The organism is Serratia sp. TSO36, from assembly GCF_057808395.1.
The window spans coordinates 56,348-111,111 of record NZ_JBJZOU010000010.1 but is presented as its reverse complement, the minus strand read 5'-3'; the positions used below and the strand labels follow the sequence as shown (position 1 = coordinate 111,111).

56 protein-coding genes (2 of these 56 running past the window's edge) are annotated in these 54,764 nt (G+C 62.3%); 22 read left to right on the top strand and 34 right to left on the bottom strand.

Annotated features, from left to right (window positions below):
* From ACK3CV_RS07575 to trpS, 16 genes are all read right to left on the bottom strand, one after another.
* Nucleotides 1-98, bottom strand: the 5' end (the start) of a protein-coding gene (locus ACK3CV_RS07575; RefSeq protein ID WP_049233831.1) for a DUF2165 family protein. The gene continues 415 nt to the left of window position 1, outside the view; only the first 98 of its 513 coding nucleotides appear in the window; its start codon is at nt 96-98; its stop codon lies beyond the left edge, outside the window.
* 118 nt (nt 99-216) lie between these two features.
* Entirely contained in the window at nt 217-915 is a 699-nt protein-coding gene (urtE, locus tag ACK3CV_RS07570; RefSeq protein WP_060420005.1) for an urea ABC transporter ATP-binding subunit UrtE, read from the bottom strand.
* Between the two features lie 12 nt (nt 916-927).
* Complete coding sequence (urtD, locus tag ACK3CV_RS07565; RefSeq protein WP_015377102.1) at nt 928-1,734, bottom strand: urea ABC transporter ATP-binding protein UrtD; 807 nt, start codon at nt 1,732-1,734, stop codon at nt 928-930.
* Complete coding sequence (gene urtC / locus ACK3CV_RS07560; RefSeq protein WP_033637598.1) at nt 1,731-2,807, bottom strand: urea ABC transporter permease subunit UrtC; 1,077 nt, start codon at nt 2,805-2,807, stop codon at nt 1,731-1,733. The genes urtD and urtC overlap by 4 nt, the downstream gene beginning before the upstream one ends.
* The gene (urtB, locus tag ACK3CV_RS07555; protein ID WP_164140675.1) at nt 2,807-4,387 is read right to left on the bottom strand and encodes an urea ABC transporter permease subunit UrtB; all 1,581 of its coding nucleotides are present in this window, start codon (nt 4,385-4,387) and stop codon (nt 2,807-2,809) included. Before urtB ends, urtC begins: the two co-directional genes overlap by 1 nt.
* 56 nt (nt 4,388-4,443) lie before the next feature.
* Nucleotides 4,444-5,712 (bottom strand): urea ABC transporter substrate-binding protein, encoded by a 1,269-nt coding sequence (urtA, locus tag ACK3CV_RS07550; protein WP_164140674.1) that lies wholly within the window; start codon nt 5,710-5,712, stop codon nt 4,444-4,446.
* Between the two features lie 35 nt (nt 5,713-5,747).
* A complete protein-coding gene (locus ACK3CV_RS07545) occupies nt 5,748-6,458 on the bottom strand; it encodes a GntR family transcriptional regulator (protein ID WP_033637595.1) in 711 nt (236 codons plus the stop codon).
* 14 nt (nt 6,459-6,472) lie between these two features.
* Complete coding sequence (gene uca, locus ACK3CV_RS07540) at nt 6,473-10,093, bottom strand: urea carboxylase (RefSeq protein ID WP_164140673.1); 3,621 nt, start codon at nt 10,091-10,093, stop codon at nt 6,473-6,475.
* Between the two features lie 2 nt (nt 10,094-10,095).
* Nucleotides 10,096-11,925 (bottom strand): allophanate hydrolase, encoded by a 1,830-nt coding sequence (atzF, locus tag ACK3CV_RS07535; protein ID WP_164140672.1) that lies wholly within the window; start codon nt 11,923-11,925, stop codon nt 10,096-10,098.
* 223 nt (nt 11,926-12,148) lie between these two features.
* A complete protein-coding gene (locus ACK3CV_RS07530; protein ID WP_489009822.1) occupies nt 12,149-14,716 on the bottom strand; it encodes a putative mucin/carbohydrate-binding domain-containing protein in 2,568 nt (855 codons plus the stop codon).
* Between the two features lie 177 nt (nt 14,717-14,893).
* Nucleotides 14,894-15,358, bottom strand: coding sequence for a YehS family protein (locus tag ACK3CV_RS07525; RefSeq protein WP_004939471.1), 465 nt, complete (start codon nt 15,356-15,358; stop codon nt 14,894-14,896).
* Nucleotides 15,359-15,466: 108 nt separating this feature from the next.
* Entirely contained in the window at nt 15,467-16,366 is a 900-nt protein-coding gene (phnE, locus tag ACK3CV_RS07520) for a phosphonate ABC transporter, permease protein PhnE (RefSeq protein ID WP_164037375.1), read from the bottom strand.
* Nucleotides 16,363-17,226: a phosphonate ABC transporter, permease protein PhnE gene (gene phnE / locus ACK3CV_RS07515; RefSeq protein WP_033637590.1), complete on the bottom strand. Its 864-nt coding sequence runs from the start codon at nt 17,224-17,226 to the stop codon at nt 16,363-16,365. Before phnE (ACK3CV_RS07515) ends, phnE (ACK3CV_RS07520) begins: the two co-directional genes overlap by 4 nt.
* Before the next feature lie 78 nt (nt 17,227-17,304).
* Nucleotides 17,305-18,237, bottom strand: coding sequence for a phosphonate ABC transporter substrate-binding protein (gene phnD / locus ACK3CV_RS07510; RefSeq protein WP_025302014.1), 933 nt, complete (start codon nt 18,235-18,237; stop codon nt 17,305-17,307).
* A gap of 48 nt (nt 18,238-18,285) precedes the next feature.
* Complete coding sequence (gene phnC, locus ACK3CV_RS07505; RefSeq protein ID WP_060418331.1) at nt 18,286-19,119, bottom strand: phosphonate ABC transporter ATP-binding protein; 834 nt, start codon at nt 19,117-19,119, stop codon at nt 18,286-18,288.
* A gap of 117 nt (nt 19,120-19,236) precedes the next feature.
* Nucleotides 19,237-20,244, bottom strand: coding sequence for a tryptophan--tRNA ligase (gene trpS, locus ACK3CV_RS07500; RefSeq protein WP_164140671.1), 1,008 nt, complete (start codon nt 20,242-20,244; stop codon nt 19,237-19,239).
* Between the two features lie 280 nt (nt 20,245-20,524).
* Between trpS and ACK3CV_RS07495 the strand changes: the two genes are divergently transcribed.
* A complete protein-coding gene (locus tag ACK3CV_RS07495) occupies nt 20,525-21,400 on the top strand; it encodes an NAD(P)-dependent oxidoreductase (protein ID WP_164140820.1) in 876 nt (291 codons plus the stop codon).
* Nucleotides 21,401-21,433: 33 nt separating this feature from the next.
* Here ACK3CV_RS07495 and ACK3CV_RS07490 read toward each other — a convergent pair whose 3' ends face one another.
* From ACK3CV_RS07490 to ACK3CV_RS07480, 3 genes are all read right to left on the bottom strand, one after another.
* Nucleotides 21,434-21,961 (bottom strand): cysteine hydrolase family protein, encoded by a 528-nt coding sequence (locus ACK3CV_RS07490; RefSeq protein WP_164140670.1) that lies wholly within the window; start codon nt 21,959-21,961, stop codon nt 21,434-21,436.
* A gap of 29 nt (nt 21,962-21,990) precedes the next feature.
* Nucleotides 21,991-23,094 carry a suppressor of fused domain protein gene (locus ACK3CV_RS07485; RefSeq protein WP_164140669.1) on the bottom strand — a complete coding sequence of 368 codons (1,104 nt, stop codon included), beginning with the start codon at nt 23,092-23,094 and terminating at the stop codon, nt 21,991-21,993.
* Nucleotides 23,095-23,257: 163 nt separating this feature from the next.
* On the bottom strand, nt 23,258-24,130 hold the full coding sequence (locus tag ACK3CV_RS07480) for an oxygenase MpaB family protein (protein WP_164140668.1): 873 nt from the start codon (nt 24,128-24,130) through the stop codon (nt 23,258-23,260).
* Between the two features lie 241 nt (nt 24,131-24,371).
* Between ACK3CV_RS07480 and ACK3CV_RS07475 the strand changes: the two genes are divergently transcribed.
* From ACK3CV_RS07475 to ACK3CV_RS07460, 4 genes are all read left to right on the top strand, one after another.
* The gene (locus ACK3CV_RS07475; protein WP_015377088.1) at nt 24,372-24,815 is read left to right on the top strand and encodes an acetyltransferase; all 444 of its coding nucleotides are present in this window, start codon (nt 24,372-24,374) and stop codon (nt 24,813-24,815) included.
* Nucleotides 24,816-25,078: 263 nt separating this feature from the next.
* A complete protein-coding gene (locus ACK3CV_RS07470; RefSeq protein WP_048233037.1) occupies nt 25,079-26,104 on the top strand; it encodes a methionine ABC transporter ATP-binding protein in 1,026 nt (341 codons plus the stop codon).
* The gene (locus tag ACK3CV_RS07465; RefSeq protein WP_033653452.1) at nt 26,097-26,765 is read left to right on the top strand and encodes a methionine ABC transporter permease; all 669 of its coding nucleotides are present in this window, start codon (nt 26,097-26,099) and stop codon (nt 26,763-26,765) included. The genes ACK3CV_RS07470 and ACK3CV_RS07465 overlap by 8 nt, the downstream gene beginning before the upstream one ends.
* Before the next feature lie 19 nt (nt 26,766-26,784).
* Nucleotides 26,785-27,603 (top strand): MetQ/NlpA family ABC transporter substrate-binding protein, encoded by an 819-nt coding sequence (locus ACK3CV_RS07460; protein ID WP_164140667.1) that lies wholly within the window; start codon nt 26,785-26,787, stop codon nt 27,601-27,603.
* A gap of 35 nt (nt 27,604-27,638) precedes the next feature.
* On the opposite strand, the gene ACK3CV_RS07455 is transcribed toward ACK3CV_RS07460, so the two are convergent.
* Entirely contained in the window at nt 27,639-28,283 is a 645-nt protein-coding gene (locus ACK3CV_RS07455; RefSeq protein ID WP_164037391.1) for a TetR/AcrR family transcriptional regulator, read from the bottom strand.
* Between the two features lie 176 nt (nt 28,284-28,459).
* Between ACK3CV_RS07455 and bhsA (ACK3CV_RS07450) the strand changes: the two genes are divergently transcribed.
* The 3 genes from bhsA (ACK3CV_RS07450) to dapF all read left to right on the top strand — a co-directional run bounded on the left by bhsA (ACK3CV_RS07450) (nt 28,460) and on the right by dapF (nt 30,157).
* On the top strand, nt 28,460-28,717 hold the full coding sequence (bhsA, locus tag ACK3CV_RS07450; RefSeq protein WP_033637578.1) for a multiple stress resistance protein BhsA: 258 nt from the start codon (nt 28,460-28,462) through the stop codon (nt 28,715-28,717).
* A 193-nt stretch (nt 28,718-28,910) separates the two neighbouring features.
* The gene (gene bhsA, locus ACK3CV_RS07445) at nt 28,911-29,168 is read left to right on the top strand and encodes a multiple stress resistance protein BhsA (protein ID WP_004939517.1); all 258 of its coding nucleotides are present in this window, start codon (nt 28,911-28,913) and stop codon (nt 29,166-29,168) included.
* Nucleotides 29,169-29,281: 113 nt separating this feature from the next.
* On the top strand, nt 29,282-30,157 hold the full coding sequence (dapF, locus tag ACK3CV_RS07440; protein ID WP_164037394.1) for a diaminopimelate epimerase: 876 nt from the start codon (nt 29,282-29,284) through the stop codon (nt 30,155-30,157).
* On the opposite strand, the gene ACK3CV_RS07435 is transcribed toward dapF, so the two are convergent.
* Both ACK3CV_RS07435 and ACK3CV_RS07430 read right to left on the bottom strand, forming a co-directional pair.
* The gene (locus ACK3CV_RS07435; RefSeq protein ID WP_164037396.1) at nt 30,132-31,430 is read right to left on the bottom strand and encodes an SLC13 family permease; all 1,299 of its coding nucleotides are present in this window, start codon (nt 31,428-31,430) and stop codon (nt 30,132-30,134) included. The two genes, dapF and ACK3CV_RS07435, sit on opposite strands and share 26 nt — an antisense overlap.
* Before the next feature lie 84 nt (nt 31,431-31,514).
* Nucleotides 31,515-32,420 carry a bifunctional helix-turn-helix transcriptional regulator/GNAT family N-acetyltransferase gene (locus tag ACK3CV_RS07430; protein ID WP_164037399.1) on the bottom strand — a complete coding sequence of 302 codons (906 nt, stop codon included), beginning with the start codon at nt 32,418-32,420 and terminating at the stop codon, nt 31,515-31,517.
* Nucleotides 32,421-32,901: 481 nt separating this feature from the next.
* Here ACK3CV_RS07430 and ACK3CV_RS07425 point away from each other — a divergent pair, with 481 nt between their 5' ends.
* From ACK3CV_RS07425 to ACK3CV_RS07405, 5 genes are all read left to right on the top strand, one after another.
* On the top strand, nt 32,902-33,573 hold the full coding sequence (locus tag ACK3CV_RS07425; protein ID WP_016928605.1) for a CsgG/HfaB family protein: 672 nt from the start codon (nt 32,902-32,904) through the stop codon (nt 33,571-33,573).
* Between the two features lie 18 nt (nt 33,574-33,591).
* Entirely contained in the window at nt 33,592-33,948 is a 357-nt protein-coding gene (locus ACK3CV_RS07420) for a DUF4810 domain-containing protein (protein ID WP_033637573.1), read from the top strand.
* A complete protein-coding gene (locus tag ACK3CV_RS07415; protein ID WP_033637572.1) occupies nt 33,945-34,601 on the top strand; it encodes a DUF799 domain-containing protein in 657 nt (218 codons plus the stop codon). Before ACK3CV_RS07420 ends, ACK3CV_RS07415 begins: the two co-directional genes overlap by 4 nt.
* Before the next feature lie 118 nt (nt 34,602-34,719).
* Complete coding sequence (gene amyA, locus ACK3CV_RS07410) at nt 34,720-36,210, top strand: alpha-amylase (RefSeq protein ID WP_033637571.1); 1,491 nt, start codon at nt 34,720-34,722, stop codon at nt 36,208-36,210.
* 120 nt (nt 36,211-36,330) lie between these two features.
* Nucleotides 36,331-37,179, top strand: coding sequence for a PA4780 family RIO1-like protein kinase (locus tag ACK3CV_RS07405; protein WP_033637570.1), 849 nt, complete (start codon nt 36,331-36,333; stop codon nt 37,177-37,179).
* A 9-nt stretch (nt 37,180-37,188) separates the two neighbouring features.
* Here the strand turns inward: ACK3CV_RS07405 and ACK3CV_RS07400 are convergent, their stop codons facing one another.
* Entirely contained in the window at nt 37,189-37,407 is a 219-nt protein-coding gene (locus ACK3CV_RS07400; RefSeq protein WP_015377079.1) for a DUF7661 family protein, read from the bottom strand.
* A gap of 69 nt (nt 37,408-37,476) precedes the next feature.
* On the opposite strand from ACK3CV_RS07400, the gene ACK3CV_RS07395 reads away from it, so the two are divergent.
* Nucleotides 37,477-38,304: an AraC family transcriptional regulator gene (locus ACK3CV_RS07395; RefSeq protein WP_164037403.1), complete on the top strand. Its 828-nt coding sequence runs from the start codon at nt 37,477-37,479 to the stop codon at nt 38,302-38,304.
* Here ACK3CV_RS07395 and ACK3CV_RS07390 read toward each other — a convergent pair.
* The 3 genes from ACK3CV_RS07390 to lsrG all read right to left on the bottom strand — a co-directional run bounded on the left by ACK3CV_RS07390 (nt 38,280) and on the right by lsrG (nt 40,239).
* On the bottom strand, nt 38,280-38,870 hold the full coding sequence (locus ACK3CV_RS07390; protein WP_164037406.1) for a LysE family translocator: 591 nt from the start codon (nt 38,868-38,870) through the stop codon (nt 38,280-38,282). The two genes, ACK3CV_RS07395 and ACK3CV_RS07390, sit on opposite strands and share 25 nt — an antisense overlap.
* A gap of 83 nt (nt 38,871-38,953) precedes the next feature.
* A complete protein-coding gene (locus ACK3CV_RS07385) occupies nt 38,954-39,859 on the bottom strand; it encodes an EamA family transporter (protein ID WP_033647025.1) in 906 nt (301 codons plus the stop codon).
* A gap of 86 nt (nt 39,860-39,945) precedes the next feature.
* Nucleotides 39,946-40,239 carry a (4S)-4-hydroxy-5-phosphonooxypentane-2,3-dione isomerase gene (gene lsrG / locus ACK3CV_RS07380; RefSeq protein ID WP_004939559.1) on the bottom strand — a complete coding sequence of 98 codons (294 nt, stop codon included), beginning with the start codon at nt 40,237-40,239 and terminating at the stop codon, nt 39,946-39,948.
* Between the two features lie 193 nt (nt 40,240-40,432).
* Here lsrG and lsrK point away from each other — a divergent pair, with 193 nt between their 5' ends.
* The 6 genes from lsrK to ACK3CV_RS07350 all read left to right on the top strand — a co-directional run bounded on the left by lsrK (nt 40,433) and on the right by ACK3CV_RS07350 (nt 45,984).
* Nucleotides 40,433-41,998: an autoinducer-2 kinase gene (gene lsrK, locus ACK3CV_RS07375; protein ID WP_033637567.1), complete on the top strand. Its 1,566-nt coding sequence runs from the start codon at nt 40,433-40,435 to the stop codon at nt 41,996-41,998.
* Nucleotides 41,999-42,219: 221 nt separating this feature from the next.
* The gene (locus tag ACK3CV_RS07370) at nt 42,220-43,404 is read left to right on the top strand and encodes an MFS transporter (protein ID WP_033637566.1); all 1,185 of its coding nucleotides are present in this window, start codon (nt 42,220-42,222) and stop codon (nt 43,402-43,404) included.
* Between the two features lie 59 nt (nt 43,405-43,463).
* Nucleotides 43,464-44,357 (top strand): LysR family transcriptional regulator, encoded by an 894-nt coding sequence (locus tag ACK3CV_RS07365; RefSeq protein WP_033637565.1) that lies wholly within the window; start codon nt 43,464-43,466, stop codon nt 44,355-44,357.
* Nucleotides 44,358-44,436: 79 nt separating this feature from the next.
* Nucleotides 44,437-44,778: an HNH nuclease YajD gene (yajD, locus tag ACK3CV_RS07360; protein WP_016928619.1), complete on the top strand. Its 342-nt coding sequence runs from the start codon at nt 44,437-44,439 to the stop codon at nt 44,776-44,778.
* Nucleotides 44,779-45,049: 271 nt separating this feature from the next.
* Nucleotides 45,050-45,685: a division plane positioning ATPase MipZ gene (locus ACK3CV_RS07355; RefSeq protein ID WP_038879975.1), complete on the top strand. Its 636-nt coding sequence runs from the start codon at nt 45,050-45,052 to the stop codon at nt 45,683-45,685.
* Nucleotides 45,682-45,984, top strand: a complete 303-nt coding sequence (locus tag ACK3CV_RS07350; protein ID WP_033637563.1) for a hypothetical protein — start codon at nt 45,682-45,684, stop codon at nt 45,982-45,984. The genes ACK3CV_RS07355 and ACK3CV_RS07350 overlap by 4 nt, the downstream gene beginning before the upstream one ends.
* A 31-nt stretch (nt 45,985-46,015) precedes the next feature.
* Here ACK3CV_RS07350 and ACK3CV_RS07345 read toward each other — a convergent pair whose 3' ends face one another.
* Entirely contained in the window at nt 46,016-46,771 is a 756-nt protein-coding gene (locus ACK3CV_RS07345) for a CDP-diacylglycerol diphosphatase (RefSeq protein WP_204280356.1), read from the bottom strand.
* Nucleotides 46,772-47,007: 236 nt separating this feature from the next.
* On the opposite strand from ACK3CV_RS07345, the gene ACK3CV_RS07340 reads away from it, so the two are divergent.
* The gene (locus tag ACK3CV_RS07340; RefSeq protein ID WP_164140816.1) at nt 47,008-47,808 is read left to right on the top strand and encodes an alpha/beta fold hydrolase; all 801 of its coding nucleotides are present in this window, start codon (nt 47,008-47,010) and stop codon (nt 47,806-47,808) included.
* 28 nt (nt 47,809-47,836) lie between these two features.
* On the opposite strand, the gene ACK3CV_RS07335 is transcribed toward ACK3CV_RS07340, so the two are convergent.
* The 5 genes from ACK3CV_RS07335 to ACK3CV_RS07315 all read right to left on the bottom strand — a co-directional run bounded on the left by ACK3CV_RS07335 (nt 47,837) and on the right by ACK3CV_RS07315 (nt 51,953).
* Nucleotides 47,837-48,562 (bottom strand): substrate-binding domain-containing protein, encoded by a 726-nt coding sequence (locus ACK3CV_RS07335; protein WP_489009825.1) that lies wholly within the window; start codon nt 48,560-48,562, stop codon nt 47,837-47,839.
* The gene (locus ACK3CV_RS07330) at nt 48,555-49,334 is read right to left on the bottom strand and encodes an ABC transporter ATP-binding protein (protein WP_164140666.1); all 780 of its coding nucleotides are present in this window, start codon (nt 49,332-49,334) and stop codon (nt 48,555-48,557) included. The genes ACK3CV_RS07335 and ACK3CV_RS07330 overlap by 8 nt, the downstream gene beginning before the upstream one ends.
* Nucleotides 49,327-50,328: a FecCD family ABC transporter permease gene (locus tag ACK3CV_RS07325; protein ID WP_164140665.1), complete on the bottom strand. Its 1,002-nt coding sequence runs from the start codon at nt 50,326-50,328 to the stop codon at nt 49,327-49,329. The genes ACK3CV_RS07330 and ACK3CV_RS07325 overlap by 8 nt, the downstream gene beginning before the upstream one ends.
* Nucleotides 50,325-51,374: an ABC transporter substrate-binding protein gene (locus tag ACK3CV_RS07320; RefSeq protein WP_164140664.1), complete on the bottom strand. Its 1,050-nt coding sequence runs from the start codon at nt 51,372-51,374 to the stop codon at nt 50,325-50,327. Before ACK3CV_RS07320 ends, ACK3CV_RS07325 begins: the two co-directional genes overlap by 4 nt.
* A 186-nt stretch (nt 51,375-51,560) precedes the next feature.
* Nucleotides 51,561-51,953 (bottom strand): hypothetical protein, encoded by a 393-nt coding sequence (locus ACK3CV_RS07315; RefSeq protein WP_033647042.1) that lies wholly within the window; start codon nt 51,951-51,953, stop codon nt 51,561-51,563.
* Nucleotides 51,954-52,333: 380 nt separating this feature from the next.
* Here ACK3CV_RS07315 and ACK3CV_RS07310 point away from each other — a divergent pair, with 380 nt between their 5' ends.
* Nucleotides 52,334-52,801, top strand: a complete 468-nt coding sequence (locus ACK3CV_RS07310) for a hypothetical protein (protein ID WP_489009821.1) — start codon at nt 52,334-52,336, stop codon at nt 52,799-52,801.
* Here the strand turns inward: ACK3CV_RS07310 and ACK3CV_RS07305 are convergent.
* Both ACK3CV_RS07305 and bglX read right to left on the bottom strand, forming a co-directional pair.
* Nucleotides 52,798-53,721, bottom strand: a complete 924-nt coding sequence (locus ACK3CV_RS07305) for a DUF7916 family protein (protein ID WP_041033990.1) — start codon at nt 53,719-53,721, stop codon at nt 52,798-52,800. The genes ACK3CV_RS07310 and ACK3CV_RS07305 overlap by 4 nt on opposite strands.
* Nucleotides 53,722-53,796: 75 nt before the next feature.
* Nucleotides 53,797-54,764, bottom strand: partial view of a beta-glucosidase BglX gene (bglX, locus tag ACK3CV_RS07300; RefSeq protein ID WP_164141994.1) — the final stretch only. The gene runs 1,330 nt beyond the window's last position; the window shows 968 of its 2,298 coding nt (coding positions 1,331-2,298); its start codon lies off the right edge, out of view — the gene reads right to left on this strand; the stop codon is at nt 53,797-53,799.

The window sequence follows — 54,764 nt, the reverse complement described above, 5'->3', positions numbered from 1 at the left end:
AAATCCGCCGTATTGTTCAACAGGCTGAACAGCCCCCACAGGGCCGGAAACAGGGACAGGACGATGCAGCCGAGGCGTGACACAGTGATTTCGTTCATGATGATGTTAGCTATCCATGGCAAGGGATTAATAAAAAACGCCTTTTAGATTAATCCATAACATCCGCAAGGAGAAACAGCTGCACGACTTTCAGATATGCGGCTCCCTTTGCCTCGTTCAAATCGCCACCAGCCCGCGTACACCGTCCTGTTCCATATTGCTGCCGGCGCCGCGCTGCACGATGCTGCCGCGCGACATCACCAGATAGCTGTCCGCCAGGTCGGCGGCAAAGTCATAGAACTGTTCCACCAGCAGGATCGCCATATCGCCGCGCGTCGCCAGCTGTTTGATCACCGCGCCGATCTCCTTGATCACCGAAGGCTGGATCCCTTCCGTCGGCTCGTCGAGGATCAGCAGCTGCGGCCGGCAGGCCAGCGCCCGGCCGATCGCCAGCTGCTGCTGCTGCCCGCCGGAGAGATCGCCGCCGCGCCGATCCTTCATTTGCCGCAGCACCGGAAACAGTTCATAGATCGGATCCGGCACCGTGCGCGCGGCGGCGCCGGAAAAGCGCGCCAGCCCCATCAGCAAATTTTCCTCGACCGTCAGGCGCGGGAAAATCTCCCGCCCCTGCGGCACATAGGCGATGCCCGCCCGCACCCGCTGATGCGGTTTTTTACCGGTGATGGTTTCGCCCTGCCAACGCACGCTGCCGCTGCGCGCCGGGACCAATCCCATCAGGCATTTCAGCAGCGTGGTCTTGCCCACGCCGTTGCGCCCCAGCAGGCAGGTCACCTCGCCAATGCGCGCCTCGAACGACAGGCCGCGCAGAATGTGGCTGCCGCCGTAATACTGATTCAATTCTTCTACCTGCAGCATGATTACGCCTCCTCAGCGCCCCAGATATACCTCAATCACCCGTTCGTCGGCCTGCACCTGCGCCAGCGATCCTTCCGCCAGCACCTGCCCCTGGTGCAGCACCGTCACGCGATCGGCGATGGTTTCCACAAACCCCATATCGTGCTCCACCACCATCAGCGAATGCTTGCCCGCCAGCTCGCGGAACAGTTCGGCGGTGTAGTCGGTTTCGGCGTCAGTCATGCCGGCCGCCGGCTCGTCGAGCAGCAGCAGGTGCGGCTCCTGCACCAGCAGCATGCCGATCTCGAGAAACTGTTTCTGCCCATGGGACAACAGCCCGGCGGGCCGGTGGCGTTCATGCCCCAGCCGCAGGGTCTTCAGCATCTCGTCGATGCGGTCGCGCTGTTCGCTGCTCAGGCGGGCGCGCAGGCAGGCCCACACCGACTTGCGGGTTTTCTGCGCGATCTCCAGATTTTCGAACACCGTCAGCGCCTCGAACACCGTCGGTTTTTGAAACTTGCGGCCGATGCCGGCGTGGGCGATCTGCATCGGCGCCAGCCGGGTTAGATCGACGGTCTGATCGTAAAACACCCTGCCGCTGTCCGGCCGGGTCTTGCCGGTGATCACATCCATCAGCGTGGTCTTGCCAGCGCCGTTGGGGCCGATCACGCAGCGCAGTTCGCCGACGCCAATGCGCAGCGACAGATCGGTCAGCGCGCGAAAACCGTCGAAGCTGACGTTGACGTTGTCGAGCTGCAGCACCGGATCGGTTTGCTGCCGGTATTTATCCGCCGGCAGCGGGTGGGTAAACAGCTCGTCGGTCACTTGCATCGCTTTCATGAGGTTTTCCTCCGGCGCAGCAGGCCGATCACCCCTTTGGGCAGAAACAGCGTGACGACGATAAACATCAGGCCGAGGAAGAACTGCCAGTATTCGGGAATGGCCATGGTGAACCAGCTCTTGGCGCCGTTCACGATGCCGGCGCCGAGCAGCGGCCCCACCAGCGTGCCGCGCCCGCCGAGCGCCACCCAGATGGCGGCCTCGATCGAGTTGGTCGGCGACATTTCGCCGGGGTTGATGATGCCGACCTGCGGCACATAGAGCGCGCCGGCCAGCCCGCACAGCACCGCCGACAGCGTCCAGACGAACAGCTTGAAGCCCTTCGGATCGTAGCCGCAGAAGGTCAGCCGGTTTTCCGCATCGCGCACCGCGGTCAGCACCCGGCCGAACTTGCTGCGCGCCAGCGCAAAGCCGATGGCCAGGCTGGCGGCCAGCAGCAGCACCGTCGCCAGGAACAGCGCCACCCGCGTGCCGGCGGCGGTGATGGGAAAGCCGAGCAGCGTGGTGAAACCGGTAAAGCCGTTATTGCCGCCGAAGCCGGTCTCGTTGCGAAAGAACAGCAGCATGCCGGCATAGGTCAGCGCCTGGGTCATGATCGAGAAATACACCCCTTTGATTTTCGAGCGGAAGGCGAAGTAGCCGAACAGGAAGGCCAGCAGGCCCGGCACCAGCACGATCAGGCACAGCGCCCAGGCGAAATGCTGGGTGCCGCTCCAGAACCACGGCAGCTCATTCCAGGAGAGGAACGCCATAAACGCCGGCAGCCCGTCGCCCGCCGCCTGCCGCATCAGGTACATGCCCATGGCGTAGCCGCCGAGCGCGAAGAACAGCCCGTGGCCGAGCGACAGCAGCCCGGCATAGCCCCACACCAGATCGAGCGCCACCGCCACCACCGCGTAGCACAGGATCTTGCCCGCCAGCGTCAGGGTATAGGTGGACACCGCCAGCGGATGATCCGCCGGCAACAGCGTCAAGAACGGCATCACCAGCAGCACCAGCAACGCCAGCGCGCCGATGCTCAACGCCAGCCGGGGCGCTTTCTGCACGCCGGTTACGGTCAATGGTTGGCTCATCAGTCAATCACCCTGCCCTTGAGGGCGAACAGCCCCTGCGGGCGCTTTTGAATAAACAGAACGATCAGCACCAGGATCAGGATCTTGCCCAACACGGCGCCGATCTGCGGCTCGAGGATCTTGTTGACGATGCCGAGGCCGAAAGCCGCCGCCACCGTCCCCGCCAGCTGGCCGACGCCGCCGAGCACCACCACCAGGAACGAATCGATGATGTAACCTTGCCCCAGCTCCGGCCCGACGTTGCCCAACTGCGACAGCGCCACCCCGCCGAGCCCGGCGATGCCGGATCCCAGCCCGAAGGCCAGCATGTCCACCCGACCGGTGGGCACGCCGCAGCAGGCCGCCATCGCGCGGTTTTGCGTCACCGCGCGCACGTTCATGCCGAGCCGGGTCTTGTTCAGCAGCAGCCAGGTCAGCGCCAGCACCAACAGCACGAACGCGATCACCGCGATGCGGTTCCACGGCAGCACCAGGTTCGGCAGCAGCTGCACGCCGCCCGACAGCCACGCCGGGTTGGCGACCTCGACGTTCTGCGCGCCGAACAGCACCCGCACCAGTTGGATCAGCACCAGGCTGATGCCCCAGGTGGCCAGCAGGGTTTCCAGCGGCCGGCCGTACAGGTGGCGGATCACCGTGCGCTCCAGCAGCATGCCGATCCCGGCGGTGATGGCGAACGCCACCGGCAGCGCCGCCAGCGGGTAGAGCGCCAGCCACTGCGGCGCAAACTGCTGAAACAGCCCCTGCACCAGGTAAGCGGAATAGGCGCCGAGCATCAGCATTTCGCCGTGCGCCATATTGATGACGCCGAGCAGGCCGTAGGTGATCGCCAGCCCGAGCGCCGCCAGCAGCAGGATCGAGCCGAGCGACAGGCCGCTGAACGCCTGGCCGAGCAGATCGCCGATCATCAGGCGATGCTGCACCCGCTGCAGGCTGCGTTGCGCCTCGGCACGCACCGCGGCGTCCGGCTCGTGAGCGGCGTCGGTCAACGCCTGCAGCCGCGCGCGGGTTTCCGGCTCGCCCGATTCCCCCAGCAGCCGCACCGCATTGAAGCGCACCTGCGGACTGGCGTCGGTCAATTGCAGGTTCGCCAGCGCAATGCTCAGCGCGTCGCGTACCTGCGGGTCTTTCTCCTGCGCCAGCCGCCGAGTCAACAGCGGCAACTGCTCGCCCTGCGCTTCGCGCTGCAGCGCGGTCGCCGCCTGCAGCCGCACCGCCGCGTCCGCGCTGACCAGCCGCTGCGCCGACAGCGCATTGGCGATCAGAATGCGCAGCCGGTTGTTCAGCCACACCTTCTTCGGTTCGCCAACCGGGGCCGCCTCGCCCTCGAGCGGCAGATAGCGATCGCCCTGGCGGATAAAGACGCGCTTCGCCCCGTCGATCGCCACGGTTTCCTGCTGCAGCCCCTGCAGCAGCGGCAGGCGCGCGGCGTCCGGCTCGGCCGCCCAGGCCTGCAGCAACTTGGCCTGCTGCGCACGGTTGGCCGCCGCGAACTCATCGGCCGGCCCGGCCTGCGCCAGCAGGGGCCAGGCGCACAGCAGCCACAGCCCGACGCGCAGAGAGGATAAAAACGGAGATTGCATCAGCTGCCTCTTCTGTTGGGCCGGCGGGCGCTGGGCCGCGCCGGCGCTGAGTGACGTTACTTGCTGCCTTTCACCGGGTAATCCGGTTTTTTGTCGTTGCCGGCGATATACGGGCTCCACGGCTGCGCGCGCACCGGTGCCTCGGTCTGCCACACCACGTTGAACTGGCCGTTGCCCTCGATCTCGCCGATCATCACCGGCTTGTGCAGGTGGTGATTGGTCTGGTCCATGGTCAGCGTGAAGCCCGACGGCGCGGCGAAGGTTTGCCCGGCCATCGCCGCGCGCACCTTATCGACGTCGGTGGTGCCGGCCTTTTCCACCGCCTGCGCCCACATGTGGAGGCCGACGTAGGTGGCCTCCATCGGATCGTTGGTCACCGCGGTGGCGTAATTCGGCAGGTTGTGCGCCTTGGCGTAGGCTTTCCACTGGCTGACAAACTGCTTGTTGGTCGGGTTATCCAGCGATTCGAAGTAGTTCCAGGCCGCCAGGTTGCCCACCAGCGGCTTGGTGTCGATGCCGCGCAGCTCTTCCTCGCCGACCGAGAAGGCGATCACCGGCACGTCGGTGGCCTTGACGCCCTGGTTGGCCAGCTCTTTGTAGAACGGCACGTTGGAGTCGCCGTTGATGGTGGAGATCACCGCCGTGTTGCCGCCGGCGGCGAATTTTTTGATGTTGGCGACGATGGTCTGGTAATCGCTGTAGCCGAACGGCGTGTAGACCTCTTCGATATCCTTGTCCTGTACGCCTTTGCTGTGCAGGAAGGCGCGCAGGATCTTGTTGGTGGTGCGCGGATAGACGTAATCGGTGCCCAGCAGGAAGAAGCGCTTGGCGCCGCCGCCGTCCTCGCTCAGCAGGTATTCCACCGCCGGGATCGCCTGCTGGTTCGGCGCCGCGCCGGTATAGAACACGTTCGGTGACATCTCTTCGCCCTCGTATTGCACCGGGTAGAACAGCAGCCCGTTCAGCTCCTCAAACACCGGCAGCACCGACTTGCGCGACACCGAAGTCCAGCAGCCGAACACCGCCGCCACCTTGTCCTGGCTCAGCAGCTGGCGCGCCTTTTCGGCGAACAGCGGCCAGTTGGAGGCCGGATCCACCACCACCGGCTCCAGCTTTTTGCCGAGCACCCCGCCTTTAGCGTTGATCTCGTCGATGGTCATCAGCGCCACATCCTTCAGCGGCGTCTCGGAAATCGCCATGGTGCCGGAAAGCGAACTCAGAATGCCGACCTTGATGGTGTCGGCGGCCTGCGCGCTCCAGGCCAGGCCCAGGCCGACAGCGGCGGCGGACAGCGCAAAAGCTTTGATAAAACGACGACGTTGCATAGTTCAAACTCCTGATGTGTGTGAAATCAAAATCGTTACGCCGAGCGCGCCGGCTGCTGGGCCCGCGCCTGGTGCAACATGTGCAGCGTTATTTTTCGTACCTCTGCCTTGCTGACGGCAATATGCTCGCCGAGCAGCGCTTGCGCCGCCCCACTTTGCCGCTGCAGGATCGCCTGCAAAATGGCGGCGTGTTCGCGGTAGGTGGCGTCCACCCGCGCCTGCTGGGTGAAATCCAGCCGGCGAATGATGCGGATCTTTTCGGTCAGCTCGCGGTGAATGCGCGCCATCTCGCCGTTGCCCGCCGCGGCCACCAACGCCTGATGAAACTGCTCGTCGTGCTGCGACACCGCCTGGCCGTCCGCCAGACGCGGCGCTTCGGTCCAAAAACGGTTCAGCGCCGCCAGCGCGGCCGGCGTTTCCCCGGCCGGCCATTCGCACAGCCGTTTCACCGCCTCTTGTTCCAGCACGATGCGCAGGTCGTACAGCTCTTCGAAGTAGGCAAAATCGAACGGCCGCACCTGCCAGCCGCTGCGAAACAGCACCTCGACATAGCCTTCGCGCTCGAGTCGAAACAGCGCCTGACGCACCGGCGTGCGGCTGGCCGCCATGCGCTGCGCCACGTCACTTTCGCTGAAGCGATCGCCCGGCAGCAGGCGAAACTCGAAGATGTCGGCCTTGAGCTGCAGATAAATGCGCTCCGCCAGCCCCTCCGGCCGCGCCTTGTGCTCTCCGTTGGTGATTTGCATCTTCGCCCCTCCGTTCAGATCGCTTTTTCCAGCCACAGCAGGGCGTCGCCCGGCCCGACCGGCCGCCCCTGCCGGCAGCTGATGCGTTTGACGATCCCGGCGCGCGGCGCGGTGACCGCCAATTCCATCTTCATCGCCTCGACCACGATCAGCGGCTGCCCGGCCGCCACCGCCTGCCCCGGCTCCACCAGGATCTTCCACACGCTGCCGTTCAGATCGGCGCTGACCAGATCGCCGTCGATCGCGTCTTCTTCAACCGGCGGCAACAGCTGCGCCTCGGCCTCGTCGTCATCGCTGCGCCAGCGCGCCACTTCGGCGTTGAACGCCTGCTGCTGGCGATGCTGGAAGTCGGCGATCGCCCCGGCGTTGTCGGCCAGGAAATCGGTGTAGGCGGCGAAGTCGAATTCGCTCTCTTCGATGCGCACCTGCATGCGCCCTTCGCGGAACGCTTCGCGCTGCTCGTCCAGTTCTTGCTCGCTGACCGGGTAGAAGCGCACCTGATCGAAGAAGCGCAGCAGCCAGGGCTCACCGGCGGTGAACTGCGGGTTTTTGAGGAATTTGTTCCAGATCGGCAGCGTGCGCCCCACCAGTTGGTAACCGCCCGGCGAGTCCATGCCGTAGATGCACATGTACATGCCGCCGATGCCGACCGTTCCTTCGGCGGTGTGGGTGCGCGCCGGGTTGTATTTGGAGCTCAGCAGGCGATGGCGCGGATCGAGCGGCACCGCGCAGGGCGCGCCGAGGTAAACGTCTCCCAGACCGAGGATCAGGTAGCTGGCGTCGAACAGGATGTCGCGCACCTGCTCGCGCCGGCTCAGGCCGTTGATGCGCTGAATGAAATCGACGTTGTTCGGCAGCCAGGGTGCCGAAGCGCGCACCGTCTGCTGATAGCGATCGACCGCCCCCAGCGTGGCCGAATCCTCGAACGCCATCGGCAGCCAGACGGTGCGCGTCGGTACCTTCAGGCGGCTGACGTCCCCCAGCGCCCGTTCGCGCGCCAGCAGGCGCTGCAGCAGATCGGCCTGGCTTATCAGCCGGCTGTCGTAGCGGATCTGCAGCGAACGCACGCCCGGCGCCAGCTCCGCCACGCCCGGTATCGCCTCCTGCCGCAGCGACTGCATCAGCAGATGAATGCGCAGCCGCAGCGCCAGATCGAGCACGTTGTCGCCGTACTCCATCAGGATGTAGCCGTCTCCCGCCTGGCGATACGCCACCGCCGGGCGCCCTTCCGCCGCCGGCAGCGCCGCCAGCACCGCGGCGGAAACGGTATCCGCCGGGGCCAGATCCGGCGGCGGCAGGGTGATGGCCTTCACCGCCGCCAGCGCTTCGATGCTGCCGAGCTGCGCCTGTTCCAGCGACTGCGCCTGGCGAAAACCGATCGGATGGAACCGGATGCGGTCGCCCGGCTTCACCTGCCCCACTTTCCACAGCTCGGCCTTGGCGATGGTCACCGGGCAGACGAAGCCACCGAGGCTCGGCCCGTCGCGGGTCAGGATCACCGGGAAGTCGCCGGTGAAATTGATCGCGCCGATGGCGTACTCGCAGTCGTGCACGTTAGAAGGATGCAAACCGGCTTCGCCGCCGTCCTCTCTCGCCCACTCGGGCTTCGGCCCCGACAGGCGCACGCCGAGGCGATTGGAGTTGTAATGCACCTGCCAGTCGGTGGCGAAGAAGGCGTCTATCGATTCGGCGGTGAAAAAGTCCGGCGCGCCGTGCGGCCCGTACAGCACGCCGATGTGCCACTGGTCGCCGTAGTGCGGGATCAGGCTGTCGTCCATCACCTGCGGCGCGGCGATCGGCGCCGGCGTGGTGCTGGCGGCCAATTCCGGTTGAGCGATCGCCAGCATGTCCGCCACGCGCAAGGTGCGCCCGGCGTGGCCGCCGAACTGGCCGAGCGCGAAGGTGGAACGGCTGCCGAGATACACCGGCACGTCGAAGCCGTTGCGTACCGCCAGATAGGTGCGGCAACCGTGCGTGGCGCGCCCCAGCGTCAGCACCTGCCCGGCCCGCACCGCGATCGGCCGCCAGTAGGCGACCGCTTCGCCGTCCAGATCGGCCGGGCAGCTGGCACCCGTCAGCGCGATGGTGGCGTCGCAGTGAAAGCGCAGCGTCGGCCCCTGCAGGGTGAACTCCAGCCCGGCCGCCGCCGGGTGGTTGCCGACGATGCGGTTGGCCAGCCGGAACGCGAAGTCGTCCATCGGGCCGGACGGCGGCACGCCGATGTCCCAATAGCCGAGGCGGCCGGGATAGTCCTGCACGCTGCTGTAGGTGCCGGGTTGCAGCACTTCGAGGCAGTGCGGCTGGTAATGCAAATCGTCCAGCAGGCGCGTCCAAACGTCGCCGCGCTGAAATTGCGGCGTGGCGATCACCTGCCGCAGGTAATCGAGGTTGGTGGCGATGCCGTGCAAACGGGTCGCCGCCAGCGCCACGCGCAGTTTTTCCAGCGCCTGCGCGCGGTCAGCGCCGTGTACGATCAGCTTGGCGATCATCGGGTCGTAAAACGCCGAGACTTCGCTGCCGGTCGCCACCCAACCGTCGAGGCGCACGTCGGCGGGGAAATGCACCTCGGTCAGCACGCCGGGGCTGGGCTGGAAGTTTTTCAGCGGATCTTCGGCATAGAGGCGCACTTCGATCGCCGCGCCCTGCGGCGTGCGTTGCAACGCCGCCCAATCCAGCGCATCGCCCGCCGCCACCTGCAGCATGCATTCGATCAGATCCAGGCCGGTGACCATCTCGGTGACCGGGTGTTCGACCTGTAAGCGGGTGTTCACTTCGAGGAAGTAAAACTCGTCGCGCGCGGCGTCGTAAATAAATTCCACGGTGCCGGCGCTGCGGTAATTTACCGACTCGCCCAGCGCCACCGCCGCCCGCTGCAGCGCCTGGCGGGTCGCCGCCGGCAGGTGTGGCGCCGGGGTTTCCTCCACCACTTTTTGGTTGCGGCGCTGCAGCGAGCAGTCGCGCTCGCCGAGCGCCGCCACCCGCCCCTGGCCGTCGCCGAAAATCTGCACCTCGACGTGGCGCGCCCGATCGACGAAGCGTTCGATAAAGGCGCCGGCGTCGCGGAAGAACTGCTCTCCCAGCCGTTTGACGCTGTCGTATGCCTCGCGCAGCGCCGCCTCGTCGTCACAGCGCGTCAGGCCGATGCCGCCGCCGCCGGCGGTGCTTTTCAGCATCACCGGGTAGCCGATGCGCGCGGCGGCGGCAACCGCCTGCTCCACGCTCTCCAGCAAGCCGGTGCCCGGCGTCATCGGCACCCCGGCCAACGCCGCCAGCTCGCGCGCCCGGTGCTTGAGGCCGAACTCGCGCATCTGCGCCGCCGTCGGGCCGATAAAGGCGATTCCCGCCGTCTCGCAGGCGTCGGCAAACTCGGCGCTCTCGGACAAAAAGCCGTAGCCGGGGTAGATCGCCTGCGCGCCGGTGGCTGCCGCCGCCGCAAGGATCTTGTCGATGCTCAGGTAGCTGTCGGCGGCCTTGTCGCCGCCGAGCGCCACCGCCCTGTCGGCTTCGGTGACGTGCGGCGCATTGCGGTCGGCGTCGGAATAGACCGCTACGCTGGTGACGCCCAGGCGTTTCAGAGTGCGAATGGCGCGGCAGGCGATCTCTCCGCGGTTAGCGATCAGTACGGTAGTAAACATGTTCATGCCCCCTTAACGCCGGCGAGATAGTCGCGCCAGCCGCCAAACTCGGTAATATCCGTGGCGCCTTCCAGCGCCCAGGCTTCGCAGATAAACCCCTTCACCCGCCGGCCGTCCGCCAGCAGCAGCGTGCCGATACCCAAGGGCGCCGGAATTTCCGCCACAAACTCGCCGAAACGGGCCAGCGGGATGTCCCACAGCTCAAGACGGATCGCCGCTCCCTGCGCCACACGCGCCAGCCCCGGCTTCGGCGGCTCGGTATCGGCCAGCGCGTAGAGGCGGTAACAGGGGGCGGTGACGGTTTGCTCCACCCGCACCGCGTCGCGCTGCGTCAGCTGGACGTTGAGCGGCATACCGCTGAGGTGAGCGCCCACTACCGCCAAACGCACGTGTCCCGAAGACGGCGCCGGCGCGGGTTGCGGCGGCAATGCCCGGCCGGTTGCCCCGAGCGGTAAGGCGCTTTGCCGTTGCCAGCGCACGCCAAACGCCGCCAACGCCCGGTCATGCCAGGCGGGCGCAATCAGGGTGATGCCCGCCGGCAGGCCGTCTTCGCGCAGCGGCCCCGGCAGCGCCAGTGCGCTCAGATCGGCCAGGTTGGTGAAATTGGTGTAAGTGCCGAACTGCGAATTGAACAGCACCGGCTCCTGCGCCATCTCCGCCAGGGTGCGAATAGTGGGCGCGGTCGGCACCACCAGCGCGTCGAATGGCGCCAGCCGCTGGGCGATCTGCCGCGCCAGCTCGGCGCGCAGGTATTCCGCCTTGTAGGCGTCGCAGGCGCTGTAGCCCAGGCCGTTGCCGACGATGCCGCGCACCACCGGGTCGATAGCCTGCGGGCTCGCTTCCAGCACCTGCTCAATCGCCACGGTGCGCTCCGCCACCCAGGGGCCGTAATACAGCTGCTCCGCCAGGGTACGAAACGGCGCGAAATCGAGGGGTTCCAACGTGGCGCCGCCCGCCTGCAGCTGCGCCAGCGCGCGGTGAAACGCCCGCTCGGCCTGCACGTCACCGAAAAACTCCAGCTGGGCGGGAACGGCAAAACGCGGCGCGGCGGGGATATCCGCCGGCGCGGTATGCGGATCGGGGCGGGAATACGGATCTGCTTCGTCAAAGCCGCTCGCCAGTTCCGCCACCTGCGCGGCATCGGCCACCGTCAGCGCGAAGACCGACACCGTATCGTTCAACCGGCAGGCCGGCACCACGCCGCGGTTGGACAATCGGCCCTTGGTCGGCTTCAGCCCGACGATGTTGTTGAACCCGGCGGGCACGCGCCCCGAACCGGCGGTGTCAGTGCCCAGCGCGAACGGCACCAGGCCGCGCGCCACCACCGAGGCGGAGCCGGAGCTGGAGCCGCCGCTGACGTAGCGGCTGTCGAAGCTGTTGACCACTGCGCCATAGGGTGAGCGGGTGCCCACCAACCCGGTAGCGAACTGGTCGAGGTTGGTTTTACCGATGGCGATCGCCCCGGCGGCGCGCAGGTTGGCGACCACGGTGGCGTCCGCCGCGGCCTGATAGGTGAACGCCGGGCAGGCGGCGCTGGTCGGCCAGCCGCCGACGTCGATATTGTCTTTGATGGCGAAGGGCACGCCGAACAGCGGCAGGCGGCTGAGATCGCCGGCGACTGCTTCGAGCCTCTGTGCCAGTTGCCGATACTGCCGCTCGCGCTGCGCCGGGGTGGCGAGATACAGCCAGGCGTTGTCGTCTGAATCCAAATCGGCGACCAGCGCTTCAATCGTGGCGCTGACGCAGGCGAGGCGCTCGCCCGCCGGACGGGTTTGATAATGGTGCTGCCATTCACTGAGGGTAAAACCGCACGTTTCAACAGGGTCGCTCATCGGCTGAATTCCATCTGGTACACAAGATGGAATTCAACAGAGCAACCGGCGTGCCAATTTTTAATCTCATGATTTCAATAAATTATAATTAAAACTTATGACGACGGCGGCGAATGGGCTGCACCAGCGGCGCGCAGCGGGAGAACAAAAAGAGTGCAATAAGGGGATGATGCAGAGGAAAACCGGGGCGACGACGCTCGCCGCCCCGGGAGGGGGATGTGGATCAGTCGTTGATACGTTTCAAACCGATCGAGGTAATGCAGTAGGTCTGTTGCTTGCCCTTCTCCGCCAACCGCACGTGCTGCATCTCGTTGACGATCGCCAGACGGTTGTCCGGCTCTTCATGCCGCAGGTGGATCACCTCACCGCCGTAGCCCGACAGCGGCAGCACCCAGGTTTTAGCCGGCTGATTTTGGCTGCCGATGACGTCGTAGCTGAGCAAGGTGTTGCCGTCCGCATCCGTCACGCTGAGGAAGGCGTAGCTGTCGGCAAAGTAGTGGTGGGCAATCCCCGCCGCCAGCGTCACGGTCACGGTTTTCTTCACCAGATCGACGGCGCCGGTCAGAAACTGGCGATCGCCGATCCCTTTGCAAACCACGGTAAACGCATTGCCGACGTTAGCGCCCGGCGGCGTATTGTCGGCCGGCAGGCAATCCCGATAGGTCGCCAACAGCGACTCGCGCTGCGGCTCGGCGAAGGCGCCGATCGCCAGATAAATATCGTCCTTGAACGACGACGACGGCGCGTAGTAGGCCGGCAGCAGGCGTCGCAAACGCTGTGCCGCCTGTTCCAGGCGCGTCAGCAGCGCCTGCTCGGGATCGCCGGGCAACGCCGGGTTTTTCAGCCCGCTGGTTTCGATACGCAGCACGTTGGTTTTGTTTTTGTTGTCGATGACGCCGGCCGCAGCCGGATTCAAACGCACCCGGCTCGGCTCCACATGGTAAATCTCGATGTCATCGCCCTCGGCAAACGGCAGTTCGTCGTGACTCAACGTAGCCTGAGTGCCCTGAATCTCCTTAGTGAAGCGCACCGCGCCCTGCCGATCGCGCAGCGTCACCCGGGCATAGGTTTCACCGGGGAAGTAGGAATGCGGCGTGGTACTGGTCACGTCAACCACCACTGCGCCCTTGGCGCGATCGGCGACCACGGTGGCGAAGACCGCATCGCTCAGGCCCAACAGAGCGATCTCCTGTGAAACGATCGGCGAAGCGGCTTTGCGTTCGAAGCGAAGCGTTACCGCGTTTTTCCCCTGCTTCACCGTCAGGTAACCCGCCGTCGGCCGATATTTGCGATCCTTGCCGGTCGGCAACCGCAGGGTGTACACGCCGATCGGCAACGCATTCAGGGCCAGGGTCGGCGCGTCGATACGAACCTTGTAGGCATAGCGCGCCCCTTCCATCAGCACCAGATCCTCACCGTAGAGCTGCGCAAAGTCATCGATATCCAGACTCAGGGCGACATCGCCTTTCAGGCCGCTCGCCTTGAGCTGACAGGAATCGACCAGGCGCAGGGAGGAATCCAGCTTCAGCTGTGCCTGCACCGCCGGCAAACTCTGCGCATCCACCAGTTGATACAGCGGATACACCGCCTTGGCGTGGCTGAACGCGTTGCGGTCGCGCTGCGCTTGGGTGATCACGCCGCCGGTCAACTCGACGAACGGCGTCACGTCGATTTGCTCGCCGGCCGCGGCGAAGCTTGCCGACAGCAGGTCCAGCAAGGCATGCTCGGACGGCACGAAGCCCGGCGTATTGCAGCTTTGGCGATACTGCTGGTTAAAGTGCGTGAAGGCGTTCTTGCCTGCCTTGTCGACCATCAGCATCGCGAAGAACAGCTTGGAGCGCAGATCCCACTGGTTGAGCGGCGTGCCCTGAGCGATCAGATCGACGATTTTCTTCTCGACGCCGGCCGCGTTGCCGTAGTTATACAGCCACCCTTCCTGGTATTTGCGCTCTCCCAGCATCACGTCCTGATAGCAAGCGGCGTAAATATTGTTCCACATCTCACCGGTGGAGAAATATTTGTCGCCCATAAAGTGCCCCTGATAGCCGTGCGCGATCTCATGCAGGCTGCCCCAGTTGCTGTCTTTCGGCGTCAGCCAGAAGCTGCTGACCGAGTTGCTGGTTTCCGCCGTCCAGCGGCCGCCGTAATACGCGGCGCCGGCGCCGTGTTTATCGGCCTTCATAAAGTAGCGGTTGCGAATATTACGATCGGATTCGTGTTCAGCCTCGAACGAGACGCCGGTCAGCGCATTGTAGAAGGTGAAAATGCGGTCATAGTAGGCGATCAGCCCGTCGATGTTTTTCGCTTCGCCCAGCGACTTCAGCGCCGGTTTACTGATTTTCGGCACCAGCAACACCGCGTATTCCGCATCGACCAGGGCAAACTCGGCGTCCCGATCGTCCCAGCGGGCGAAAAATACGGCTTCGTTTTCGCCACGGCGATAAACCGGCAGCGCTTTCGCCGTGTCCGGATACTCGAACTCCAGCGCCGGTTCGCCCTGCCCGTACGGCGTATCGATGAACGGCACCGAGACGGCATTGACCTGGGCCTCGACCCAGCTCGCGCCGACGCTGAATTCAGCCTCCGTTTTGCTGTCGTCATTCAGCAAGCGCAGCGTGAGCTTGCCGGTAAACGCCGCGTTGGTCTGCCGCACTCGCAGCACCTGCCCGGCGGCGAGAATGATGCCCAGGTGCTGACGATCGTGGTCGATACCCTTGCTCATGCCTGCCGCATCCAGCCAGACCGGCCGGGTCAACGTGTAAAGTGATTGGGTTTTCGTGATGGTTGGCATCCTGCTTTCCTCATGGTTGGGGGGATTGAATTGACCATGAGAAAGTAACCGGAGGGGCGGCCCGTCCACCATCGATGGCGGATGGCTGAGGGCCAGTACAACAACGGCGGGCGGGAGAGCGGCAATAAAAAAGGCGCAACCTTGCGATTGCGCCTGAGGCTCGGTGAACGCTGCGCGTTACTCGCCGCGAACGCGCTGCGCCAGCCCTTTGAGGAAGTAGCGCAGCATCTGATCGCCGCACGGGCGGTAGTTCTTGGTGCCTTCTTTGCGGAACAGCGCGCTCAGCTCCGGCTTGGAGATACGGAAGTCCACCGCGGTGAAGATCTGGTGCATATCGGTGTCTTTCAGCTCAAACGCCACGCGCAGCTTTTTCAGCACCAGGTTATTGGTGATCGGCAGCTCAACCGCCGGCGCAGGGAACTTGTCGTCCTTGCCGCGCTTGAAGAACACCAGGCCGTTGAGGAAGTGCGCCATCACTTCGTCCGGGCACTTCTCGTAGCCCGGCTCGCCTTCTTTGATCACGTAAGCGTCCATCGCCGACACCGCCACCTCGAAATCGTCCAGTTTAATAATCTCGACCATTTTGGCATTGTTAATGCTCAGCATATAGCGCACGCTGCGCAGCACGTCGTTGTTCATCATGGGATTGCATTGCCTTATTTGTCTAACGGGGACGTGCGCACATTGCGAAACGAAATGACTGCCACACACCTTGAATGTGCGGCAGTATAGGGATCGGCAAGGGGTTTCTCAATCGATTTGGCTTTTTTGCTGATACAGCGGGATGTCTTCGCCGATGATGTACTTGTTGCGCAACATCGACGAGACCTTATCCATGATCATCACCACCACCACCAGGATCAGGGTGATGAACATCACCACGTCCCAGTTCCACAGCCGCATGTTCTCCGCGTATACCAGGCCGATGCCGCCGGCGCCGACGAAGCCCAGCACCGCCGCAGAGCGGGTGTTGGACTCGATCTGGTACAGGCTGAGCGCCAGGAAGGTGGGGAACGATTGGGTGAAGATGCCGTAGCGGTGCTTCTGCAACCCGTTGGCGCCTACCGCCGTCAGACCACGGCTGGGGGACTTGTCCACCGCCTCGTGCCCTTCGGCGTACAGTTTGCCCAGCAGCCCGACGTCCTGCATCACGATCGCCAACACCCCGGCCAGCGGCCCCATGCCGACGGCGCGCACGAAGATAAGCCCCCAGATCGCCATGTCGATACCGCGCAGCACGTCCAGCAAGCGGCGCACCAGCACGGAGATCGGCCGCAGCAGCGGCGTCGACATCACGTTGCGTGCGGCGAAGAACGACAGCGGCAGCGCGATCAGCGACGCGGTAATGGTGCCGGCGAACACGATGGCGATGGTGATGCCGATCTGCTGGAAGTAGTACATGAACGGCCAGTTGACGAAGTCGTGCCAGACGAACATGCGCAGGAAATAGCGCCCCAGCTGCTGACAGCCGTTGATAAACTGCGGCCAGGTAATGCCGAACACCAGGAAGAAGAACACGTAGTACAGCACGATCGCCAGCGCGATCAGGCCAACGGTGCGCAGGTAGCGCCCCTGCTGCGCGAAGATCGCCGGATGCTGTTGTTTCAACTGGCGCAGCGTTTTCGCCGACGCCGGAGTGCCCGCTATCATTTTGCCCCCTCCACCACGCGCTTGCGCAGCTCGCCCGACACATAGTCGAGCACGGAAACCACCACGATGATCAGCAGCAGCGTCATGCTGACCTGATCGTAGCGATCGAGTTTAATGTTGGTCATCAGCTCCTGGCCGATGCCGCCCGCCCCCACCAGCCCCAAAATGGTCGACTGACGGAAGTTGATCTCCAGCCGCATGAAGCTGTAGGAGAGAAACACCGGCTTCACCTGCGGCCACAGGCCGAAGCGCATGCGCTGCAGCGGCGTGGCGCCGCAGGCCGCCAGCCCGCGCACCGGTTTGTTGGAGGCGGTTTCTATCGATTCGTAGAACAGCTTGGTCAGGCTGCCGATGGTGTGCAGCGCCAGCGCCAGGAAGCCGGGAATGGCGCCGATGCCGAACGCCATCACGAACATCACCGCCCACGCCAGCTCCGGCATGGTGCGCAAGAACGCCACCAGCGTACGGATCGCCAGCCGCACCGAGGCCGGGGTATAGGTATTGCCGGCCGCCAGAAATGCCAGCACGGTCGCCACCAGCACCGAGAAAATGGTCGCCGCCAGCGCCAGCTGCAGGGTCTCCCAGATCAGCGGCAGCTGGATATTCAGGCGGTAACCCCAGTAGGCCAGCGAGCCCTCGGTACGCCCATCGGCGAACAGCAGAGGCCAATGCAGCGTCGGAATGGTTTCGGCGAGGTAGTCGAAGAAGTGCGGAATAGACACCCAGACGGTGTGCAGGTTGAACTCGGCGAGGTTGCCGGCGCCCAAGTACAGCGCCACCAGCCCGAGCGACCACAGCAGCGCTTCACGCTTTTGCTTGCTGCGGATCCGTTGGTAATAGTGTGCGAAATCGGTATTCAAAAGAGGTCTTCCATCTTTATGGAACAAGGGGCTCAGCACGCTGAACCCCTTCATTCGGACGGCCGAGGCAGCCAGGAATTAACGGTCGCCTTTAGTCAGCTCACGCTTCATATCGATGATGGTCTGGTATTCCGCCAGGGTGGTGTCGCCGATGTGCTGCTTGCCGCCCATCGCTTTGATAAAGCACTGGTGATCGTCTTTATCCAGCTTCTTGATGGCGGTGACCACTTTGGCCTTGAAGTCGGCCGGCAGCGAGTTGCTCACCAGGATCGGGCCGTTCGGGATCAGCGGCGACTGCCAGATGATGCGGATCTGCTTCATCAGGTCTGGATGATCCATGCGGATCATGCGGGTGAACGCGCCGCTGGTGTAGCCGGTGTTGTAGTCGCCGATCATCGACGCCCAGGTCACCGCGCCTTCGAACTGGCCGTTCAGCACGCCGAGGATGTCCTGCTCGTGGCCGCCGGAGAAGGTGACGCTGGAGAAGGTGTTGTTGTATTTGTTGTCGACCGTGCCGCCGAACAGCTTTTTAAACGCCTGATTCGGGATCAGGAAGCCCGAGGTGGAATCCGGATCGGCGAAGCCGATGGCCTTGCCCTTCAGATCTTCCAGTTTCTGGTAGGGGCTGCCGGCCTTCACCACCACCACCGAGTGGTAGCCGCGCGACTGGTCGACGTCATCGACCGCGATGCCGACGATGTCCACCGCTTTCGGATCCTTGATGTAGACCGAGGCGAACGACGACGGCGACATGCTCAGCACCAGGTCAATCTTGCCGCCCAGCAGACCCTGGATCACGCCGGAATAGTCGGACGAATTGCGCAGCTTAGTATCGACGTTTAGCTCTTTATCCAGGAACTGCTTCACGCACTGGTTATCGCCGATCTGCTGGGTGGCGTTCTGGCCGCCGAGAATGCCCAGGTTCAGCTCTTTCGGCGCATCCGCTGCGGCAGCATTAAATACCATCATCGCGCCGGCCATCAGGGTGGTCAGACTCAATACTTTTTTCATCAGGTGTGCCTTGTGTGTAAAGGGTAAAGGGTAAAGGTCAAAAGTGCTTCAATGGATCTGATTGGCTTCTTCGCCATACAGCTGGTGCAGGATCCGTTCGTTCAGTTGCGAAGGATGCCCGTCAAACACGATCTTCCCGTGGGCGATGCCGATCACCCGCGAGCAATACTCTTTCACCAGTTCGACCGAGTGCAGGTTCACCATCACCGCGATGCCGTCTTCGCTGATTTTCTGCAGCGCGTCCATGATGCGGCGGGTGTTTTTCGGATCGAGCGACGCCACCGGCTCATCGGCCAGCAGGATTTGCGGGTTTTGCATCAGCGCGCGGCAGATGGCGACGCGCTGCATCTGGCCGCCGGAGAGGTTCTCGGCGCGCTGCAGCGCGTGCGGCAGCATGTTGAGCCACTGCAACAGCTCGATGGCGCGAGCGCGGTCGGTGTCATCGAACAGTTTGAAGAAGGATTTCAGGGTGGAGGTGTGGCTCAGGCGCCCCAGCAGCACGTTGGTCATCACGTCCAGCCGCGGCACCAGGCAGAAATCCTGGAAGATCATGCCGCAGCGCGCGCGCCATTGGCGCATCTGGCGGCCGGCCAGCTGGGCGATATCCTGCGCCGCGCCATCGTCTTCGAAGTGCAGCATCTCGCCGCAGCTGGAAGGAATGGTGCCGTTCAGGGTGTGCAGCAGCGTGGACTTGCCCGCGCCGGAGCGGCCGATCACCGCCACGAATTCGCCGGCGTGCAGATCGAAATTGATGTCATCCAGCACGCGCTGCTGCGCTTTGTAGGCCTTGCCGAGTCCCTTTACCGATAACACTTTGCGGGATGCGGCGGCGTGCTGCCCTGGAAAGTCGTGCTGCGCCAATTTTAACAGTGCCTGAGCCATATGATTTCTCTGGTTTCAGTGGCTAATCATTATGGGCACCTATTAACGGATAAGTTTATGACAGTGGGATGATGGTTTTATGGCCGGGGCGTGACGCGTGCCGCCCCGGCGTTCGCCTCACGCCAGGCTAAAGAAGTCCAGCCCCAGCGCCGCCTTGACCTGCCGCAGCGTCTGCTGGCTGACCTGATGCGCGCGGCGGGTGCCGTGCTGCAGGATGCGCGTCAGCTCGCCTTTATCGGCGATGAATTCGGCGCGGCGGGTGCGGATCGGTTCGAGCAGGCTCTGCAGGCAATCCTCCAGCAGCCGTTTGATTTTCACGTCCCCCAACCCGCCGCGCCGGTAGTGCGCCTTCAGCTCCGCCACCAGCGCGGCGTCTTCGCAGAAGGCGTCCAGATAGGTGAACACCATGTTGCCCTCCACCCGGCCGGGATCGCTGACGTTGAGATGGCCGGGATCGGTGAACATGCTCATCACCGCCTTGTGCACCTCGTCGGCGCCGGCGCCAAGCTGAATGGCGTTGCCGCGCGATTTTGACATTTTGCCCTGCCCGTCCAGCCCCGGCAGACGCCCGACGTTGCTCAACAGCGGCTGGCACTCCGTTAATATCGGTTGGCCGACGATGTGGTTGAAACGCCGCACGATCTCGTTGGTTTGCTCCAGCATCGGCAGCTGATCCTCACCGACCGGCACGTGGGTGGCGCCGAAGGCGGTGATGTCCGCCGCCTGGCTGACCGGATAGATCAGAAAACCAGCAGGCAGGCTGCGGGCGAAATCCTTCTCGGCGATTTCGTTTTTCACCGTCGGGTTGCGCTCCAGCCGCGCCACGCTGACCAGATTAAGGTAGTACATCGTCAACTCGGCCAACGCCGGCAGCGCCGACTGCAGGCAGATCGTGGTCTTGTGTGGATCGATGCCGACCGCCAGATAGTCGGCCACCACGTTGAGCACGTTGGCGCTGATTTTTTGCGGGTTGTTGCCGTTGTCGGTCAGCCCCTGCAGATCCGCCACCATCACCGTTTGGTTATGCTGGTGCTGCAGTTCGACGCGCTGGCGCAGCGAGCCGACGAAGTGGCCTAAATGCAGTGGGCCGGTGGCGCGATCGCCGGTAAGAATGGTGTAGCTCATGACAGTGCTCCTGAAGGTCTGTAGACCGCCGGATCAACGCCACAAAAAAATAATGCCGCCAAACCGGCGGCATTAATAAGAGATGTGAATACTCGTGCCGCCTCAGAAGAGGCGCCACCATGACTGATTGTGGGTGGAGTGCATCGATATATTCATGGCATCAAGGTATACCCGCAGCGGCAACGCGTCAATAGCGCGTAAGACGGCGTTACACTCCGGCATTTGCGTTCCTGGCCTGGCGCGCTAGGGTAAAACCTTCAACCTGAAAAAGGAGCGCATGATGAAGATCGGATTTGCCGGACTGGGTGGGATGGGCAGCGCCATGGCGGCCAACCTGTTGCAGGCGGGCTTCGCCTTAACGGTATGGAACCGCTCGCCACAGGCGGCGCAGCCGCTGGTGAGCGCCGGCGCGCAGCAGGCAGAACGGCCGGAACAGCTGGCCGATGCCGACGTGCTGCTCACCATGCTGGCCGACGATGCCGCCACGCAACAGGTGGTAGTCGACAGCGGGTTGCTGCAACGGATGAAACCGGGCGCGCTGCATATCAATATGGCGACCATCTCGGTCGAACTCGCCAAGCGTTTGACGGCGCTGCATGCGGAACACGGCATCGGCTATCTCGCCGCGCCGGTGCTGGGGCGGGTCGACGTGGCCGCCGCCGGCAAGCTGAATATTCTGGCGGCCGGCGATAGCGAGCGGCTGAAGCAAGCGCAGCCGCTGTTCGATGCCCTCGGCCAGAAAACCTGGCACTTCGGCGCCGATCCGGCGCAGGCCAACGTGGTCAAAATCGCCACCAACTTTACGCTGGCCAGCGCCATTGAAGCGATGGCGGAAGGCAGCGCGCTGGTGCGCAACTACGGCGTGTCCGGCGCCGACTACCTGCAGATGCTGAGTAGCACCGTCTTCGCCGCCCCGGCCTATCAGGGCTATGGCGCGCTGATCGCCGCCGAGAAGTATTCCCCCGCCGGGTTCCGGCTGGCGCTGGGGCTGAAGGACGTCGGGCTGGCGCTGGCCGCCGGCGCCGACAGCCATACGCCGATGCCGTTCGCCGGGGTGCTGAAAGACAACTTCCTCGACGCGATGGCGCAGGGGGATGCGGATCTGGACTGGGCCGCGCTGGCCAAGGTGGCGGCGCGGCGGGCGGGCCTGAAATAACGAACGGGGGCCGAGGCCCCCGTTTTTCTGTTCTCAGAACACGATGTCCGCCGCGGGCACGGCGCGGATCGGCACGCCGAAGCTTTCGATATTCGACAGCGTCTCGTTATGGTGGGTGCGGATCAGCAAACCGTCGGCATAGGGTTTGTCGTGGCAGGTGTGGGCATCCGCGGCCAGCGTCACCGGATAACCGTGCGCCGCCGCGCTGCGCACCGTGGTGTCGATGCAAAACGGCGTGGAGTAGCCGCAAACCACCAGCTGCGATACGCCGTGGGCGATCAGCAACGCGCCGAGCGAGGTGCGCAGGAACGAGTCCGGCGTGGTTTTATCCACCCGGTGATCGCCCGGCGCCACCTTCAGCGCCGCGAGCACTTGCCAGGCGACGCTGCCGTGCCGCAGCTCATCGTCCGGAGTGTGGCGCTGAATCACGACAACCGGCACGCCCGCCAAGCGGGCGCGCTCGCTCAGCTGATTGATGCGCGCAACGGTGCCCGCGGCATCCGCCGGCGGCGGCGTAAACAATCCTTCCTGCACATCGATAATCAACAGCGCGCTGGTCATGGCGGCTCCCGAAGAGAAGATAAATAGCGTCAGCACACCGGCTGGCGCGGGCGGAAAATATGGTCGACGCCCTGCTCGCGCAGCCGGTTCACCAGATCGTGCCCGCCGTTCGGCGTGGCGTGCGCCAGCTGCCGCTCGGCGGTAAACACCGGGCTGGCCCAAAACAGGTTCACCGGGTCGCCATACTGCTGCGGCAGCGCCAGGTGCGCGTGATGTGGGTAGAAGGACGACGATAAAATATAACCCTCGTAGCCCAGCGGCGCCACGTCCGACTCCAGCGTATGCCCTTCGCCGATCCAGGTCAGCCGCGCCCACGGCGCGTGCGCGAAACCGGCCAGCGCGCTGGCCATCTGCACCGCGTTGTCTTCGGTCATGTATTGGCTGTCGATGGCGATCGCCATCTCCATGCGGCGATAGCGCGAAGCCTCGTCGTTGAACAGGATCTCCACCCACGGCATCGGCCGGATGCTCACCCCCATGGTGAGGAAGTAATAGATGCCGTCGCGCTCGTGCTGGGTGATGGCCATCGGTGGCCACTTGCCCTGATCGATGGCGTAGTACTTCACCGAAGGGCCGAAATGCGACTCATAGCGCGCCTGAAAATCGCGCTGCATCTTCGGCCACGGGTTGCCCTCTTCACGCTGCCAGCTGCGCCAAAACTGGCGGGTGCTTTCCGCCTGCGCATATTGCGTGTTGGTCGAGGCCGAACCGAGCGGATAGGCCAACGGGCTCTCCTTGATGCAGCTGGCCGAATAGCACACCGAATGGTCGATATACAGGCTCCAGCCGGGGATCACCGCCAGCAGTTGGCCGTAATACCACAGGGCCGCGCCGTCGTCGCTTTCGCTCCACACCACCATCAGCCCTTCCGGGTTCAGCGGCGCTTCGCCTTCCAGGTTGCGGCAATACTCCGCCGCCAGCATCGGCGGCTGCCCTTGTTCCAGCGCGGCGCGATCTTCCTGCAGCGGCGCGGCGGCCAGGTTGCGCAGCCAGCAGGCGCGCACCTGATAGCGATCGCTGTAAGCTTCGGCGGGATAGATATAAAAATAGGCTGCCCGGTGATCTTGCTGAACCACCGCGACCAGCGTCTGGTTCTCATTGCTGACTTCAGCAAGTACGTATGACTCGTTCATATCACCTCAATAGGGTCAGGGCGCGGCAGAATCGGCTGCGCGCCAAAAATGGAATGTGGCTTTGCCCCCAAGTGTAAAACGCATTACTGGACGGATCACCCGTAAAAGTCTCAAAAGCGTCCGTAAACGAAGATAAACAAAGGTTAATTATAGCGGCTGTGGCTCATAACGGCTGAGTGATGCGCCGCACCGCGCGCTGATAGGAGCCGTTGCGCATCGACGCGCCCAGCACCTTGCCGAGTCCTGCGGCGCCCGTTCGCACCAGCCGCCGCCGCAGCGCGCCCGGATGAAAACCGAACTGCCGCTGCGCCCAATCGGGTAACAGATCGATGCCCGCCTGCATCACCACCCCGCCGAGCGGGCGCGCCAATGCGCTCGGCGCCGGTGCCTTCAGCAGAATGCGCGCCACCTCTTGCGTGCGTTCATCGCAGACCAGCTGCGGCCGCATCGCCTGCAGGTACTCTTCGACCTCCGCGCAGGACTGAGGGATGGCGGTCGCCCCCAGCGCGGCGGCCACGCACGCCGCTTCGCGGTAGTATTGATCCTGTAACTCGCGGGAAAGATGGGGGTTGCGGTAGCGCAGGTGGCTGGCCAGAAAACGGCTGCTCTCCGCGACGTGCACCCAGGTGAGCAGCGCCGGATCGCTGGCGGCATAAGGCGTGCCGTCGCTGCCGACGCCGGTCACCCGCAGATGGATGGCTTTGACTTTGGCAATCAGCCGCTGCGCCTCGGCGGTCGGGCCGAAGGTGGTAACCGACACGAACTGGCTGGTGCGGCGCAGGCGGCCAATCATATCTTCGCGGAAGTTGGAGTGATCCCACACCCCGGCCAGCGCCAGCGGGTGCAGCATCTGCAGCAGCAAGGCGCTGACGCCGCCGCACAGCATCGGGGTGAAATCGCGGTGAACCTGCCAGATGACCGACTGCGGGCCGAACAAGCCCGGATCGCCCGGCGGGTTCTCAAAATCGACGCCGCCGAGCGCCAGTCCGGTCAGGCTGAGCACCTGTTTTTCTATCGCTGCGCGTACCGCTTCCATCCTGCTGCCCTCTCGCTCATTCAGCGGCCAGTGTATCACGCGGCGGGCGCCCCATTGCGCCCTGTGGCGGTTGAAAGCATTAACTTACTGAATTACATTTATTATACCGCCGGCAGAAAGGCGGGCCTATTCGATCCACTGCAGAGGCGCTTTGCAGGGCGTTAACCCACGTTAATTCGGCACTAACCCCACAAAACCTCTATCTAGTTTTTTTCCTCCAACTTAGATAGCAGAGAGTTCGATGATTACCATCAGAGCACGCGCGGCGGAAGACAACGCGCAATTGGCAGATATCTGGCTGCGTTCGGTGCGCGCCACTCACCATTTTTTAACCGAAGACAACATCGCGCAGCTGTTCCCGCTGGTGCTGAACGACTACCTGCCGGCGGTTAACGTCTGGGTGGCCGAAGAGCGGCCGGGGCATCCCTGCGGCTTTATCGGCCTGAACGGCAACAAGGTGGAGATGCTGTTTATCGACGCCGATCAGCGCGGCAAAGGGGTGGGCAAAGCGCTGCTGACCCACGCGGAAACGCTGCACGATGAGCTGCAGCTGGACGTGAACGAGCAAAATCCGCAGGCCAGCGGCTTCTACCGCCACTACGGGTTTGTCATCACCGGCCGCTCGCCGCTCGACGGCCAGGGCAACCCGTTCCCGCTGCTGCACATGAAGCTGGACAAACGCTAGCCCTCCCGCCGGCCGCCCTGCGGCCGGTTTTCTCCCCCCTGTTTCACCCGCCGCTTTATATATCAAATCAGAATAAGTAATAGAATTTACATTCTTCCTGTCACTATAAACCCTCGGTAGGATTGCCAGGTATTCACCCGCAACAGAGGTTCCGTCCGCCACTCCCCGCCGGGTTGTGCCCGCCGAAAAGCCGAACGATCCCTGTCCGGCGCACCGCGCTCTGGACGGAATGCTGTGAAGTATCGATAAGGATCCGCTTCGCTATGATCGTTCTTTCGAACGTTTGCAAAACTTTTGACAGCACACAGGGCCGCGTCGTGGCGGTAGACAACGTCAGTCTGGCGGTAGAGGCCGGGCAAATTTACGGCATCATCGGCTACAGCGGCGCCGGCAAAAGCACGCTCATCCGCCTGCTTAACGGCCTGGAAACGCCCACCAGCGGCCGCATTGACGTAGGCGGCTTCGATATCGCCCGCGCCAAAGGCAGCCACCTGCGCCAGGCGCGCCTGAAAATCAGCATGGTGTTTCAGCACTTCAACCTGCTGTGGTCGCGCACCGTCAGCCAAAACATCGCATTTTCCATGCAGATCGCCGGCGTGCCCAAGGCGCAGATTGCGCCGCGCGTGGCGGAACTGATCGCGCTGGTCGGCCTGCAGGGGCGTGAAGACGCCTACCCTTCGCAGCTCAGCGGCGGCCAGAAACAGCGCGTCGGCATCGCTCGCGCGCTGGCCAATAACCCGAGCGTGCTGCTGTGCGACGAGGCCACCTCGGCGCTCGACCCGCAGACCACCGACGCCATTCTCGACCTGCTGCTGGATATCAACCGCCAGCTGAAATTGACCATCGTGCTGATCACCCACGAGATGCACGTGGTGCGCAAAATCTGCCACCGCGTGGCGGTGATGGAAAACGGCCGCATCGTCGAAGAAGGCCCGGTACTCGACGTGTTCACCCGGCCACAGCAGCCGATCACCCGGCAGTTCGTCAAACAGGTGTCGCAGTATGCGGATACCGAAGAGAGCTTCAACCCGCTGCTCACCGCCCATCTGCCGGGGGCGATTTTCAAGCTGACTTTCGTGGGCGTGCAAACCCATCAGGCGGTGATCTCTGAAGTGATCCGGCGCTATGCCCTGACCGTCAACATTCTGCACGGCAAGATCAGCCACACCCTCAACGGTTCGTTCGGCGAACTGTACATTCACGCCGAAGGCAACGAACAACAAGTCGCCGACATGCTCAGCCTGCTGCACGAAAGAGATATCGCCGTCGAGGTTATCCAACATGATTGAGTCCCTGTTCCCCCACCTGCGTCTGGACTCACTGTGGGACGCCACCTGGGAAACGCTGTACATGACCGGCATCGCCGGTTTGGCCACGCTGGTGCTGGGCATCGTGCTCGGCGTGCTGCTGTTTTTAACCTCGAAGGGCCAGCTGTGGCAGAACCGGGCGGTCTACTCGCTGATCTCCGTGTTGGTCAACGTCTTCCGCTCCATTCCGTTCATCATTCTGATCGTGCTGCTGATCCCGTTCACCAAATCGCTGATCGGCACCATTCTCGGCGCGGACGCGGCCCTGCCGGCGCTGATCGTCGGCGCGGCGCCGTTCTACGCCCGGCTGGTGGAGATCGCGCTGCGCGAGGTCGACAAAGGGGTGATCGAAGCGGCGCGCTCGATGGGCGCCAAAAACCGCACCCTGATTTTCCGCGTATTGCTGCCGGAAAGCTCGCCGGCGCTGGTTTCCGGCATCACCGTCACCCTGATCGCGCTGGTGAGCTACACCGCGATGGCCGGGGTGATCGGTGCCGGCGGCCTGGGCAACCTGGCCTATCTGGAAGGGTTCCAACGCAACCACAGTGACGTGACGCTGGTGGCGACGCTGACGATTCTGCTGATCGTTTTCGTCATTCAGTTCATCGGCGACACCCTGACAAGAACGCTCGATAAACGTTAATTAACCAAGGAAAACGATGATGAAAAAGCACCTACTGATGTTGGCTTTCGCCTCCGTCGCCACCCTCGCCTCTTTTGGCGCCACGGCAGCGACCAAGCTGGTGGTCGGCGCCTCCAACGTGCCGCACGCCGAGATCCTCGAACAGGCCAAGCCGATACTGGCGAAGGAAGGCATCGACCTGCAGATCAAGCGCTTCCAGGACTACATCCTGCCGAACACCGCCTTGGCCAGCCGCGACATCGACGCCAACTACTTCCAGCACGTGCCTTATCTGAACTCGGTGCTGAAAGACCACGCCGACGACAAGAGCTACGACTTCGTCAGCGCCGGCGCGATCCATATTGAGCCTATCGGCATCTACTCGAAGAAGTACAAGAGCCTGAAAGATCTGCCGGAAAACGGCAAAATCATCATGCGCGACGCGGTGGCGGAAGAAGGCCGCATCCTGTCTATTTTTGAGCGGGAAGGCGTGATCAAGCTGAAGCCGGGGGTGAGCAAGGTGGACGCGCGCATCAGCGACGTGGTGGAAAACCCGAAACACCTGAAATTCCAGGCCAACGTTGAGGGCGCGCTGCTGCCGCAGATGTACAACAACGACGAAGGCGACGCGGTGGTGATCAACGCCAACTACGCCATCGACGCCGGGCTGAATCCGACCAAAGATCCGATCGCGGTCGAAAGCGGCGAAAACAACCCGTACGCCAACATCATCACCGTGCACAAGGCCGACGTGAACAAGCCGGAGATCGTGGCGCTGGTGAAGGTGCTGCACTCCAAACCGATTCAGGACTTTATCCGCGAGAAATATCAGGGCGCGGTGATCCCGGTCAATCAGTAACGGGTTACACGGCCCGGTAAAAGCCGGGCCGGTTGTTACACCTTATTGCCGATCTGGCTGAGCCGCGGCCACACCAGCATCAACGCCTCCAGCAACCGCAGCAGATCGCTCCGGCTTGCCCCTTCGCGCGCCTGCACCGACATGCCTTCAATGGTGCAAATCACGTATTTCGCCAGCAGCGTGGTGTCGGTTTTCGCCAGCAGTTCGCCCTGCTGCACCTTGCGATCGAAGCAGGCCTTCAGCGCCGCTTCCTGCGCATGATGTTTCCTGCGCAGCATCTGGGCGACGTCGTCGGACGCAGACGACAGCGCGGCCGAGGCGCACACCATAAAGCAGCCTGACGGCGTATCGGGGTCGGTAAACACTTCGACGGAAGAGCGCACGTAGGCCTCGACGATCTCGGCCACCGGCAGATCCTGCTCCAACAGTTGGTTGGTGCAGGTGGTGTATTTTTGCAGATAGCGTTCCACCGCCGCGCGGAACATCCCTTCCTTGTTGCCGAACTCCGCATACAGCGTCGGCGCCTTGGCGCCGGTCACTTCCACCAGATCGGCCAGCGAGGTGGCTTCATAGCCGTGCCGCCAGAACAGATCGAGCGCGCTTTCCAGCGCCCGATCGCGATCAAATTGTTTCGGTCTGCCGCGGCTTTTCTTGCCGCAGACCGCTTCATTGATGCCCATCGTTCCTCTCCTATCCCGCTCCACGGCAGGGTTAGCACAAATAACTTAACGATCATTATAAAAAAATATTGCGCCCTCGTCGAGAACCGATTAGCATTTAGTTATCGATCGTTAAGATAATTTAGCGAAGCGGATTAACCCCCTCTATTTACCGTTATCGGAAAGGAAATAATATCATGAAAAACTTAAAATTAACCTTAGCAGCTCTCACTCTGGCCAGCGTTTCCTTCGGCAGCTTCGCCGCCGATTTAGTCCAGAACCAACCGGCAGACCAGCAGAAAGTGGGCGTCATCACCGTCAGCGGCGCGTCCGATCTGACCTCGCTGGAAAGCAGCCTGGCCGCCAAAGCCGATCAGGCGGGTGCCAAATCCTTCCGCATCATCGGCGCCGGCGGTAACAACCAGCTGCATGGAACCGCAGAAATCTATCAATAACAAGACATTAAACCAGCGGATCGCGAAAAACTCTGCTCCCAACGCCAGGGCATCAAAAAAAATTAATTAACGAGCATTAAAAAAATACTTGCAATCCGTCAAACCGGCATCTAACATTAAATTATCGATCGCTAATTAATTTAACGACCTTACAAAACAAACATCGTAAAGAACATAGATAGGAAATAAGACCATGAAAAACCTGAAAATGACCATCGCCGCCATCGCACTGGCCTCTGTCTCCTTCGGCAGCTTTGCCGCCGAACTGGTCAACGCTCAACCGGCCGATCTGCAAAAAGCCGGCGTCGTTACCGTCAGCGGTGCTTCCGACCTGAGCAGCCTAGAAAACAAACTGGCGGCCAAAGCCGACGCGGCCGGCGCCAAATCCTTCCAGATCATCGCCACCACCGGCGACAACAAACTGCACGGTACCGCGATCATCTACAATTAATTGCCAGATAGGTAATCGTGCAAAAGGGCGGCTCAGGCCGCCTTTTGTTTGTTTTGACGCCAACGTTCTGTTGTAAGCTGTAGCAACCTTTTTTTGCTGAGCCGAGCAACGACATGACTCCCCTGCTGTTTCACAAATATCACGGCCTGGGCAACGACTACCTGGTATGCCACCGTTCGGTCGCCGATCGTCTGAGCCAGGAACAGATCCGCCTGCTGTGCCACCCGCATTACGGCATCGGTTCCGACGGCCTGCTGATCGACAGCGGCGACGCCGTCAATCCCACCCTGCGTATCATCAACCCGGACGGCTCCGAAGCGGAGAAAAGCGGCAACGGCCTGCGTATCTACGCGCGGTATCTGTTCGACAGCGAGCGCGTGGGGCATCAGCCGTTTCTGGTGCACACCGCCGGCGGCGACGTGCGTTGCCAAGTGGCGGAAGACGCGCATCAGATAACCGTGGAGATGGGGCGCGCCAATTTCAGCCCGGCGGCGCTGCCGGCCTTGATCGATCTGCCGGAGGCGCTGAACTATCCCCTGCCCCTGAGGGAGGAGACGTTAAGCGTTTCGCTGGTGTCGATGGGCAACCCGCACTGCGTGGTGCCGGTGGAGAAACTTGATCTGGCGCAGGTGCATCGGCTCGGACCGCAGATTGAGCGCCATCCGCTGTTCCCGAAACGCACCAATGTACAACTGGTGGAAGTGGTCGATCGCCAGACGCTGCGCATCGGCATCTGGGAGCGCGGCGCCGGTTTTACCCTCGCCTCCGGCAGCAGCAGCTGCGCCGCCGCCAGCGTGATGCGCAAGTTGGGACGAGTCGGCGATCGGGTTAGCGTGCGGATGCCGGGCGGCGAACTGCAGATCGCCTTCAGCGGCGATTTTCAGGTCAGCATGCGCGGATCGGTGCATAAAATCGCCACCCTGACGCTGGACGAAGATTGTTTTGCCGGCGGCGCGGGGCTGTTTACGGGATCCACCCCAACAGTCTGAACCACAGATAGTCCAACGGCACCAGCAGTACGAAGCTGAGCGCGGCCAACAGCAGGCACAGCTTCAGCCCTTCGCGTGCCGGCACTTTGCCCATCCCCATCGCCACCACGATCGGCGAAGCCTGATACGGCAGCAGCGGCGTGGCGTAACCGATCACCTGGGTCATCAGCACCGTCAGCAGCGGCAAGCCGCTGCCCGCGGACAGCGCCTGCGCCAGCGGGGTAAACAGCGCCGGCACGCCGTTGGCGGTCACCACGAAATTCAGCAACGCGGTGATCCCCACCAGCGAACCGAATGCGGTGAACGGTTTGCCGTGCAGATCCGGCATCATCGCCAGCAGCGCACCGCCCAGCCGATCGCCAAGCCCCGAGTGGCTGACCAGCGCCGTCAGCCCCAGGATCCCCGCCACGTAGATGCAGGTGCGCACGTTAACCCCGGCGGCGAACTGCTCGCCGTTGAGAAACCCGCTACGCGGCAACAGGCACAAGCAGGCCGCCGCCAACCCGATCCAGGCGGGAGCGATGCCGTGCCAGCTGTCGGTCATCCACAGCAACACCGTGGCGCCCAACAGCGCGATCAGCCGCCATTCGGCGGCGCTGAGCGGGGTTTGCGCCGCCTCGGCCGCCACCGGCTGCGGCCGCGCACGGAACAGGCCGCAGATGCACAGCGTCAGCAGCGCGCCTTTGGCAACCCCGAGCACCGGGGCGTGCAACAGCAGGTAGGAGAGATAAGCGAAGTGGCTGCCGTAGGCGCTTTCCGCCGCGCCGCTCATCACCAGGTTGGGCACGTTGGCCGGCAGGATGCTGGCGGAGAGCTGGAAGGTGCCGAACCCCACCGCCAGCGCCAAACCGATGCGGCCGCGCGTGCCCTCCGCCAGACCGGCGCGATCGGCCAACGCCATGACGATCGGCATCAGCAGCGTAATGCGCCCCATGTTGGAAGGCATGACAAACGCCAGCGCGTAGCTTATCGCCACCACGCCGCCCACCAGGCGCGGCCAGGAGCCGGCCAGGTGCGGCAAGAGTCGGTTGGCCAGGCGATCCGCCAAGCCGGTGCTGCGGATGGCGGTGCCCAGCACGAAACCGCTGAGCACCAGCCAAAATGCGGAAGACGCGAAACCGGAAAAGGTCACTGCGGCGGGCGCCAGCTGCAACACCATCACCGCCGCGAAGAACAGCAGCGCGACCAGATACTCCGGTAAGCGGGCGCTGGCCCATAGCGCGATGACCACCAGCGTGACCAGCGCGGACAGCGCCATCGGATCCCCCAACATAGTTTCCTCCCTGATAAAACGTTGTGATTGTTATCAAACGGTTAACAGGGTGACATAAGGCGCGGGCGCTAACCTTGAAACCGCTCACATATCGTCGTTCTGCAGATTTTTCAGCATGCACACGTTGCAGCCGTGATGGCCGGTGTTGCCGCGCCGTTCCGTCAACAGGGTGAACCCCAGCGCGTAGTACAGCCCGATCGCCTCTTTCAACTGTTCGGTGGTTTCCAGGTAGCAGTAGCGATACCCCGCCGCCCGCGCCGCCTTAAGCGCCTGCACCACCATATAGCGCGCCATGCCCAGCCCGCGCGCGCCGGGTTTGAAGAACAGCTTCTGCAACTCGCAATAGCCGGGCTCTTCGCCCGCCAGCGGCGCCATGCCGACGCCCCCCACCACCTGCCCGTCCCGCTCCAGCACCCAGTAGTGGCCGCCGTTGTCGCGATACAAGCCGGTCAGCCGATCGAGATCCGGATCGTGCAGGCTGACGCCTTCCATCTTGTCCATGCCGTACTCGCGAAACACGTCGCGAATGATCGCCGCCATCGCCGCATCGTCGCGCACGGCGATCGGCCGCACCCGCAGGTTGGCGTCGCGCTGTTTGCGCGCGCTGCGCAGCGCCGCGGTCATCTTTTTCATCGCCGCCGTGGTGCTCGCCAGCTCATCGTCGTCCAACTGCGCCAGCGCCGCCTGCATAAAACCGTCGGCGTCGCTCTCGATGCCGGCCAGCGCCTTGCCGCCCTTTTTACTCAGCCGATGCAGGTTGTGCCGCTTGTCATCCGGATAATCCACCGTTTCTATCACGCCGGCGGCCACCAGGCTGCGCAGCGCCCGGCTGGCGCTGGCCTTGTCGATGCAAAGCCGGGCCGCCAGCTCGGTGACGCCCAGCGGCTGCTCGCTGACTTCGATCATCAGATGGATCTGCAGCGGCGAAAAGCGCGAGCCGTTGCTCTGCTTGTTCAACATGCCGAATTCTCTGACCAAACTACGCGCCAATGCTCTGAAATCCCTGATGTTCACAATTGATATCCCCGATTAGCTGCCGATGAAAAATGACACTTGGTTGATAGTGTTACCTAATTTTCACTACCTTAACGGATCATCAAGCCGCCATGAACCCCGGCATAACACAGGAGTTGATGCAAAACGTAACATTACTCAATACAACAAACTGATTAGTTAAAATATTTCAGGATTAATGGCCATATGTTTGCGATTAAAAAGACAATAACCCAGACAAAAAATGCACAATCGTGAAAAACGCTGTGATGACAAGAGAAAATCGATACTAATTCATTGCATTCCAATAGGTTACAACAATGTTAATAGCGGCATTAATGCCGATATCTTGTTGTAATTTGTTACATATTCATGGCAGGATCGCGGCGTTTCCATAACGGCGACAACGTTCGTTATGTCAACGTCGGGCGCGGGTTGCTCCCGCGCTGTTTTATGCTCATGGAGAGATCGCATGCCAATGAAAAAATCACTCGCCGTCTGTTCCGTTGCCCTTTCCGTCACTTTGCTGGCGGGCTGCGCGACCGAATCCTCCCGCTCTTTGGAAGTGCCGAAAGTGGCTTCCTACAACACCACTTATCAGGGCCCACGCAGCCCTATCGCCGTCGGCAAATTCGACAACCGATCCAGCTACATGAACGGCATCTTCTCCGATGGCGTCGATCGGCTGGGCAATCAGTCCAAGACTATCCTGATCACGCATTTGCAGCAGACTGGCCGTTTCAACGTGCTGGATCGCGCCAACATGGAAGAGTTGAAAACTGAAGCCGGCATTAAAGGGAAGGCGCAAACGCTGAAAGGCGCCAACTATGTGATTACCGGCGATGTCACCGAATTCGGCCGTAAAGAAGTCGGCGATCATCAGCTGTGGGGGATTTTGGGCCGTGGTAAATCACAGGTCGCTTACGCCAAAGTCAATCTGAACGTCGTAAACGTACAGACCTCAGAAGTCGTCTATTCCTCTCAGGGCGCCGGTGAATACGAACTGTCCAATCGCGAAATCATCGGTTTCGGGGGCACCGCCAGCTACGACTCCACCCTCAACGGCAAGGTGCTGGATCTGGCCGTGCGTGAAGCCGTCAATAACCTGGTCACCGGTATCGAAAACGGCGCATGGCGCCCTGCTAACTAACGGAATAGAAGCAGAAAGATGATAACTAAAAAAATGGGCGGGGCGCTGTTTGCAGCGACCCTGCTGGCCGGCTGCGCTGCGCCGAAAACGCTTTACAATTGGGATGGCTACCAAACTTCTCTTTATCAATACTACCAGCAGGAAGGGCAAAGCCCTGAGCAGCAGATCGCCACGCTGAAAGAGATCGTCGAGAAATCCCGCGCCAAGGATAAAGCCGTACCGCCAGGTCTGCATGCGCAGCTGGGGCTGCTGTACAGCAAAATCGGCAACGACGGACAAGCCATGAATGAATTCAACACGGAAAAAACGCTGTTCCCGGAGTCGGCGCCGTTTATGAATTTCCTGATGGCCAGGGACAAAGGGAGCTTTAAATGAAGCGTGTACTCACTTTCCTCACCGTTGCCGCCACCCTGTTGCTAAGCGGCTGTGCCAAGCAGACGCCTTATGACTATGCGGCGTTCCATGAGAGCAAGCCGAAGTCGATCCTGGTCTTGCCGCCGGTTAACCAGTCGCCGGACGTCAAAGCCAGCCACAGCGTGCTCGCCAGCGCCACCTTGCCGCTGGCCGAGGCCGGTTACTATGTGCTGCCGGTCGCTGTAGTGGAGGAAACCTTCCTGCAAAACGGCCTAACCAACGCCAACGACATCCGCGCCGTCAGTCCGAAAAAACTGCACCAGATTTTCGGCGCCGACACCGTGCTGTACCTGGATGTCACGCAATACGGCACCAGCTACATGGTGATCAGCAGCGAAACCCGCGTTACCGTAACCGCTCGCCTGGTCGATCTGCGCAACGGCAAACAGCTGTGGGCCGGCACCGCCACCGCATCCAGCAACGAAGGCAACAACAACTCCGGTGGCCTGCTGGGCATGGTGATCAGCGCCGCGATTTCGCAAATCGCCGATACCATCAGCGACAAAGGATTTGATGTTGGCGCCATCGCCAATACCCGCCTGCTATCGGCGACAGGTCAGAACGGCGCCATTCTTTATGGCCCACGCTCACCTCATTACGCCAGCCAGCGTTAAGCCGTCTCTCGGGCGGCCTTCTCGGGCCGCCTATGCCAAACTTGTCCCTTTTGCCAAAAGTAGCCCATGCTTTAACGGCAACTGCTCCTCTCCTTCTGGCTAACCGGGACGCTGGCTCATGACGAAAAAAACCACCCTGCTGCAATTCTTCCACTGGTACTACCCCGACGGCGGCAAACTGTGGCAGGAGGCCGCCGAGCGCGCGCCGCACCTCGCCGAACTGGGCATCACCGATCTGTGGCTGCCGCCCGCCTGCAAGGGCGCTTCCGGCGGCTACTCCGTCGGCTACGATACTTACGATCTGTTCGATCTCGGCGAGTTTGACCAGAAAGGCAGCGTGGCCACCAAATACGGCGACAAGGCGGCGCTCGAACACGCCGCCAATACGCTGCGCGAACACGGCGTGGGGGTGCTCTACGACGTGGTGTTCAACCACAAGCTCGGCGCGGACGAGAAAGAACAGGTACACGTGTTCAAGGTGGACGCCAACAACCGCAACGACATCGACGACCAGGGCTTCGACGCGCTGGCCTACACCCGCTTCACCTTTCCCGGCCGCCAGGGCGTGCATTCCGAGTTTATCTGGGATTACAAATGTTTCAGCGGCGTCGACTACGTTGAGCAGCCGGACGACAAAGGGGTGTTCAAAATCGCCAACGACTATGGCGACGACGGCTGGAACGATCAGGTCGACGACGAAAAGGGCAACTACGACTATCTGATGGGCGCCGACGTGGAGTTCCGCAATACCGCCGTGACGGAGGAGCTCAAATACTGGGCGCGCTGGCTGTTGGAAAGCCTGCCGTGCGACGGCTTCCGCCTGGACGCCGCCAAACACATTCCCGCCTGGTTCTTCAAAGAGTGGGCGGATCACGTGCGCGACAGCGCGCAGCGCGACCTGCTGATCGTTGCCGAATACTGGTCGCACGATCTGAGCGCGCTGCAACAATACATCGAGTTGGTGGACGGCAAGGTGATGCTGTTCGACGTGGCGCTGCACCTGAAGTTTCATCAGGCGTCGAAACAGGGCGACGGCTTCGACATGGCGCAAATCTTCACCGATACCCTGACCGCCGCCGATCCGGCCCACGCGGTGACGCTGGTCGCCAACCACGACACCCAGCCGCTGCAGTCGCTGGAAGCGCCGGTGGAACCCTGGTTCAAACCGCTGGCCTACGCGCTGATCCTGCTGCGCGAACAGGGCGTGCCCTGCGTGTTTTACCCCGACCTGTATGGCGCCAGCTACCGCGACAAGGGGCGCGACGGCGGCGAGTACCAGATTGATATGCCGGCGATCCCGGAGCTGGAGAAGCTGATCGCCGCCCGCCAGCGTTTCGCCAACGGCCCGCAAACCGACTACTTCGACGACAGCCACTGCGTGGCCTTCAGCCGCGCCGGCACCGCCGAGGCCCCAGGGTGCGTGGTGGTGCTGACCAACGGCGGCGAAAGCGGCAAGACGGTCGCGCTGGGGGCCGTTCTGGCGCACACCGCCTGGCGCGATTTCCTCGGCAACCGTCAGGAGGAAATCACCACCGACGACCAGGGCAGCGCCCATTTCCCGGTCAACGCCGGCAGCGTCAGCGTCTGGGTGCCGGCCGCCAGCCTGTGAGCGCCCGCCGCCGCGCAATGATGCAGCGGCGGCAAAACTAATGTTTGCCTTTCGGGTCTAACTTACGCTATCAACTGCGCAAGCCATTCACACCGGAGCCTAAATAGGGTACAAGGCTGCATGAAAATTCCAAAACGACTCCAGCCGCTGGTTGATGACGGATTAATCGACGACGTCATCCGCCGGTTGAAAAGCGGCAAAGAAGCCGACGTGTTTATCGTGCGCTGCGGCGATGAGATCCGCTGCGCCAAAGTGTACAAAGAGGCCGAGAAGCGCAACTTCAAGCAGGCCGTTCACTATCAGGAAGGGCGCAAGGTGCGCAACAGCCGCGACGCGCGCGCCATGAGCAAAGGCTCCAAATTCGGCCGCCAGCAGCAGGAAGAAGCCTGGCAAAACACCGAAGTGGACGCGCTGTATCTGCTGGCCAAGGCCGGGGTGCGGGTGCCGCAGCCGGACATCTGCCTGGACGGCGTGCTGCTGATGGAGCTGATCACCGACGAAGAAGGCCTGGTGGCGCCACGCCTGAGCGATGTCATCCTGACGCCGGAACAGGCGCGCGCCGATCACGCCCTGATGATGAACTACGCGGTGCGCATGCTGTGCGCCGGCCTGGTGCACGGCGACCTGTCGGAATTCAACGTGCTGATGGATAAAGACGGGCCGGTGATCATCGACCTGCCGCAGGTGGTGGACGCCGCCGCCAACAACCACGCCAAAAGCATGTTCGAGCGCGATATCGGCAATCTGGCGGAATATTATGGCCAGTTCGCGCCGGAGCTGCGCGACAGCCAATACGCCAAAGAGATTTGGGCGCTGTATCAGGAAGGCAACCTGACGCCGGACAGCGTCCTCAGCGGCCGGTTCAGCGAAACCCTGAAACGCGCCGACGTCGGCTCGGTGCTGGAAGAGATCCAGGCCGCCGGCGAGGAGCATCAACGCCGCATGATGGCGCGCAACGCGGAAGAGTAACGCGCCGCGCTATTCGACGCGAAACACCTCCGGCCGCTGCGGCGTCGCCGCCTCGTGATAAATATCCCCCAGATAGCCGGCGATCTCCTCTTCGCGCAGATCGGCCGGCAGCACGATATCGTAGCTGGGAGCATATTTGCGCTCCGGCAGCGTCACGCGGAACAGCCGCCATTCGTCCCCGATGCGCTTCACGCCCAGCAGACGGCCGAACACGTTAAAAATCATCATCCGCCATTCCCCCGCTCGTCGCTTTCAGGCTATAACACAGTGATGCCGCCGCAGTGAAAAGGAAAGCGTATGAGTGAAAAAACGCCGCAGTTCTGGCGCGATCCGCAGTTGCCGTTCGTCGAAGCCCGCGCCATCAATGATGGCCGCCAGGTGTGCTACAGCCTGCACAGCCACGAATTCTTTTCCATCGGCGCCATCACCGGCGGCGTCAGCACCTATGTCAACGGCGAGCGGCGCATGCAGGTCAGCGCCGGCGATTTGGTTGTCATCAACCCGCAGCAGGCGCATGCCTGCAACCCCATCGCCGATCGCCGTTGGTCGTACATCATGTTCTATCTCGATCTCGCCTGGCTCGGCGCGCTGCAGCAGGAGCTGCTCGGCGGCGACGGCGACCGTTTTGTTCCGTTCAGCCAGCCGCTGAGCCGCGATCCGGCGCTGTTCCACGGCCTGAACCGGCTTTATGCGCTGCTGACGGATCCGCTGTGCAGCGCGCTGGAAAAACAGATCGCCATGGTGGAGTATTTCAGCGCCCTGCAGCTCGGGCTGGGCGATGCCCGCCAACCGGAGACACCGTCGCATGCCCGACTGGAAGCGGCGGCGGCGTTTATTGACGCGCACTGCACCCGGCCGCTGACGCTGGACGACATTTGCCGCGCCGCCGCGCTGTCCCCTTCTTACCTGATCCGCGCCTTCCGCCAGCGCTACGGCATGACGCCGCACGCCTATCTGGTTAACCGCCGCGTGCAGCACGGCCATCGGCTGTTGAAAAGCGGCCTGCCGATCGCCGCGGCCGCCAGCGAAAGCGGCTTTGCCGATCAGGCGCACTTCCAACGCACCTTCAAACAGCTGCTGGCCGCCACGCCGGGGCAGTATCAAAAACCCTCCGCCAGCAGATAGCAGGCGCTGGCCGCCAGCAACGCCGCCATTGCGCGGTTGAAACGCCGCACGTTGCGCGCCTGCCTGAGCAGGCCGCGCAGCATCGCGCCGACATAGGCCCAGCAGGCCACCGAGGCATAGCAAATCACGAAGTAGAGCCCGGCGAACTGCCACTGCAGCCGGATGTCGCCGTCGCCGACAAAGGCGCCGAGGCTGGCCACCGACGCCAGCCACGCCTTGGGGTTCAGCCATTGCATCAGCGCGCCGTAGCGGCAGGAAGGCGCCCGCGCCGCGCCGCTGCCCAACCTGCCGTCGTCAAACGCCAACCGATAGGCCATAAACAGCAGGAAAGCCACGCCGGCCCACTGAATCAAGCGGGTCAGCGCCGGCCACAGGATCAGCAGCTGGTGCATGCCCAATCCCAGCAGCACCAGCAACAGGGTAAACCCCAGCGTGGCGCCGAACACGTGGCGCTGGGCCGCGCCAAAGCCGAATTGCGCCCCGGCGCTCAATGCGACGATGTTGACCGGGCCGGGGGTGATGGAGGCCGCCAGCGCAAACGCGGCCATGGAAAGGTAGATATTCATGATGGTCACCTGAGAAAGTATTCACAGGCGCCAGAATGCCGACCGCCGTCGACAAGGTATTGAACAGAATTGCCCTGTTCGGTTTAACGCGCGATCGCCGCCCGGCGGCGCGGCAGCCCGAAGGTGTTGACCGCCATGCCGCCCAGCACCAGCAATGCGCCGCCGAACTGCGCCGGCGACAGCGCTTCATCCAGCAGCAGCCAGGCGGCGAACAGCCCGACCAGCGGCACCAGCAGCGTCAGCGGCGCAACGCGCCAGGTTTCATAGCGCCCCAGCAGGCTGCCCCACACCGAATAACCGAACAGCGTGGCGGCAAACGCCAGGTAGGCAACCGCCAGCCAGGTGCCGACCTGCACATGGCCCAGGCTGCTCAGCACCGCCTGCGGGCCGTCGAACAGCCAGCTGCAGGCCAGGAACGGCACGACCGGGATCGGCGCGCTCCACACCACCAGCGACAAAATGTTGCGCTGCGGGAAACCGGCCAGGATCTTCTTGTTGGTCAGGTTGCCCAGCGCCCAGGAAAACGCCGCCGCCAGCGTCAGCAGCAGGCCCGCCAGGGGGACCGCGCCGCTGCCCGGCTTATGCAGGCTGGCCTGCGCCAGCACCAGCATGCCACCGCTGGCGATAGCGATGCCGACGAAATGGTTGACGCGCAGCTTTTCGCCCATCAGCACGACACCCAACAGCAGGGTGAAGAACACCTGCGCCTGCAACACCAGCGAAGCCAGCCCCGCCGGCATGCCCACCTTGATGGCGACAAACAGGAAGGCAAACTGCGCGAAGCTCATGGTCATGCCGTACAGCAGCAGCCATTTCCACGGGATCGTCGGGCGCGGGATAAAGAAGATCGCCGGCAACGCCACCAGCAAAAAACGCATCCCGGCCAGCAGAAACGGCGGCATGCCCTGTAAACCGAACTTGATCACGACGAAATTCACGCCCCAGATCACCACCACCAACAGCGCCAACAGCCGATCGCGCAATGTCATCCTCGCCCCGCTTATCCCATTGAAAATCGCTTTAGCTTGCAGGTTACAACCAAACCGGGCGTATGGACACCGGCAAACGCCGGCGATTATTCCGGCATCAGGCCGATAAAGGTGGTCTTCTTGCGCGGGCCGGTCATCAGCGCTTCCAGCTTCTCCACGCACTGCAAGTAGTGCGGGGTCTGCTTGTGCGCCGCTACCGCCTGCTCGTCGCGATAGGCTTCGTAGATGTAAAACCGCGTCGGAATCTGTTCGTCCTGCAGCACGTCGAAGCGCAGGTTGCCCGGCTCTTCGATTGCCCCCAGGTGATTGGCGCGGAAAACATCGATAAATTCGTCGATTTTGTCTTGTTTAACGTTGATCTCAACCAATGTGACGTGCATGACAGCTCCTTGTTTGAACGGCGCGCCGTAGCATGGCGCTTTCCAACCATAGGTTTATTCCCGTCGATTGCCCTGCCGCAACGGCAATTTTGCCGCCTGGCTCACAAATCGCATCGGCGACGCCCACTCCTCCCCCGGCGGGGTAAGGCGGCGGCATCTATAGTTAACACTCCTCCCCCTGAGAGCATAGGCTATGGATAACTACTTGATGGCGCTGGACGCAGGAACGGGCAGTATTCGCGCGGTGATCTTCGATCTGGCGGGCAATCAGATCGCGCACGGCCAGGCGGAGTGGCAACACCTGGCGGTGCCGGGCGTGCCCGGCTCGATGGAGTTTGACCTCAGCCGCAACTGGCAGCTGGCCTGCCAGTGCATTCGCCAGGCCTTGCAGCGCGCCGGGCTGACGGCGCAGGCGATACGCGCGGTGGCCTGCTGCTCGATGCGTGAAGGCATCGTTCTGTACGACCGCAACGGCGTGCCGATCTGGGCCTGCGCCAACGTCGACGCGCGCGCCAGCCACGAAGTCAGCGAGCTGAAAGAGTTGCATAACCACGGCTTCGAACGCGAGGTGTATCAATACTCCGGCCAGACGCTGGCGCTGAGTGCCATGCCGCGTCTGCTGTGGCTGGCGCACCATCGGCCGGACATCTACCGCCAGGCGGCGACGCTGACCATGATCAGCGACTGGCTGGCCAACATGCTCAGCGGCGAGCTGGCGGTCGATCCTTCCAACGCCGGCACCACCGGCATGCTGGATCTGACCAGTCGCGACTGGCGGCCGGCGCTGCTCGACATGGCCGGGCTGCGCGCCGATATTTTGTCGCCGGTGAAAGAGACCGGCAGCGTGCTGGGGCGCGTCACCGAACAGGCGGCGCAGGAGAGCGGGCTGCTGCGCGGCACCCCGGTGGTGATGGGCGGCGGCGACGTGCAGCTCGGCAGCCTGGGGCTCGGCATCGTGCGCGCCGGGCAGACGGCGGTGCTCGGCGGCACCTTCTGGCAGCAGATCGTCAACCTGCCGGAGCCGGCCATCGATCCGGAGATGAACATCCGCATCAACCCCCACGTCATTCCCGGCATGGCGCAGGCGGAATCCATCAGCTTCTTTACCGGCCTGACCATGCGCTGGTTCCGCGACGCCTTCTGCGCGGAGGAAAAATTGCTGGCGGAGCGGCTGGGGGTCGATGCCTACAGCCTGCTGGAAGAGATGGCGGCCAGGGTACCGCCGGGCGCCTACGGCGTGATGCCGATTTTCTCCGACGCCATGCATTTCAAAACCTGGTATCACGCGGCGCCGTCGTTCATCAATATGTCGATCGACCCGGAGCGCTGCAATAAACAGACGCTGTTCCGCGCGCTGGAGGAGAACGCCGCCATCGTCTCCGCCTGCAACCTGGAGCAGATCGCCGCCTTCTCCGGCGTGCAGGCGCGCTCGCTGGTGTTCGCCGGCGGCGGCGCCAAGGGCAAGCTGTGGAGCCAGATCCTCAGCGACGTCACCGGGTTGACGGTGCGGGTGCCGGTGGTGAAAGAAGCCACCGCGCTGGGCTGCGCGATCGCCGCCGGCGTCGGCGCCGGGCTGTTCGAGTCGCTGGCCGAAACCGGCGAACGCCTGGTGCGCTGGGAGCGCGAGCATCAACCCGACATGACCCACCACGCGCTGTATCAGGAACAGAAAGAAACCTGGCGGCAGGTTTACGCCGATCAGCTGACGCTGGTGGATAACGGCCTGACCACCTCGCTGTGGAAAGCGCCGGGGCTTTAAACGCAAGCGGCATTCGGTCATAACCTTATGCCGTTTTATTCCTTTCCCCCGCAGCGCGGCACAAGCCGCGTTTTCACTCGCCGCCGGCGATTGTTTCCCCTCAGAAACAGTGTAACCACCGCAAACGGATTTATCCGCGGCTTCGGCCTGCCGTAGATTGTGACTTCGGTCACACCGCGCCCCGAGCGCGGCCTGCGCATTCACCCAAGACGAGCGGCATTATGCTGAATAATAAAGATAAACCTGCATCATCCCCGTGGCCGGCGATCTTCTCGCTGACGGTCGCCTGTTTTGTCATGGTCACCACCGAGTTTCTGCCGATCGGCCTGCTGACCAACATCGCCCCTTCGCTCGGCGTCAGCACCGGCACCGCCGGGCTGATGGTCACCATGCCCGGCATCGTGGCGGCGGTGGCCGCACCGGTGTTGAGCCTGGCTTCCGGCCGGCTGGACAGACGCCTGCTGATGCTGGGACTGTCGTTGCTGCTGATGGTGTCCAACCTGGTGGCGGCGCTGGCGGTCAACTTCCCGATGATGCTGTTGGGCCGCGTGCTGCTGGGCGTCTGCGTCGGCGGCTTCTGGTCATTCGCCGCCAACTACGGCCGCCATCTGGTGCCGGAAGCCAGCCAGGGCCGCGCCACCGCGCTGATCCTCAGCGGCATCTCGGTCGGCGCGGTGTGCGGCGTGCCGGCGGGGGCGCTGATCGGCGATCTGTTCGGCTGGCGCGCCGCCTTCTTCGGCGGGGCGGCGCTGGCGGTCGGCGTACTGTTGGCGCAGCTGCGTTTACTCACGTCGGTACCGCCTTCCCGGCCAGTTACGCCGCGCGATCTGGTGCTGCCGCTGCGCCTGCCGATGGCGCGCATCGGCCTGATTGCCATCGTGCTGCTGTTCATCGGCCACTTCGCCGCCTATACCTATCTGCGGCCGCTGCTGCAACAGGTGTTCGTGCTCAGCCCATCGGCGATTTCGCTGCAGCTGCTGGCCTATGGCGCCATCGGCCTGCTGGGCACCTTCCTCGGCGAGCGCCTGGCGGAACACAGCCTGCGCGCCACCTTTATCCTGATCGCCGCCATGCTGGCGGGCATTCTGATCGTTTCGCCGCTGCTCAGCGGCCTCGCCGGCGCCACGCTGATGGTGTTGGTCTGGGGGTTGGCGTTCGGCGCGGTGCCGGTATGCGCCACCAACTGGATGTTCGCCGCGGTGCCGCAGGCGCCGGAAGCCGGCCAGGCGCTGCTGGTGTGCGTCATCCAGATCGCGCTGGCCTCCGGCGCACTGCTGGGCGGCGAGGTGGTGGACTGGCAGGGCGTCAGCAGCGCCATGCTGTTCGGCGGCGCGCTGATCCTCTCCGCCACGCTGGTGTTCGGCCTCAGCTTGCGCTCCGGCGCGATTGGCGCTAAACAGTGTTAATCATTATCTATCTGCAGAAACATGCCCCGGCCACTGCCGGGGCATGACGTTGGGAACCTATGGACCATCATTTGCTCGCTATCCGGGTATTTAACCGCGTGGTGGAAACCGGCGGTTTTACCCGCGCCGCCGATTCGCTGGGCATGCCGAAAGCGACGGTCACCAAGTTGATCCAGAATCTGGAGGATCACCTGCAGACCAAGCTGTTCCAGCGCACCACCCGCAGCGTGTCGGTCACCCGCGAAGGCGAATGCTATTACCAGAATACGGTGAAATGGCTGGCGGATTTGGAGCAGATGGAGGGCTGTCTGACCGAGTCACAGAATTCTCCGCAGGGCGTGCTGCGCATCGATACCGGCAGCGGCACCGCCCGCCAGCTGCTGTTGCCGGCGCTGCCCGGCTTTTTGGAACGCTACCCGCAAATCCAGATCGATCTCAGCATCGGCGATCGCGTTATCGATCTGATCAGCGACAGCGCGGACTGCGTGATCCGCAGCGGCCCGTTGGCCGACTCCAGCCTGATCGCCCGGCGTCTGTTCGATCTGGATTGGGTCAGCTGCGCCACCCCGGCTTATCTGGCGCGCCACGGCGCCCCACGCCACCCGTGCGATCTGGAACAGGGTTTTCCGATGGTGCACTACCGCCATCCGGTCAACGATCGCATCCATCCGCAACGCTATGTCGAACGCGGCAAAGAGATCGCCATTCAACAGCGCTACCCGGTCAGCATTAACGAAGGCAACGCGCTGCTGGCGGCGAGCCTGGCCGGATTGGGCATCATCCAGATCTATCGGTTTATGGCGCAGCCGCACCTCGAGCGCGGCGAGCTGGTCAGCCTGCTGCACGACTGGCAGCCGCCGCCGGAGCAGATGTACGTGGTGTACCCGTCCAATCGCCACCTCAGCGGCAAGCTGCGGGCGTTTATCGACTGGGCGGTGGAGACATTTCGCTAGCGACAGGATGAGCCGCACGTTGTCGCCGCACGCAGTGTGGTATTATTTGTCGCATAGTGATTCACGACGGACGACCACCATGGCCTATATCCCCAAAAACTATGCGAAGCTGGAAACCGGCTACCGCGAAAAAGCGCTGAAACTGTTCCCCTGGGTGTGCGGGCGCTGCTCGCGCGAGTTCGTTTATTCCAACCTGCGCGAACTGACGGTGCACCACATCGATCACGATCACAGCAACAACCCCGAAGACGGCAGCAACTGGGAAATGCTGTGCCTGTATTGCCACGACCACGAGCACTCGAAATACACCGAGGCCGATCAATACGGTTCGACGGTGGTGGCCGGTGAAGACGCGCAGAAAGATGTCGGCGTCGCCACCCATAACCCGTTCGCCAACCTGAAGGCGATGATGAAGAAATAATGTCGGCGACAGCTTAATGGGTCACTAACTTATTAAGCTGTTAAATTAACAAAACCTGCCTCCGCATCGCCACTTCCCAGAGAATTCCTACTTACCCATCCGGGCCATCCAGCGCAAAATAAGCTGCGCAGTTAACGACATACTGGCTTGGCAAGCCGCCGCAGTTGGTGCATATTGTTCGCGAGTTGTTCTTGTTAACCTGTTTGATTATCAACCTAATAAGCACATTAACTTAATAAGTTATCAGCTTAATAACTTGAGAGATGGCAGCATGATTGTTCTGATTGGCTCGCAAAAAGGCGGCGTCGGCAAATCGACGAAAGCGGTGAATATCGCCGGGTATCTGATTCTTAAGCAAGGCAAGACGGCGATCATCGTCGATGCCGACGACCAGAAATCGATCATGACCTGGTACAACGACCGCCAGAACGTCGAAGGGCTGCCGCACATTCCGGTGGTGGCCGCGTCGGGCAAAATCAAGGAAACGCTGCTGGAACTGGATCGCCATTACGACTACGTGATCGTCGACACCGCCGGCCGCGACAGCGCTGAACTGCGCTCCGGGCTGCTGGCCGCCGATCTGTTCCTCTCGCCGCTGCGCCCTTCACAGATGGATCTCGACACCGTCGGCTATCTGTCGGAGATGTTCTCCACCGCGCAGGAATACAACGAGAAGGTCAAAGGCTACATCGTGCTGAACATGTGCCCGACCAACATCTTCATCAATGAAGCCAACGAAGCGGCGCAGGTGCTGAGCGAATACCCGGAGTTCACCCTGGTGAGCCACCGCCTGTGCGACCGCAAGATTTACCGCGACGCCTGGGGCGAAGCCATCACCGTGCATGAGGCGAACAACGAAAAGGCGCAGAGCGAAATTGAATGCCTGGTGAAAGAGGTGATCCTGTGAAGAAGCGCACCCCCACCCACCGCATGTCGGAAGACGAATTCATCAACAGCGCCACCTCGCACACGCTGCCGGTCGCGGCGCCCGCGCCGGAAGCCAAACCGGCCGGCCGCAAGCGCACCTATAAGGCGATTTCCGTCAGCCTGACGGACAGCCACATTGAAGCCATCGATGAAGTGATCGTCCAGGCGGCGCGCAGCGGCATCGTGCGCATCACCCGTTCCGATATCATCAAGCTGGCCATCGACGGGCTGGCGGAGAAAAGCGAAGCGCAGCTGCTGGCGCTGCTGAAGAAGCTCTGACCGCGCGGCAGCCGGCGGGTTATCATCACCTTCAGTTCCCCGCCACCGCGCATTGGTAGTCCTGAATTTCGCCGGCCGAGCCCAGGTTCAGATCGGTCAACTTCAAACGGTTAGCCAACAGCAGCATCTCACCCTGCGGGCTGACCGCCAGCGCCAGGCCATAATTGCCGATGCTGTCGCCCTGCTCGACCACATAGTTGTGCAGCAAACGGAAAGGATCTTCCTGGGTTAAATCGGTGCCCGCCAATTTTCTGGCCAGATATTGGTGGCCGACTAATTTCACCGCCAGCGGGCGCCACTGCTGATCTAATTGCTCCGCCTGTTGCCCCAGTGCGTTATAGACATCCTGACGCAGGCAGGCAACGTGAATATGCAGCTGATTCTGAGAGCGACCATATTTCGAATTGACCGCCAGCGAAAGCCACGCATCTTTTAACGGTTTGCCCAGCTCGCCGGATATATGTTCGCGGTTATTCCAGGCCTGGGCGAAATAAGGCGGCGCGTGATCCGTCTGCAATGCCGGGCTCTCGATGCCGCTGACCTTTTCGGTTGGCATCACCAGATCGTGATAGGGGCCTTTGCTGTCCTTAAACAGCACATAACCCTCGGTTAAATCAACCTTTAAGCAGGGTGCCGGATCGTTGTTCTGCTGCTGATTGGGCACGCACTGTTGGCTGACGATTTGCCACAGCGCATTCGGATTGCCGCGCCCGAAGAACCACCACAGCACCGCCGCCAGCAGCAAAATGACAAGCAAAATAATTAATAGTCTGAAAAGTCTTTTCATCGTGACTCCCTGTTTAGCTATTCCATTTTGAAAGGAGCGCCAGCATAAACCAAGGCGCTTATCGTCACCAGAATATTATCCTTAGCGTTACCTTTCATTGACGTCTTGTTATCAAGAGAAATTAAAAATAAGGGTTTACCTAAGTAATTTAAGGTAAATTAATACCGCCGGTTGAATATGAGTGTGATATAAGCAGCCGAACTCTCTTTATATAAGGAACCGATAAGATGCCAACGATGGGCAAATCCCTGCATTATCTCGACGTGGGCTCAGGCTTTCCGTTGCTGCTGGGCCACAGCTATCTGTTCGATCTGAACATGTGGGCACCGCAGTTCGAAGCGCTGGCGAAACGCTACCGCCTGATCGTGCCGGATCTCTGGGGCCACGGCGACTCACCGGCGCTGCCGGCCGGGCGAAACAGCCTGTCGGATATCGCCGCCGATCATTTGGCGCTAATGGATCATTTGGATATTGAAGAGTTCGGCATCGTCGGCCTGTCCGTCGGCGGCATGTGGGGCGCCGAACTGGCGGCGCTGGCGCCGGAACGGGTCAAGGTGCTGGCGCTGATGGATAGCTACCTGGGCGACGAAACGCCGGAGGCGCGGCAGCGTTATATGGGCATGCTGGCCGCCGTGGAGCAAGCCGGCGCCATCACTTCGCCGCTGCTGGAACATGTCGCGTCGCTGTTTTATTCCGATGACGTCCCCGACGCCTTATTGCAATCGCTGTTGTGTCAGCTCCAGAGCCTGCCCGCCGATCGCCTGCGAGAGAGCATCGTCCCGCTGGGCCGGATGATCTTCGGTCGCCCCGACAAGCTGGCGCTGCTGGAAAACATCACCGCTGCCAGCATCGTCATCACCGGCGCGCAGGATAAACCGCGCCCGCCGGCGGAAGGCCAGCGCATGGCCGATCTTCTCGGCTGTCGTCACGTGCTGATCCCCAACGCCGGGCATATCAGCAACAAGGAAAACCCGACGGCGGTCAACGAAACCCTGCTGGCGTTTCTGGCTGAAAACACCACCCCGCTGTTCTGGTAACATTCTCCGGGCCGCCAGGCCCGGCGAGTCATTCCGCGCGCCGCATAAACCCGTGTCGGCTCAGGATTTCCTGCCCTTGTTCGCTCAAGATAAATGCGGCCAACCGCTGTGCGCCGTCATCCAACAGGCATAAACCGTAATCCGCCTCAATGTCCAGCGGCGGCGCCAACGGCCGCACCGCCAATGTCGGGTAGGCGGCTAAAGCCGGAGCATAGCTGGCGTAGCCGAGAAAAAGATCCGCCTGCCCGCCGCCTATCAGATATTCCGCCGCCAATCGGCCCGTCGGCACCGGGGCGGAATCCCTGCCGCCAACCAACGGCAGCGCCCGGCGGCGCAACGCTTCCCCTTGCCCCGGCCAGTATTGCTCACAGCGTTCGAAAAGCCGCTGCGCATAATCGCCGGAAGGATCTGCCCCCGGTGTCGAGGTGACAAGGCGCCAGTGCGGATCGAACAGCACCTGCGGCAGCGGACGTTCGGTTAATGCCGGCACGTTGCGTACCGTCACACAGAGCCGATTGCGCGCAAAAATCTGCACCGCCCCCGCTATCCCAAGATCCGCCAACCTATGCGGGTGCGCCAGGTTGGCCGAGGCGAACAGCTGTGGCCGCTCGCCATTCTCTATCCGCTGGCGCAACAACCCCGCCGGGCCGAATTCCGCCGTGACTTTTTGCCCGGCGCGCCGGTGAAATGCCGACAGCAGCGGCGCAAACGCCAGCCGCAGGCTGCCGGCGGCAAACAGCAGGATATCATTCATCATGTCGCTCCAATTGGCTGCGATACAGCGGCACCAGCGTCGCGTAACGGCGGCCCGCCACCGTCAGCGGCACCCGTTCGATCGCCAGCTCGAACAGGGGTGACAGGGATTGCGCCGTTAACACCTCGCGGCAGGCACCGAGCCGACTGCGCCCTTCCTTGCCCAACAGCAAAGCCCGATCGGCCACCGCGTGAGCATGATTGGGTTGATGCGTAGAGAACACCACCGCCAACTGCTGCTCCCGCGCCAGGCTTGCCATCAGGCTCAACACCCGATCCTGATAATGCAGATCCAGCGCCGAAGTCGGTTCATCCAGGATCAACACCTCGCAGCGCATCGCCAACGCGCGGGCGATCATCACTAATTGACGTTGACCGCCGGATAGGCTGCCAAACTCGCGCTCTGCCAGGTGCTGCAAATCCAACGACTGCAACGCTTCTCTCGCCAGCCGATGATCCTCGGCTGACGGTGAACGAAACAGGCCGACATGGCGCGCCCGCCCCATCAATACGATATCCAGCACCCGATAGGCGAACGGCGGCGCAAAGTGTTGCGGGACAAAGCCCATCTCACCGCGGCGCTCAATCTCGCCGGATTGCGGCGTCAGGCTGCCTAACAACAGCTGCAGCAGCGTGCTCTTGCCACGCCCATTCGGGCCCAATATCGCCAGCACTTCGCCGCGCCGCAGCTGAATGTCAAGATGTTGGAACAGCGGAGCCCCGCCCGGCCAGGCGAAACTCACGCCCCTGGCGGCCAATAAGGTGTCAGTCATGCCAGCCTCTCACTTGCGCGCGGCGCAGCAGCAGCGCGAACAGCGGCGCGCCAATCAGCGCGGTCAGAATGCCCAGCGGGATTTCGCTGCTGCTCAGCGTGCGCGCCAAATCGTCGATCACCAGCATGTACAGGGCCCCCAGGCAAAGCGAAGCCGGCAGCAGGCGCCGGTGATCCGGCCCCACCAGCCGCCTCGCCACGTGCGGGATCACCAAGCCGACCCAACCGATGCTGCCGCTGACCGCCACCTGGGCGGCCAGGATGGCGGCGCACAGCGTCAAAATCAGCCAGCGGGTGCGCTCAACGTTGATGCCCAATGCACCGGCATCCTCATCGCCCAACGACAGCAGATTGATGCGCCAGCGCAGCGCCAACAGCAAGCCGCCGGCCAACAGCAAAGGCACAAACAGCATCAGCAGCTTTTGCCGATCGGCGGTGGCAAAGCTGCCGAGCAGCCAAAACACGATGCTCGGCAGTTTCTCTTCGGTATCCGCCAGATATTGCATCAGGCTGACGCAGGCTGAGAAGAAGCCGCTGAGGATCACCCCCGCCAGTACCAAAGAGAGAATATTGCGCCGCGCAATGGCGCTGGTGAGAGTGAAAATCAGCAGCAGCGCCGCCATGCCGAAAACAAAAGCCGACAGCAGCAGCGCCGCCAACGGCAGGCTGAGCAGGATAGCCAGCGTGCCGCCAAAGGCCGCGCCGGACGACACGCCGACGATATGCGGGTCGACCAGCGGGTTGCGAAAGACGCCTTGCAAAGCCGCGCCGCACAGGGCCAGCGCCGCGCCGGCGCCCATCGCCAACAGCACTCGCGGCACGCGCACGCCCAGGATCACCTGGCGTTGGATGGCATCGATGCCGGCATAATGCTGCCCGGTGAACGGCTCCAGCAAAATCATCAGGCTGTGCGTCATCGGCACCTGAAAGCGGCCAACGCCGAGCGAAAACAGCGCGCAGCACAGCGTCAACAACGCCAGCCAGCCCAGCCTCATTGCCCGCTCTGGCAGCAGGTGGCGCGGTAATAACGTTGATAGTAAGCGTCGACCCGCTGCTGCAGATTAATATCGGCAAAACGCTGCGGGTAAAGTTTTTTCGCCATCCACAACTCACCCAACGCCATCGCCTCCGGCATTGGATACCCCCAGGCCTTGGCGTATTCCGGCATCAGGTAGACCCGCTTATTCTTCACCGCGTCGATCGGCTGCCACTGCGGTGACGTCAGGATCTGTTTCACCACCTCCGGGTAGCGCTCCTGCACGAAAATCACTGCCGGATCCCACTTCAGGACATCCTCGATAGAAACCTGTTTAAACCCCTGAATGTCCTTCGCCGCCACGTTGAGCGCACCGGCGTGCCGCATCATCAACCCGGTATACTTGCCGGCGCCGTAGGTGGTGAGATCGGGGTTGGCCATATACACCCGCACCCGCTGATTTTCCGGCAGATCGCGCAGCCGTTCAGCGACCAACACGCGCTGCTGAATGACGTCCTTAATCAACGCTTCGGCCTGAGGCTGACGCGACATCACTTCGCCGATCAGGCGAATGCCGTCCTGCAGCCCCAGCGTATAGGCCCGATCCTCATCGCTCAGCTGCGGATTCATTTTACCCGCCTGATCGGCCGCCTCGCGGCGCAGCGAGATAGCCACCACCGGAATGCCCACCCTTTCGATCTGCGCAATCATCTCCGGCGGCGCATAGTTGGCCACGAACACCACCTGCGGATGCAGGCCGAGCAGGCTCTCGATACTCACCGAAGTCAGATCGCCCGGCATCGGCAGGGTTGCCAACGTCGGTACCAGCCGCAGGTAGTTTGGCCCCAGCTGCTTTTTCCAACTGCTGAGCACACCGACCACCTGAGGCATCGCATCAAGCTGCACCAACAGGTTCAACGTCTGGTGTTGCAGCACCACCGCGCGGGTGATGCGATCGGGCAGCGTGACCTGGCGATTGAGCTGATCGGTGACCTGGCGATCCGCCTGGGCGGCGGTGGAAAACAAAACAAGCGCCAACAGCAGGCGCGGGAGAAAGTTAAACATGGCAGTGACCGATTGGTTATCGTTGTATAGCAAATAATATAGCGATGTGCATGGCGAAACAATCCGCGGGATCAAACCGGATGCGGGTACTCGGGCGGTAAAACGAGGCGTGAATGCGATCCTGGAAGCGGATCCGCCGGTGTGGCGACGGATCCCATCGGCCCTGTAAGGGCGCGTGAAGAAGACTTATTGACCGATAGACGTCAGCCCCTGGCGGATCCCTTCGTCAGCCTGCTGGCACCATGCCTGCAGCCCCTGCGGCGCTTCTTTTTCCAACGCGACCACTTTGCCGTCGTCGTTCAGCACATTGCCTTCTCGGCCCATCGCTTCGCGCTTGTCGCCGTCGCGGGTGTCGACGCCGCCGGGAATAGCCGCCACGTAGGCCACCATTTTCTTGGCGTTGTCGATGCTGTCGGCTTTCAGGAAGCCTTTATCGACGCAGTAAGACATCAACCCGGCGGTATTGCGCGTGATGTCATAGACGTTTTTCAATGCGGCAGGATCCATCCCTTCAGCGTTAGCGGTGTTGAACAGGCCCAGAGTCGCGGCAATCATGCCGGTCAGAATGTTTTTTTTCATTGTTAACTCGTTTTAATAATGAATTATTTAATTTTTAATCATTCACAAATAGAGTGTGAATATCGGTACGGTATAACGGCGGCCTAGATTAACACAACCCTAATGTATTAATAGCGGTGATTAAGTTAAGCCTCAATAAAATAAAAACGCATGCTGGGGTAATAATCTCCGCCCGCTGTCATTTTTTCACGTTCGGTATTGGCCGCACTCAATTCATAGTAAAAATAATCTCACCCAGGAATTATTTACAAAATAAGCGTTGGCCTGCGGTCAATGGTGCGCCCCTCTTTGCCAAAACCACCGGCGTGGCATAGCCTGTTAAGACGCGTCATGCCTTAGTGGGAGGGGATTCACATGAACCATTCCGTCCGGCCGCCGCAATGCGACGAAAAACCCTTCTCGATATCACGATGAATTTATATCTCTCTCCGGCGGTACTTATCGAGCATCGCCTGGGCATCTTTGAGTTTATTGCTCTGCCCCCCCCCCCCCCCCCGCAACCTGACCGATATATGCGCTCTGGCCAATGTGGAAAGACGCCCGGCGGAAACGTTGATCATGGCGCTATTGGCATTGAAATTGATCGCCAGAGACGGCGAAACATTTCATCTTACGCCGGAAGCGGAACCCTTTTTGTTAAAAAAACCGCATTATTTCGGTTATTTCTGGAACTTGGTCAGCAGCCTTTGGCCGCCGCGGGATACGGCCTGATGATGATGGGATGGACGCAGGGCCGCCAATACTCCGGCAGGGAAATCGGCGACCAGCTGCGCGACGTCGGGCCTGCTCAAGTGCTGCCGTCGCTCGGCTATTTCAGCATCGTGACGGCGCAAAAACCCCGGGCTTAGCGGTTCACCGAGCGCGCCATGCGGCTGTAGGTGTGGCGCACGCCGCGAATCGCCACGCTGTAAGCGAAGATGTTTTCCGGCAGCGCCAGCCCCAGATAGCCGGTATCGCCGATATGGTGCAGGTCCGCCCCGGCCATTTTGCTCATCAGCGCAATCTGCCGCACGGTCTGCACGTCGGCCCCCTCTTGCGAGGTGCCGATCGCCGTCATTGCCAGCGCGCCCTGCCGCTGCGCATAAGCGATCAGCGCCGCCACTTTCTCCTGCGACATGCCGGGAATGGTGCCGGGCGCCGGCAACAGCACGATGTCCGCGCCGTTCTCCACGAACAGCGCGATGTCCTGCTCGCCGATCAGCTGGCTGCCGCTTTCGCGCACGATACCTGCCCCGTGCATCTTGCCGGTCACCAGCACCATCTCGTCGCCCACCTCATCACGGATCGCTTTCAGCGCGGCGGCGATCGCCTGATTGCTGACGCCGTTGTTCGGGTTGCCGGTCAGCACCAGCATGCGCGCACCGAGTTGATACAGCTTGCGCGCATTCTCGGCGGTGGCGGCACGCCCCGCCGTCATCTGCCAGAAATCGTTATGTTCGGTGGCGAAGGCCGGATCGACGGCCTCCAGGTTCACCCCGATCACCCGCCCGGTCAGGCGCTGCAGCGTGCGCAGCGCCTCCTGCGGCGGCACGTCGGCGGGCAGGCCCGCAATATGCGGCTGGTCGACGTCGAACAGGTTCAGCAGCAGCAGGTCGGCGCCCTGGCTGGCCGCCAGCTCGGCGTTGGTGACGTTATTGAGCAGCGGCTGAGTGACCGCGATGGTTTCGCTGACCAAGATGCGCCCTTCGCTGGCGCGGATGGCGTAGAGCAGATCGGCTTTGCCGATATCGGCCAGATCGCTGGCGCTGCAGTCCAGATAGCGTTTCATGAGGCAAGCTCCGATGACGTTAGCGGGAATGAATAGATGCCCCCTCGCTCAGCGCGGCGAACGAGAGGGACAGGGTTACTTCAGCGTAAAGCTTTGCGCCTGCACGTTGTCGGAGTCCAGGCCGACGAACACGTTGAATTTGCCCGGCTCCGCCCCCCATTTCAGGCTGGCGTTGTAGAACTTCAGATCGTCTTCGCTAATCGGCAGCTCAACCTGCTGCGACTGGCCGGCCTTCAGCGTCACTTTCTTGAAGTTGCGCAGCTCTTTCACCGGCCGGCTGACCGAGGCGGTCACGTCCTGCAGATACAGCTGCACCACCGTGGCGCCGTCGTACTTGCCGGTATTTTTCAGCGTGACGCTGGCGGTTAGCTTGCCGTTGTGCGCCATCGTCGGGCTGGACAGTTTCAGATCCGACAGGCTGAAGGTGGTGTAGCTCAAGCCGTAACCGAACGGATACAGCGGGCCGTTCGGCGAATCGAAGTAGCGCGAGGTGTACTTGCCCGGATTCTCCTTGCCGAACGGGCGGCCGGTGTTCAGGTGGTTGTAGTACATCGGGATCTGGCCGACCGAGCGCGGGAAGGTCATCGGCAGCTTGCCCGACGGGTTGTAGTCGCCGAACAGCACGTCCGCCACCGCGTTGCCGCCCTCGGTGCCGCTGTACCAGGTTTCCAGCATCGCGTCCGCCTGCTCGCTCTCCCAGCTCAGTGCCAGCGGCCGGCCGTTCATCAGCACCAGCACCAACGGCTTGCCGGTGGCTTTCAGCGCGGCGATCAGATCGCGCTGGCTCTGCGGGATCGTGATGTCGGCGCGGCTGGAGGCCTCATGCGCCATGCCCTGCGATTCCCCCACCACCGCCACCACCACGTCGGCCTTGTGCGCCGCCTGCACCGCTTCGTCGATCATCTGCTGCGGCGAACGGGTGTCAAACGCCACCGCCGGCTCATACTCGTTCAGGTAGTCGATAATGCCTTTATCCTGCGTGACGTTGGCGCCCTTGGCGTAAAGAATGCGCGCCTTGTCGCCCACCGCCCGCTCCAGCCCTT

Bases quoted from the DNA above. Each gene is read 5' to 3' on its own strand.
- urtB (WP_164140675.1), bottom strand. From the start codon at position 4,387: ATGCAATCTCCGTTTTTATCCTCTCTGCGCGTCGGGCTGTGGCTGCTG.
- ACK3CV_RS07305 (WP_041033990.1), bottom strand. From the start codon at position 53,721: ATGAAACGCTATCTGGACTGCAGCGCCAGCGATCTGGCCGATATCGGC.
- dapF (WP_164037394.1), top strand. From the start codon at position 29,282: ATGACTCCCCTGCTGTTTCACAAATATCACGGCCTGGGCAACGACTAC.
- ACK3CV_RS07330 (WP_164140666.1), bottom strand. From the start codon at position 49,334: ATGACTGACACCTTATTGGCCGCCAGGGGCGTGAGTTTCGCCTGGCCG.
- ACK3CV_RS07415 (WP_033637572.1), top strand. From the start codon at position 33,945: ATGAAGCGTGTACTCACTTTCCTCACCGTTGCCGCCACCCTGTTGCTA.
- ACK3CV_RS07405 (WP_033637570.1), top strand. From the start codon at position 36,331: ATGAAAATTCCAAAACGACTCCAGCCGCTGGTTGATGACGGATTAATC.
- phnD (WP_025302014.1), bottom strand. From the start codon at position 18,237: ATGAAAAAAGTATTGAGTCTGACCACCCTGATGGCCGGCGCGATGATG.
- lsrG (WP_004939559.1), bottom strand. From the start codon at position 40,239: ATGCACGTCACATTGGTTGAGATCAACGTTAAACAAGACAAAATCGAC.
- ACK3CV_RS07425 (WP_016928605.1), top strand. From the start codon at position 32,902: ATGAAAAAATCACTCGCCGTCTGTTCCGTTGCCCTTTCCGTCACTTTG.
- ACK3CV_RS07490 (WP_164140670.1), bottom strand. From the start codon at position 21,961: ATGACCAGCGCGCTGTTGATTATCGATGTGCAGGAAGGATTGTTTACG.
- ACK3CV_RS07370 (WP_033637566.1), top strand. From the start codon at position 42,220: ATGCTGAATAATAAAGATAAACCTGCATCATCCCCGTGGCCGGCGATC.
- ACK3CV_RS07420 (WP_033637573.1), top strand. From the start codon at position 33,592: ATGATAACTAAAAAAATGGGCGGGGCGCTGTTTGCAGCGACCCTGCTG.
- ACK3CV_RS07315 (WP_033647042.1), bottom strand. From the start codon at position 51,953: ATGAAAAAAAACATTCTGACCGGCATGATTGCCGCGACTCTGGGCCTG.
- ACK3CV_RS07400 (WP_015377079.1), bottom strand. From the start codon at position 37,407: ATGATGATTTTTAACGTGTTCGGCCGTCTGCTGGGCGTGAAGCGCATC.
- urtC (WP_033637598.1), bottom strand. From the start codon at position 2,807: ATGAGCCAACCATTGACCGTAACCGGCGTGCAGAAAGCGCCCCGGCTG.
- phnC (WP_060418331.1), bottom strand. From the start codon at position 19,119: ATGGCTCAGGCACTGTTAAAATTGGCGCAGCACGACTTTCCAGGGCAG.
- ACK3CV_RS07545 (WP_033637595.1), bottom strand. From the start codon at position 6,458: ATGCAAATCACCAACGGAGAGCACAAGGCGCGGCCGGAGGGGCTGGCG.
- ACK3CV_RS07485 (WP_164140669.1), bottom strand. From the start codon at position 23,094: ATGAACGAGTCATACGTACTTGCTGAAGTCAGCAATGAGAACCAGACG.
- ACK3CV_RS07530 (WP_489009822.1), bottom strand. From the start codon at position 14,716: ATGCCAACCATCACGAAAACCCAATCACTTTACACGTTGACCCGGCCG.
- ACK3CV_RS07395 (WP_164037403.1), top strand. From the start codon at position 37,477: ATGAGTGAAAAAACGCCGCAGTTCTGGCGCGATCCGCAGTTGCCGTTC.
- ACK3CV_RS07465 (WP_033653452.1), top strand. From the start codon at position 26,097: ATGATTGAGTCCCTGTTCCCCCACCTGCGTCTGGACTCACTGTGGGAC.
- ACK3CV_RS07310 (WP_489009821.1), top strand. From the start codon at position 52,334: ATGCGACGAAAAACCCTTCTCGATATCACGATGAATTTATATCTCTCT.
- urtA (WP_164140674.1), bottom strand. From the start codon at position 5,712: ATGCAACGTCGTCGTTTTATCAAAGCTTTTGCGCTGTCCGCCGCCGCT.
- ACK3CV_RS07320 (WP_164140664.1), bottom strand. From the start codon at position 51,374: ATGTTTAACTTTCTCCCGCGCCTGCTGTTGGCGCTTGTTTTGTTTTCC.
- bhsA (WP_033637578.1), top strand. From the start codon at position 28,460: ATGAAAAACTTAAAATTAACCTTAGCAGCTCTCACTCTGGCCAGCGTT.
- ACK3CV_RS07365 (WP_033637565.1), top strand. From the start codon at position 43,464: ATGGACCATCATTTGCTCGCTATCCGGGTATTTAACCGCGTGGTGGAA.
- ACK3CV_RS07355 (WP_038879975.1), top strand. From the start codon at position 45,050: ATGATTGTTCTGATTGGCTCGCAAAAAGGCGGCGTCGGCAAATCGACG.
- atzF (WP_164140672.1), bottom strand. From the start codon at position 11,925: ATGAGCGACCCTGTTGAAACGTGCGGTTTTACCCTCAGTGAATGGCAG.
- ACK3CV_RS07340 (WP_164140816.1), top strand. From the start codon at position 47,008: ATGGGCAAATCCCTGCATTATCTCGACGTGGGCTCAGGCTTTCCGTTG.
- phnE (WP_164037375.1), bottom strand. From the start codon at position 16,366: ATGATAGCGGGCACTCCGGCGTCGGCGAAAACGCTGCGCCAGTTGAAA.
- urtE (WP_060420005.1), bottom strand. From the start codon at position 915: ATGCTGCAGGTAGAAGAATTGAATCAGTATTACGGCGGCAGCCACATT.
- ACK3CV_RS07455 (WP_164037391.1), bottom strand. From the start codon at position 28,283: ATGGGCATCAATGAAGCGGTCTGCGGCAAGAAAAGCCGCGGCAGACCG.
- ACK3CV_RS07525 (WP_004939471.1), bottom strand. From the start codon at position 15,358: ATGATGAACAACGACGTGCTGCGCAGCGTGCGCTATATGCTGAGCATT.
- ACK3CV_RS07470 (WP_048233037.1), top strand. From the start codon at position 25,079: ATGATCGTTCTTTCGAACGTTTGCAAAACTTTTGACAGCACACAGGGC.
- ACK3CV_RS07435 (WP_164037396.1), bottom strand. From the start codon at position 31,430: ATGTTGGGGGATCCGATGGCGCTGTCCGCGCTGGTCACGCTGGTGGTC.
- urtD (WP_015377102.1), bottom strand. From the start codon at position 1,734: ATGAAAGCGATGCAAGTGACCGACGAGCTGTTTACCCACCCGCTGCCG.
- uca (WP_164140673.1), bottom strand. From the start codon at position 10,093: ATGTTTACTACCGTACTGATCGCTAACCGCGGAGAGATCGCCTGCCGC.
- ACK3CV_RS07325 (WP_164140665.1), bottom strand. From the start codon at position 50,328: ATGAGGCTGGGCTGGCTGGCGTTGTTGACGCTGTGCTGCGCGCTGTTT.
- yajD (WP_016928619.1), top strand. From the start codon at position 44,437: ATGGCCTATATCCCCAAAAACTATGCGAAGCTGGAAACCGGCTACCGC.
- trpS (WP_164140671.1), bottom strand. From the start codon at position 20,244: ATGAGCTACACCATTCTTACCGGCGATCGCGCCACCGGCCCACTGCAT.
- bhsA (WP_004939517.1), top strand. From the start codon at position 28,911: ATGAAAAACCTGAAAATGACCATCGCCGCCATCGCACTGGCCTCTGTC.
- ACK3CV_RS07495 (WP_164140820.1), top strand. From the start codon at position 20,525: ATGAAGATCGGATTTGCCGGACTGGGTGGGATGGGCAGCGCCATGGCG.
- lsrK (WP_033637567.1), top strand. From the start codon at position 40,433: ATGGATAACTACTTGATGGCGCTGGACGCAGGAACGGGCAGTATTCGC.
- ACK3CV_RS07480 (WP_164140668.1), bottom strand. From the start codon at position 24,130: ATGGAAGCGGTACGCGCAGCGATAGAAAAACAGGTGCTCAGCCTGACC.
- ACK3CV_RS07335 (WP_489009825.1), bottom strand. From the start codon at position 48,562: ATGAATGATATCCTGCTGTTTGCCGCCGGCAGCCTGCGGCTGGCGTTT.
- ACK3CV_RS07385 (WP_033647025.1), bottom strand. From the start codon at position 39,859: ATGACATTGCGCGATCGGCTGTTGGCGCTGTTGGTGGTGGTGATCTGG.
- ACK3CV_RS07345 (WP_204280356.1), bottom strand. From the start codon at position 46,771: ATGAAAAGACTTTTCAGACTATTAATTATTTTGCTTGTCATTTTGCTG.
- ACK3CV_RS07460 (WP_164140667.1), top strand. From the start codon at position 26,785: ATGAAAAAGCACCTACTGATGTTGGCTTTCGCCTCCGTCGCCACCCTC.
- ACK3CV_RS07390 (WP_164037406.1), bottom strand. From the start codon at position 38,870: ATGAATATCTACCTTTCCATGGCCGCGTTTGCGCTGGCGGCCTCCATC.
- amyA (WP_033637571.1), top strand. From the start codon at position 34,720: ATGACGAAAAAAACCACCCTGCTGCAATTCTTCCACTGGTACTACCCC.
- ACK3CV_RS07475 (WP_015377088.1), top strand. From the start codon at position 24,372: ATGATTACCATCAGAGCACGCGCGGCGGAAGACAACGCGCAATTGGCA.